Annotated in this window: 57 protein-coding genes (1 of these 57 only partly in view); 23 read left to right on the top strand and 34 right to left on the bottom strand. The window is 65.6% G+C overall.

Annotated elements, in window-relative coordinates:
* Together ppa and FW760_RS17595 are read left to right on the top strand one after the other, a co-directional pair.
* Positions 1 to 489, top strand: partial view of an inorganic diphosphatase gene (gene ppa / locus FW760_RS17600; protein WP_043863926.1) — the 3' portion only. Its footprint begins 39 nt before the window's first position; only the last 489 of its 528 coding nucleotides appear in the window; its start codon lies beyond the left edge, outside the window; its stop codon occupies positions 487 to 489.
* A 192-nt stretch (positions 490 to 681) separates the two neighbouring features.
* The gene (locus tag FW760_RS17595) at positions 682 to 1,392 is read left to right on the top strand and encodes a LexA family transcriptional regulator (protein WP_043863927.1); all 711 of its coding nucleotides are present in this window, start codon (positions 682 to 684) and stop codon (positions 1,390 to 1,392) included.
* A 256-nt stretch (positions 1,393 to 1,648) separates the two neighbouring features.
* Here the strand turns inward: FW760_RS17595 and FW760_RS17590 are convergent, their stop codons facing one another.
* The 3 genes from FW760_RS17590 to FW760_RS17580 all read right to left on the bottom strand — a co-directional run bounded on the left by FW760_RS17590 (position 1,649) and on the right by FW760_RS17580 (position 5,639).
* Positions 1,649 to 4,078, bottom strand: coding sequence for a TonB-dependent siderophore receptor (locus tag FW760_RS17590; RefSeq protein WP_446443902.1), 2,430 nt, complete (start codon positions 4,076 to 4,078; stop codon positions 1,649 to 1,651).
* Positions 4,079 to 4,191: 113 nt separating this feature from the next.
* The gene (locus tag FW760_RS17585) at positions 4,192 to 5,139 is read right to left on the bottom strand and encodes a FecR domain-containing protein (RefSeq protein ID WP_116052310.1); all 948 of its coding nucleotides are present in this window, start codon (positions 5,137 to 5,139) and stop codon (positions 4,192 to 4,194) included.
* Positions 5,139 to 5,639, bottom strand: a complete 501-nt coding sequence (locus FW760_RS17580) for a sigma-70 family RNA polymerase sigma factor (protein WP_043863930.1) — start codon at positions 5,637 to 5,639, stop codon at positions 5,139 to 5,141. The genes FW760_RS17585 and FW760_RS17580 overlap by 1 nt, the downstream gene beginning before the upstream one ends.
* Positions 5,640 to 5,875: 236 nt before the next feature.
* On the opposite strand from FW760_RS17580, the gene FW760_RS17575 reads away from it, so the two are divergent.
* The 6 genes from FW760_RS17575 (at position 5,876) to FW760_RS17550 (ending at position 11,102) form a co-directional block, all read left to right on the top strand.
* Entirely contained in the window at positions 5,876 to 6,454 is a 579-nt protein-coding gene (locus tag FW760_RS17575; RefSeq protein WP_043863931.1) for a TetR/AcrR family transcriptional regulator, read from the top strand.
* A 156-nt stretch (positions 6,455 to 6,610) separates the two neighbouring features.
* A complete protein-coding gene (locus tag FW760_RS17570; RefSeq protein ID WP_052504310.1) occupies positions 6,611 to 7,687 on the top strand; it encodes an ABC transporter substrate-binding protein in 1,077 nt (358 codons plus the stop codon).
* On the top strand, positions 7,684 to 8,517 hold the full coding sequence (locus FW760_RS17565) for an ABC transporter permease (protein WP_054916407.1): 834 nt from the start codon (positions 7,684 to 7,686) through the stop codon (positions 8,515 to 8,517). The genes FW760_RS17570 and FW760_RS17565 overlap by 4 nt, the downstream gene beginning before the upstream one ends.
* Positions 8,514 to 9,281: an ABC transporter ATP-binding protein gene (locus tag FW760_RS17560; protein WP_043863934.1), complete on the top strand. Its 768-nt coding sequence runs from the start codon at positions 8,514 to 8,516 to the stop codon at positions 9,279 to 9,281. The genes FW760_RS17565 and FW760_RS17560 overlap by 4 nt, the downstream gene beginning before the upstream one ends.
* Before the next feature lie 77 nt (positions 9,282 to 9,358).
* On the top strand, positions 9,359 to 9,913 hold the full coding sequence (locus FW760_RS17555) for an OsmC family protein (protein WP_043863935.1): 555 nt from the start codon (positions 9,359 to 9,361) through the stop codon (positions 9,911 to 9,913).
* Positions 9,906 to 11,102 (top strand): flavin-containing monooxygenase, encoded by a 1,197-nt coding sequence (locus FW760_RS17550; protein ID WP_058541904.1) that lies wholly within the window; start codon positions 9,906 to 9,908, stop codon positions 11,100 to 11,102. The genes FW760_RS17555 and FW760_RS17550 overlap by 8 nt, the downstream gene beginning before the upstream one ends.
* On the opposite strand, the gene FW760_RS17545 is transcribed toward FW760_RS17550, so the two are convergent.
* Positions 11,045 to 12,109, bottom strand: a complete 1,065-nt coding sequence (locus tag FW760_RS17545; RefSeq protein ID WP_116052311.1) for a D-cysteine desulfhydrase family protein — start codon at positions 12,107 to 12,109, stop codon at positions 11,045 to 11,047. The two genes, FW760_RS17550 and FW760_RS17545, sit on opposite strands and share 58 nt — an antisense overlap.
* A gap of 126 nt (positions 12,110 to 12,235) precedes the next feature.
* Here FW760_RS17545 and FW760_RS17540 point away from each other — a divergent pair, with 126 nt between their 5' ends.
* Complete coding sequence (locus FW760_RS17540) at positions 12,236 to 13,132, top strand: LysR substrate-binding domain-containing protein (RefSeq protein ID WP_054916410.1); 897 nt, start codon at positions 12,236 to 12,238, stop codon at positions 13,130 to 13,132.
* A 19-nt stretch (positions 13,133 to 13,151) separates the two neighbouring features.
* Here the strand turns inward: FW760_RS17540 and FW760_RS17535 are convergent, their stop codons facing one another.
* The 8 genes from FW760_RS17535 to FW760_RS17500 form a co-directional block, all read right to left on the bottom strand.
* A complete protein-coding gene (locus tag FW760_RS17535; protein ID WP_054916411.1) occupies positions 13,152 to 13,703 on the bottom strand; it encodes an NADAR family protein in 552 nt (183 codons plus the stop codon).
* 105 nt (positions 13,704 to 13,808) lie between these two features.
* Positions 13,809 to 14,909, bottom strand: a complete 1,101-nt coding sequence (locus FW760_RS17530; RefSeq protein WP_116052312.1) for a cytochrome c peroxidase — start codon at positions 14,907 to 14,909, stop codon at positions 13,809 to 13,811.
* 1 nt (position 14,910) lies between these two features.
* On the bottom strand, positions 14,911 to 17,706 hold the full coding sequence (locus tag FW760_RS17525; protein WP_082405794.1) for a TonB-dependent receptor: 2,796 nt from the start codon (positions 17,704 to 17,706) through the stop codon (positions 14,911 to 14,913).
* A gap of 118 nt (positions 17,707 to 17,824) precedes the next feature.
* Entirely contained in the window at positions 17,825 to 18,832 is a 1,008-nt protein-coding gene (locus tag FW760_RS17520) for a FecR family protein (RefSeq protein WP_446443901.1), read from the bottom strand.
* Positions 18,825 to 19,343 carry a sigma-70 family RNA polymerase sigma factor gene (locus tag FW760_RS17515; protein WP_043861871.1) on the bottom strand — a complete coding sequence of 173 codons (519 nt, stop codon included), beginning with the start codon at positions 19,341 to 19,343 and terminating at the stop codon, positions 18,825 to 18,827. The genes FW760_RS17520 and FW760_RS17515 overlap by 8 nt, the downstream gene beginning before the upstream one ends.
* A gap of 97 nt (positions 19,344 to 19,440) precedes the next feature.
* Positions 19,441 to 20,412 (bottom strand): sensor domain-containing diguanylate cyclase, encoded by a 972-nt coding sequence (locus FW760_RS17510; protein ID WP_116052314.1) that lies wholly within the window; start codon positions 20,410 to 20,412, stop codon positions 19,441 to 19,443.
* Positions 20,413 to 20,416: 4 nt separating this feature from the next.
* The gene (locus FW760_RS17505) at positions 20,417 to 21,424 is read right to left on the bottom strand and encodes a response regulator (protein WP_043861873.1); all 1,008 of its coding nucleotides are present in this window, start codon (positions 21,422 to 21,424) and stop codon (positions 20,417 to 20,419) included.
* A 56-nt stretch (positions 21,425 to 21,480) separates the two neighbouring features.
* A complete protein-coding gene (locus tag FW760_RS17500) occupies positions 21,481 to 22,392 on the bottom strand; it encodes a LysR family transcriptional regulator (protein WP_054916414.1) in 912 nt (303 codons plus the stop codon).
* A 98-nt stretch (positions 22,393 to 22,490) separates the two neighbouring features.
* Between FW760_RS17500 and FW760_RS17495 the strand changes: the two genes are divergently transcribed.
* Positions 22,491 to 23,396, top strand: coding sequence for a DMT family transporter (locus FW760_RS17495; RefSeq protein ID WP_116052315.1), 906 nt, complete (start codon positions 22,491 to 22,493; stop codon positions 23,394 to 23,396).
* On the opposite strand, the gene FW760_RS17490 is transcribed toward FW760_RS17495, so the two are convergent.
* Genes FW760_RS17490 through FW760_RS17470 form a run of 5 tightly spaced genes read right to left on the bottom strand, consistent with a single transcriptional unit; the run spans position 23,326 to position 27,997 of the window.
* Positions 23,326 to 24,399: a DUF6708 domain-containing protein gene (locus FW760_RS17490; protein WP_058541910.1), complete on the bottom strand. Its 1,074-nt coding sequence runs from the start codon at positions 24,397 to 24,399 to the stop codon at positions 23,326 to 23,328. The two genes, FW760_RS17495 and FW760_RS17490, sit on opposite strands and share 71 nt — an antisense overlap.
* A 4-nt stretch (positions 24,400 to 24,403) precedes the next feature.
* Positions 24,404 to 24,715: a hypothetical protein gene (locus tag FW760_RS17485; RefSeq protein WP_043861876.1), complete on the bottom strand. Its 312-nt coding sequence runs from the start codon at positions 24,713 to 24,715 to the stop codon at positions 24,404 to 24,406.
* 28 nt (positions 24,716 to 24,743) lie between these two features.
* Positions 24,744 to 25,541 carry a nucleotidyltransferase domain-containing protein gene (locus FW760_RS17480; protein ID WP_043861877.1) on the bottom strand — a complete coding sequence of 266 codons (798 nt, stop codon included), beginning with the start codon at positions 25,539 to 25,541 and terminating at the stop codon, positions 24,744 to 24,746.
* Between the two features lie 50 nt (positions 25,542 to 25,591).
* A complete protein-coding gene (locus tag FW760_RS17475) occupies positions 25,592 to 26,806 on the bottom strand; it encodes an RtcB family protein (RefSeq protein ID WP_088514360.1) in 1,215 nt (404 codons plus the stop codon).
* Positions 26,807 to 26,851: 45 nt separating this feature from the next.
* Complete coding sequence (locus FW760_RS17470) at positions 26,852 to 27,997, bottom strand: slipin family protein (protein ID WP_058541911.1); 1,146 nt, start codon at positions 27,995 to 27,997, stop codon at positions 26,852 to 26,854.
* A 611-nt stretch (positions 27,998 to 28,608) separates the two neighbouring features.
* On the opposite strand from FW760_RS17470, the gene rtcR reads away from it, so the two are divergent.
* Both rtcR and FW760_RS17460 read left to right on the top strand, forming a co-directional pair.
* Positions 28,609 to 30,192 carry an RNA repair transcriptional activator RtcR gene (rtcR, locus tag FW760_RS17465; RefSeq protein ID WP_043861879.1) on the top strand — a complete coding sequence of 528 codons (1,584 nt, stop codon included), beginning with the start codon at positions 28,609 to 28,611 and terminating at the stop codon, positions 30,190 to 30,192.
* 85 nt (positions 30,193 to 30,277) lie between these two features.
* Positions 30,278 to 31,363 (top strand): dienelactone hydrolase family protein, encoded by a 1,086-nt coding sequence (locus FW760_RS17460; protein WP_116055249.1) that lies wholly within the window; start codon positions 30,278 to 30,280, stop codon positions 31,361 to 31,363.
* A gap of 243 nt (positions 31,364 to 31,606) precedes the next feature.
* On the opposite strand, the gene FW760_RS17455 is transcribed toward FW760_RS17460, so the two are convergent.
* The 3 genes from FW760_RS17455 to FW760_RS17445 are packed head-to-tail and all read right to left on the bottom strand — an operon-like array spanning position 31,607 to position 35,353.
* Entirely contained in the window at positions 31,607 to 32,815 is a 1,209-nt protein-coding gene (locus FW760_RS17455; RefSeq protein ID WP_116052318.1) for an SGNH/GDSL hydrolase family protein, read from the bottom strand.
* A gap of 2 nt (positions 32,816 to 32,817) precedes the next feature.
* The gene (locus tag FW760_RS17450) at positions 32,818 to 33,963 is read right to left on the bottom strand and encodes an SGNH/GDSL hydrolase family protein (protein ID WP_446443900.1); all 1,146 of its coding nucleotides are present in this window, start codon (positions 33,961 to 33,963) and stop codon (positions 32,818 to 32,820) included.
* Positions 33,950 to 35,353: an MBOAT family O-acyltransferase gene (locus FW760_RS17445; RefSeq protein ID WP_238596467.1), complete on the bottom strand. Its 1,404-nt coding sequence runs from the start codon at positions 35,351 to 35,353 to the stop codon at positions 33,950 to 33,952. Before FW760_RS17445 ends, FW760_RS17450 begins: the two co-directional genes overlap by 14 nt.
* Before the next feature lie 244 nt (positions 35,354 to 35,597).
* Between FW760_RS17445 and FW760_RS17440 the strand changes: the two genes are divergently transcribed.
* From FW760_RS17440 to dxs, 3 genes are all read left to right on the top strand, one after another.
* On the top strand, positions 35,598 to 35,840 hold the full coding sequence (locus FW760_RS17440; RefSeq protein ID WP_043861884.1) for an exodeoxyribonuclease VII small subunit: 243 nt from the start codon (positions 35,598 to 35,600) through the stop codon (positions 35,838 to 35,840).
* Positions 35,837 to 36,724: a (2E,6E)-farnesyl diphosphate synthase gene (gene ispA / locus FW760_RS17435; RefSeq protein WP_043861885.1), complete on the top strand. Its 888-nt coding sequence runs from the start codon at positions 35,837 to 35,839 to the stop codon at positions 36,722 to 36,724. The genes FW760_RS17440 and ispA overlap by 4 nt, the downstream gene beginning before the upstream one ends.
* Positions 36,725 to 36,876: 152 nt before the next feature.
* Positions 36,877 to 38,775, top strand: a complete 1,899-nt coding sequence (gene dxs / locus FW760_RS17430) for a 1-deoxy-D-xylulose-5-phosphate synthase (protein WP_116052320.1) — start codon at positions 36,877 to 36,879, stop codon at positions 38,773 to 38,775.
* Between the two features lie 63 nt (positions 38,776 to 38,838).
* Here dxs and FW760_RS17425 read toward each other — a convergent pair whose 3' ends face one another.
* The 11 genes from FW760_RS17425 to nrdR all read right to left on the bottom strand — a co-directional run bounded on the left by FW760_RS17425 (position 38,839) and on the right by nrdR (position 46,711).
* Entirely contained in the window at positions 38,839 to 39,258 is a 420-nt protein-coding gene (locus FW760_RS17425) for a hypothetical protein (RefSeq protein WP_043861887.1), read from the bottom strand.
* A complete protein-coding gene (gene ribA / locus FW760_RS17420) occupies positions 39,255 to 39,872 on the bottom strand; it encodes a GTP cyclohydrolase II (RefSeq protein ID WP_043861888.1) in 618 nt (205 codons plus the stop codon). Before ribA ends, FW760_RS17425 begins: the two co-directional genes overlap by 4 nt.
* A gap of 68 nt (positions 39,873 to 39,940) precedes the next feature.
* Entirely contained in the window at positions 39,941 to 40,735 is a 795-nt protein-coding gene (locus FW760_RS17415) for a substrate-binding periplasmic protein (protein WP_043861889.1), read from the bottom strand.
* Between the two features lie 13 nt (positions 40,736 to 40,748).
* Positions 40,749 to 41,252, bottom strand: coding sequence for a phosphatidylglycerophosphatase A family protein (locus tag FW760_RS17410; protein WP_043861890.1), 504 nt, complete (start codon positions 41,250 to 41,252; stop codon positions 40,749 to 40,751).
* 9 nt (positions 41,253 to 41,261) lie between these two features.
* Complete coding sequence (gene thiL / locus FW760_RS17405) at positions 41,262 to 42,215, bottom strand: thiamine-phosphate kinase (RefSeq protein ID WP_058541918.1); 954 nt, start codon at positions 42,213 to 42,215, stop codon at positions 41,262 to 41,264.
* Between the two features lie 18 nt (positions 42,216 to 42,233).
* Positions 42,234 to 42,734, bottom strand: a complete 501-nt coding sequence (nusB, locus tag FW760_RS17400; RefSeq protein ID WP_043861892.1) for a transcription antitermination factor NusB — start codon at positions 42,732 to 42,734, stop codon at positions 42,234 to 42,236.
* Entirely contained in the window at positions 42,731 to 43,207 is a 477-nt protein-coding gene (ribH, locus tag FW760_RS17395) for a 6,7-dimethyl-8-ribityllumazine synthase (RefSeq protein WP_116052321.1), read from the bottom strand. Before ribH ends, nusB begins: the two co-directional genes overlap by 4 nt.
* Before the next feature lie 90 nt (positions 43,208 to 43,297).
* Complete coding sequence (gene ribBA / locus FW760_RS17390) at positions 43,298 to 44,389, bottom strand: bifunctional 3,4-dihydroxy-2-butanone-4-phosphate synthase/GTP cyclohydrolase II (RefSeq protein ID WP_043861894.1); 1,092 nt, start codon at positions 44,387 to 44,389, stop codon at positions 43,298 to 43,300.
* A gap of 18 nt (positions 44,390 to 44,407) precedes the next feature.
* Positions 44,408 to 45,070 carry a riboflavin synthase gene (locus FW760_RS17385; protein ID WP_043861895.1) on the bottom strand — a complete coding sequence of 221 codons (663 nt, stop codon included), beginning with the start codon at positions 45,068 to 45,070 and terminating at the stop codon, positions 44,408 to 44,410.
* Between the two features lie 43 nt (positions 45,071 to 45,113).
* The gene (gene ribD / locus FW760_RS17380) at positions 45,114 to 46,250 is read right to left on the bottom strand and encodes a bifunctional diaminohydroxyphosphoribosylaminopyrimidine deaminase/5-amino-6-(5-phosphoribosylamino)uracil reductase RibD (protein WP_446443899.1); all 1,137 of its coding nucleotides are present in this window, start codon (positions 46,248 to 46,250) and stop codon (positions 45,114 to 45,116) included.
* Positions 46,247 to 46,711 (bottom strand): transcriptional regulator NrdR, encoded by a 465-nt coding sequence (nrdR, locus tag FW760_RS17375; RefSeq protein WP_043861897.1) that lies wholly within the window; start codon positions 46,709 to 46,711, stop codon positions 46,247 to 46,249. Before nrdR ends, ribD begins: the two co-directional genes overlap by 4 nt.
* Positions 46,712 to 46,819: 108 nt before the next feature.
* Here nrdR and FW760_RS17370 point away from each other — a divergent pair, with 108 nt between their 5' ends.
* From FW760_RS17370 to trxA, 3 genes are read left to right on the top strand one after another with little or no spacing between them, the layout of a single operon-like run.
* A complete protein-coding gene (locus FW760_RS17370; protein ID WP_043861898.1) occupies positions 46,820 to 47,266 on the top strand; it encodes a YbaY family lipoprotein in 447 nt (148 codons plus the stop codon).
* The gene (locus FW760_RS17365; RefSeq protein WP_054916423.1) at positions 47,263 to 47,925 is read left to right on the top strand and encodes a class I SAM-dependent methyltransferase; all 663 of its coding nucleotides are present in this window, start codon (positions 47,263 to 47,265) and stop codon (positions 47,923 to 47,925) included. The genes FW760_RS17370 and FW760_RS17365 overlap by 4 nt, the downstream gene beginning before the upstream one ends.
* 31 nt (positions 47,926 to 47,956) lie before the next feature.
* A complete protein-coding gene (gene trxA / locus FW760_RS17360) occupies positions 47,957 to 48,829 on the top strand; it encodes a thioredoxin (RefSeq protein WP_054916424.1) in 873 nt (290 codons plus the stop codon).
* 79 nt (positions 48,830 to 48,908) lie between these two features.
* Here the strand turns inward: trxA and FW760_RS17355 are convergent, their stop codons facing one another.
* Positions 48,909 to 49,253: a hypothetical protein gene (locus FW760_RS17355; RefSeq protein ID WP_054916440.1), complete on the bottom strand. Its 345-nt coding sequence runs from the start codon at positions 49,251 to 49,253 to the stop codon at positions 48,909 to 48,911.
* A 125-nt stretch (positions 49,254 to 49,378) separates the two neighbouring features.
* Here FW760_RS17355 and FW760_RS17350 point away from each other — a divergent pair, with 125 nt between their 5' ends.
* From FW760_RS17350 to FW760_RS17330, 5 genes are all read left to right on the top strand, one after another.
* Positions 49,379 to 49,942: a DUF2796 domain-containing protein gene (locus FW760_RS17350; RefSeq protein WP_043861901.1), complete on the top strand. Its 564-nt coding sequence runs from the start codon at positions 49,379 to 49,381 to the stop codon at positions 49,940 to 49,942.
* Position 49,943: 1 nt separating this feature from the next.
* Positions 49,944 to 50,663 carry an ABC transporter ATP-binding protein gene (locus FW760_RS17345; RefSeq protein ID WP_043861902.1) on the top strand — a complete coding sequence of 240 codons (720 nt, stop codon included), beginning with the start codon at positions 49,944 to 49,946 and terminating at the stop codon, positions 50,661 to 50,663.
* Complete coding sequence (locus FW760_RS17340) at positions 50,663 to 51,928, top strand: ABC transporter permease (protein ID WP_043861903.1); 1,266 nt, start codon at positions 50,663 to 50,665, stop codon at positions 51,926 to 51,928. The genes FW760_RS17345 and FW760_RS17340 overlap by 1 nt, the downstream gene beginning before the upstream one ends.
* An 11-nt stretch (positions 51,929 to 51,939) precedes the next feature.
* Positions 51,940 to 52,452 (top strand): DUF3299 domain-containing protein, encoded by a 513-nt coding sequence (locus tag FW760_RS17335; protein WP_043861948.1) that lies wholly within the window; start codon positions 51,940 to 51,942, stop codon positions 52,450 to 52,452.
* A 110-nt stretch (positions 52,453 to 52,562) separates the two neighbouring features.
* Positions 52,563 to 53,246 (top strand): OmpW/AlkL family protein, encoded by a 684-nt coding sequence (locus tag FW760_RS17330; protein ID WP_043861904.1) that lies wholly within the window; start codon positions 52,563 to 52,565, stop codon positions 53,244 to 53,246.
* Between the two features lie 102 nt (positions 53,247 to 53,348).
* Here the strand turns inward: FW760_RS17330 and FW760_RS17325 are convergent, their stop codons facing one another.
* The gene (locus tag FW760_RS17325; protein ID WP_054916426.1) at positions 53,349 to 54,278 is read right to left on the bottom strand and encodes an NAD-dependent epimerase/dehydratase family protein; all 930 of its coding nucleotides are present in this window, start codon (positions 54,276 to 54,278) and stop codon (positions 53,349 to 53,351) included.
* A complete protein-coding gene (locus FW760_RS17320; RefSeq protein ID WP_043861906.1) occupies positions 54,271 to 55,155 on the bottom strand; it encodes a sugar nucleotide-binding protein in 885 nt (294 codons plus the stop codon). The genes FW760_RS17325 and FW760_RS17320 overlap by 8 nt, the downstream gene beginning before the upstream one ends.
* Between the last annotated feature and the right edge of the window lie 228 nt (positions 55,156 to 55,383).

The raw sequence follows: 55,383 nt of genomic DNA, 5'->3' as shown, positions 1-55,383 counted from the left end.
AACGACATCTACGTCGCCATCGAGATTCCAGCCAACCACGCACCGATCAAGTACGAGATCGACAAGGACAGCGATTGCCTGTTCGTGGACCGCTTCATGGCCACCCCGATGTTCTACCCGGCCAACTACGGCTTCATCCCCAACACCCTGGCTGACGACGGTGATCCGCTGGACGTGCTGGTGGTGACCCCGTACCCGGTAGCCCCAGGTTCGGTGATCCGTGCTCGCCCGGTCGGCATCCTGCACATGACCGACGACGGCGGCGGCGACGCCAAGGTCATCGCCGTACCGCACGACAAGCTGTCGCAGCTGTACGTCGACGTCAAAGAGTACACCGACCTGCCGGCACTGCTGCTGGAGCAGATCAAGCACTTCTTCGAGAACTACAAGGATCTGGAGAAAGGCAAGTGGGTCAAGATCGACGGCTGGGGTGACGCAGAAGCGGCCCGTGCCGAGATCACCAAGTCGGTGGCAGCCTACAAGGGCTAAGCACTGCGCTTGAGGAAAAGCCCCGCGATTGCGGGGCTTTTTTGCATCTGCGGCTCGCTGCTTGAACCAACAGCGTCCGATTATTCCTACAACACCAACAGAACCCCCTGTAATACCCCCGCTTTTGCCCGCGAAACACTTCAACCCAATGTTTATATAAACCCTTCTTTTCCCTCACTAAACTCAATCACCATGAATACATCTGGTGATCGTTTGAAAGCGCTCCTGCGCGAGTGCAACCTGACCGCTTCCGACTTTGCCGCTCAGCGCGGGGTGACGCCGCAGCATGTGAACAACTGGTTCCAGCGCGGCGTGCCCATGGCGCGTCTGGACGAGATTGCCGAACTGCTGTGCGTACGCCCTCGCTGGCTGCGCACCGGCGAGGGCCCCAAGCACCACAACCCGCTGCCGCGGGTCAGCCGCAACCGTGGCGAGCAGGAGCAGCAGGCCCCGGACCACAGCCTGTTCGCCGCGCATGGCGAGCAGGACGTGCTGCTGCCCTTCTACCATGCGCAGCCCCGGCAGTTTGCCGAAATCCCTGGCCGCCACCTGCGTTTGCCGCGCTGTGCGCTGGACAACCTCGGGGTCGATGCTGCGCAGGCGCTTTGCGTGAGCATGCCCGACTACAACATGAACCCCTTGCTGCAGTACGGCGCGACCTTGGCGATAGACCGCAGCCTGACCCGCGTGATCGAGGGCGAGATATACGCGCTGCTGCACAACGGGCGCTTGCGCGTGCACACCTTGAGCGAACGGGCCAATGGCGCGTTGCGTCTGCACAGCCATGACGGTGACGAATTTCCGAGCGAAACCTACAGCCTGTCGCAAATCCGCAACCAGGGTCTGGAGGTGCTGGGGTGGGTGTTCTGGTGGGCTCACCTGCGGGATGATCGCCCGCGCTAAAGCGGTTGCAGCGGTTTTTTTGCTGGGCATTGCGATCCATTCCCAGTATGCTGTGCCGCACTCAAGCCCCGGTTGCAGCCTTGCATCCTGAGGGCGTGGCGCGGCACACACTGCCCCCGCCACCCCCGGCCCCAGCGCCGGATCACGATTTGAAGGCGGTTGCGGCTTACCAAAAGTCAGCCAAGACTGTCCCCGAGAAGCCGGCCACAAGCCGGCTTTTTAATGCCCAGAAAAACCCTCCCCACCCCCTGAAGCATCAGTATTGGTAGCGCAGCGTCACCGCAAAATTGCGTGGATCACCGTAGTACAGGCCGCCGAAGTTGTTGGAAGTGGGCAAGGACTGGTAGTAGACCTTGTCCAGAACGTTGTTGAGGTTGTACTGCACGCTGAACTGTTGGTTGATCTGATAGTGCGCATGCAGGTTGAGCAAGGTGTAGCCACCCTGCTTGATGTCGTACCCGGTCACGTCGGCGGCAGTGCGGCTCTGTGCATAGACATCGCCGCCCACACGCCATTGGTCGAGGACACCGGGCAAGCGGTAGTCGGTTGCCACCTTGAGCAGGCGGCGCGGGATCTTGCGGTAGTAGTCCGAACCCTTGCTGGCGCCCGCCACATATTCGGGATCGCTATAGGTATAGCCAGCGCTGACATTCCAGTTCTCCAACGGCTCGCCGGACACCTCCAGTTCGAAGCCACGGTTACGCACTTTTGCGCCTGTTTCATAGCACTTGCTCGTCCCCGTCACACCACAGGTGGGCGACACCGGCAACGCCTCGGGCATGTTCTCCAAGCTCGTCTGGAAGATTGCCAGCGAGGTGTTCAGCCGACCATCGAAGTATTCACCCTTGATGCCGGTTTCGTAATTCTCTCCTTCGATCGGGTCAAGCAAGGTATTGCCGACACCGTAGTAACTCTGTGTCTTGTAGATCTCGGTGTAGCTGGCATACCAGGTGTGGTGCTTGTCCAGGTCCAGCACCAGCCCGGCATAGGGCACCAGCCGGCCATTCTCCCGGTATTGGTCATTGGTATAGGGGCTGGCCACCTTGTAGTCCGACCAGCTCACCCGCGTACCGACGATCAGGCTCAGGTCATCGGTCAGGCTGAAGCGCGAGGCACCATACAGGCCGCGCTCCTTGCGGGTGTAGTTGTAGTCTGCGCCGATAGCATTGAGGATCGGGCTGGGCAGGGCACTGTAGTCGAAGTCGGTGATGTCGATCGTCGGGTTGTTGGTGGCGCTCTTGATCACCGCGTCGAACTCGTCCTTGCGCGTGTTGGCCCCGAGCATCAACTGATGCTTGCGCCCGAACAGCTCGAAGGGCCCGGTAGCATAGAGGTCCAGGGCGAACTGGGTGTCTTCGTAATCGGCCTGGGAGACGGTCATGCGATAGTTGTCGCCCGCTACCCGGTTCGGGTACGCGGAGAGAAAGTCGGCGTTCGACCAGATCGCATTCATGGCCAGGGTCAACTTCCACTCGTTGTCGAAGGTGTGCGTGAGGTCGCTGAACAGCGTGTAGTTGTTGCGATCCAGATGGGCCCACTTGCCGTTGAGGTTGGTGGAACGCGAAAGCGGATAGAAGGAGCCGTCACGACGAGTGTTCAAGCCGCCCCAGTCATAGCCGTTCTGGTTGTCTTTCTGGAGAGTGGCGCCCACCGTCAGTACGGTGGAATCGTTCAGATCCGCCTCACCCACCAGGTACAGCAACTGGTTGTCACGCTCGGAGCCGTCGCGGTAGCTGTTGGCGTTGTTGTAGTAGGCCACTGCACGGCCGCGAACATTGCCCGTAGGGGTCAGTGGCCCGGAAACATCCACCTGGCCACGGTAGTTGTCCCAGGAGCCTGCCCCCAGCTCCGCGCCCAGACGAAAGTCCTGGGTCGGCCGTTTGCGTACCAGGTTGATCGCCGCCGACGGGTTGCCCGTGCCCTGCATCAGGCCGTTGGCGCCGCGTACGACCTCGACGCGGTCATAGATGGCCATGTTCGAGGTGGACATGACGTCCATGGAGTAGTTTTCCGAGATGTTGGTCGGAATGCCGTCATATTGCAGGTCGCTGATCTCGAAGCCGCGCGAGTAATAGGTGGAGCGATCAGTGCCGATCTTGGTGAGGGTGATACCGGTCGCCGTGCGCGCGATGTCGTCCAGGCTCTGGATGTTCTGGTCGTCCATCCTCTTGCGGGTGATCACCGTCACCGACTGCGGTGTTTCCCGCAGGCTCAGGGCGAGCTTGGTCGCCGTGTTGGTCGAACCCGTGGTGTACGAACCGGTGCCCTCGGTCGTGGCGCCCAGGCCCTGCCCGTTGACGGTGGTGGCGCCGAGCACGACCGCGTCCGAGGAACCGTCCTGGACCAGCAGATACCCACCATTGGCCTGGCGCTGAGCGCGCAAGCCGCTATTGGACAGCAGCAACGCCAGCCCCTCATCGACCCCATAGGCACCATCAAGGCCCGGGGTGGTCAGCCCGTGGATCTGCCGTGGATCGAAGGAAATCGTCACACCCGCCTGCACGCCGAACTGGGTCAGCGCGCTACCCAGCGGGCCTGCGCCGATGTGGTAGGCGATACGGCTCTGGGCGTGAGCCGCAGCAGGCATCAGCACCACCCCCGGCACACTCGCCATCGTCAGGCTGAACATCGCCAGGCGCACTGCGCGGGGCAATGAGATCGAGGGGGAGAAGCAAAGCTGGGGCATGAAATGATCCTTCTGTTGTCTTGGCAGAAATCCGCTGTCATCGCGGCTCCTGTCATTGACGGATGAGAATCATAATCAGCAAGGTGCTCCGCGTATTTTCTGTCAGTGACGGTTCAGACGGCTTCGACACTGACCCAGTAGCGGGTCAGGTAACGCAGCTTCACCGGCAAGGTCCGGGTCAGGTTTTCCAGGACCGCATCTGTATCGTCGATACGGAACGCTCCGGAAATGCTCAGGTCGCGAACCGCCCCGGCGCAGCGCAGCACGCCCGGGCGATAGCGCCCCAGCTCGTCGATGAACTCCCCGAGGCGCCACTCGTTGACGCTCAGCATGCCCTGCACCCACGCGGTCGAACCCTGTGCCAAGACACCGGCAGGATCGGCGCGGTCAGGATCGAACGCCGCCTGCTGACCGGCCTCCAGACGCACTGCCCGCTCCGGGTGACGGCGAGGACGGAGCTCGACCGCCGACTGCAGCACACCCACGCGGGTCCGGTCCGTCATCTGGCGCACGCTGAAGCGCGTCCCGAGCGCGTGGATGCGCCCGTCCTGGGTCTCGACGATAAACGGCCGCTGCCCAGGATCCTTGGCGGTTTGCACGAGGATCTCCCCGCGGTAAAGACGGATAAGCCGAAGTTGCCCGTCGAAGCTCGCATCCAGCGCGGTGTTGGCATTGAGTTCCAGCTGCGACCCGTCGTCCAGCCGCAGCGAGCGACGCTCGCGCGCGCCCGTGCTCTGCTGAGCGAACAGGCCATGGTTCGCCAGCGGTTTGCCGATCATCCAGCTGCTGCCCCCGACGGCCAGCAACACGCCGAGGATCTTCAATACCTCGCGGCGTTGCGCCTGGGCCGCATCCAGCCCTGACCGGGCGGCATGTGCGGGTACCGTTGCCCATTGCCGCTGGAACGCCTCGACCCGCGCCCATGCCTCGGCGTGCAAAGGATCTGCCCCCAACCATTGCTGCCAGGCCCGGGTGCAAGCCTCGTCCACCCCTGCATCGTTGAGCTGCACGTACCAGGTCGCAGCAGCCTCGAGGGTCCGACGATCGAGCGCCGAGCTCATCAGTTGTCCGCCAGCAACAGGCACTCGGTCATGGCTCGCACCAGATGGTTCTTCACCGTGGTGACCGAGACCCCGAGGCGTTCGGCCACCGCCACATAGGTCTGCCCTTCCAGCTGCACCGACAGAAAGATCTCCCGGGTACGCTTGCCCAGCCCGTCCAGCAGGCTGTCGACCGCCACCAGCATCTCGAGAATGGACAAGCGCACCTCAGGTGATACCTCGACCGGTTCAGGCTTCTGCGCCAGGGCCACCAGATACGCCTGCTCGATCGCCCGTCGCCTCGACTTGTCGATCAACAGCGAGCGCGCAATTGCAGTCAGGTAGCCCCGCGGCTCTCGGATCGGCGCGGCGTTGCGTGCCGTCATGACCCGCACGAAGGTGTCCTGGGCCAGATCCGCCGCATCGGCCGAATTGCCCAGGCGCATGCGCAACCAGCCTTTCAGCCAACCGTTGTGTTCGGAATAAAGCTGGTGAAGTGCCAAAGGCTCGAGTGCGGACATAAGGGGGCCATTAAATATGCAAATGGTAATTGATCGCATTATTTAGGGCGAGCGCAGTTCGTGCAAGGGGCAATCCGCCCGCCAGGTGTGCATCTGGCCTGATGATGCCCAGGGCAAACTACGCACCTGCCCCCTCCCCCTGCCCGCGAAAACCCAACCTCCAGCACTTTCCCTGATGACACCCCACCCATTAAGTTGCACTCTGCACCAAACTGATTCAGCCGGAACCGATTTTGATGGAAAGCACACCCCCGACCGTTGCCGCCGAGCGCCTGCTGGAAAGCGCGCGACGGCTGTTCTGCCGTGAAGGCATTCATGCAACGGGCGTTTCGCGCCTGCTCAGCGATGCCAAGGTCGCGCGGCGCACGCTGTACGAGACCTATGGCTCCAAGGAGAACCTGCTGCGTGCCGTGTTCGATCGCGAGGCAGCGATGTGGTTTGGCTGGTTTGACCAGGCACTGCCTCAGCGTACCGACGACCCGGAGCAACGCCTGATCTTTCTGTTCGACCTGCTCGAGGAATGGTTCGCCAGCGGGCGCTTCTTCGGCTGCCTGTTCACCAACGCCGTCGCCGAACACGACAAGTCTTCCAGCTGGGTACGTGACCTGGCCCAGGCGCACTTCGATCGGGTGCATGACCGCATCGAGCAACTGGCCGCGGCCTGCGGGCTGCCGGAACCGGCCTGGGTCGCGCAGCAGATCTCGCTGCTGATCGACGGTGCCATCGCCACCGCGATGGTCTCGCGCAACGCCAGAAGCGCACAGGTTGCACGTTCGATCCTGCTGACCCTGCTGCGCGAAGCGAAAGCCGCCTAGCCCGCCCCCTGCACCGCTGCCGGTGCAGGCCTCGGCGCCTATATGCTAACGAGGCATAAGCTAAGCTTAAAATATTAGTTCTGCTTATATCGCAGATCTCACATACTTCACGCGCCTGCCGAGAACGATCGGTCTACCTGTTTTGGGATGCGTGTGATGAGAGATTTTTTCCAGCGATTGTTCTCCACCAGTGGCGCGCAAGCGACGCCCGCACTCCAGTCCAACCTGAGCCGCCGCTCGTTCATGTGCGCCTGTGGCTGCGGCATGCTGGCGCTGAGCGCCGCCGGTACCGCGCTGCTGGCAGCGGCCAGCAAGGTCGAAGCTGCCACCGGCGGGCCGCTGCTGCGTGTGGGGCACATGCCCGCCGGCTGCGTGTCGCACCTGCTGCTGGCAAAGCTGCGCGGTGATTTTGCGGCGGCGGGCCTGCAGGTGGAGCTGACGCAATTCAACAGCCCAAGCGATGCCCTGCAGGCCTTGTTGGCAGGTCGCCTGGAACTGATGCACGGGCCCTGGACCATGACCGCAGCCGCCTACGCCAAGGGCACCCAGGAGCTGCGCATCATCGGTGGCTCGGGGCAAGGCGGCATCGAACTGGTGGCGCGCAACGGCTCGGTGGCCAGCCTGGATGAATTCATCGCCGCCGCAGGCAGCGGGCTGCGCGTCGGCACCCTGCGCCTGGATACCCTGGAACTGGTGGGCTACGGCTCGATGGCGCGCCACGGCAAATCCTACAACGACTATCAGATGACCTTCTTCCCGAGCATGGCCGGAATGGGCGAAGCCATCGCCAACGGCCGCCTCGACGTGTGCACCCTGGCACAGCCCTATGCCCAGAACGTGGTCAGCACCACCGGCGCACGCTACCTGAGCGACTCCAACGCGGTGTGGGGCCCGGAGGCCGCCGACTGCGTGATCACCACGCAGGTGCGCACCAGCCAGGAACAGGGGCCGCTGCTCAAACGCTACCTGGAACTGCTGCAGGCATCGGCCACTGCGATGAAAGCCGACTTCGACAACGCCATCCAGCAATTGCAGCCGATCTACGGGGTATCCAACGAGGTGCTCAAGGTGGCCCTGGCACGCCAGGCGCCCAACCCGGTCATCAGCCCGGTAGGCGTGGCCGGCCTCAAGCGCGGCGCCGGCTACCTGGTCGAACTGGGCTACTTCACCGACAACCCGATCGATGCGGTTCTCGACCTGCGCCATCAACCTGCTGCCCAGGTGACGGGATGAACCAGGCCATTCTGACCCTGAGCCGGCAGCCCGACGCACGCCGTGCCCCGCGTTATCTGGACGCGCTGCGCGACACGCTGTGGTTCCTGCTGGCGTGGGCATTGCTGATCGGCGCATGGGAGCTGGCGGTGCAGTCTGGCTGGCTGGATGGCCGCGTGCTCCCGCCTCCCAGCGTGACCCTGCCGTATGCGTTTTCCGGCGAAGCGGTGGTGGGTTTCGGGCAGCAGCGCAGCGGCTTGCTGGAGGCCTTGCTGGTGACCCTGCTGCGGGTCAGCGGCGGGTTGCTGGCTGGCAGCCTGGTGGCGCTGCTGCTGGCGGTGATCACCACCGAGGTGAAGCTGCTGCGCCGCCTGATCCTGCCGCTGGTGCAGACCCTGGCGCCGATCTCACCGGTGGCCTGGGTCCCCTTCACCATCGCGGTGATCGGCATCGGCGGACAGGCCGCGGTGTTCGTGGTGTTCCTGGCCGTGCTGGGCACCATGACGCTGTCGCTGGTCGCCGCGCTGGATGCCATCGACCCGCAATACCTGAACATCGCCCGCAACCTGAGGTGCACGCGCCAACAGATCTGGCTGCGCGTGCGACTGCCGGCAATCGCCCCCAGCGCGATGACCAGCCTGCGCATGGCGTTCTTCGGCGCGTGGATGGCGGTGCTGGCCGGGGAGATGGCGGGAATCAATTCCGGGTTGGGCTACATGATCATCATGGCCCAGCAGATGTACAACATGCCGTTGGTGATGGTGGGTGTGATGACCATTGGTGTCGTGGGTTTCGTGGTGGATCGCCTGATGCTGTTGCTCGGACGCCGCCTTACCGGGTGGGCGTCATGAGCCGGGGCGCCACGCTGAGTTTTCGTGGCCTGAGCAAGCAGTTCGAAGGCGGCACACGGGTAGAGGTGGGTGACCTGGATATCAAGGCCGCCAGTTTCACCGTGCTGCTGGGGCGCAGCGGGTGCGGCAAGAGCACCCTGCTCAACATCGCTGCGGGCCTGCAGCAACCCAGCACCGGGCACCTGCTGTACGACGGCCAGGCAGTGAGCGGCAACCAGCCCGACAGTGCGCTGATCTTCCAGCAGAACAACCTGTTCCCGTGGATGAGTGCGGTGGAAAACATTGCCATCGCCCTGCTCAACCGCGGGCTGGACCGTGAAGCGGCCACCCGGCGCGCCGAGCAGTTGCTTGCCGACGTGGGCCTGGCCGAATTCGCCCGGCACCGGCCGGCGGCATTGTCCGGCGGCATGTGCCAGCGCATCGCCCTGGCCAGGGCACTGGCCCTGGAGCCACGCCTGCTGCTGCTCGACGAGCCGTTTTCGGCGCTGGACGCACAGACCCGGCGCCTGATGCAGGACCAGTTGCTGCGCGCCTGGAACACCAGCGGCGCCACGGTGCTGATGGTGACCCACGACCTGCAGGAGGCGCTGCTGCTGGCCGACCGTATCGTGCTGATGGCCAGCACGCCCCACGGCCGCATCGCCCAGATCCTGGAAATCGACCTGCCGCGCCCGCGCCAGGTGCGCTCGGCGCAACTGCTTGACCTGCAAGAACGGCTGGACGCGTTTCTGACCCACGAAACCCGGCTGGCCGAGCATTTCTAGTCGACACGGGACCTCCCGATTAACTGATTGGCACACGGTCATTCGACCGCCATGCCGCCCCTTGAAGAGCACAGACCATGAGTGAAACCACCCACCGCGTCACCATCAACGGCCTCCAGGCCAACGCCGGCCGAGCAGTTCGCGAACGCATCCGGGCCGATGGCGAGGGTGACATCGCACGCCCGCTCTACCACACCAGTGTGCAGTGGACCGAGGGCTACCAGACCCTCACCAAGGTCAAGTCCGGTGCCGTGCTGCACGGCGACGAGCCCTGCGCCTACGGTGGCGCCGGCCTGGGCGCCACGCCCCAGGAACTGTTGTTGGCGGGTATCGGCAACTGCCTGGCGGCCACCTACATCGGCGGCCTGTCGGCATCCGGGGTCAAGGTCAACAGCCTGGTGCTGGACGTGAGCGGCCGCGTGGATTTTCGCGCCGCATTTGGCGTGACCAGCGGCAACCCGGGCTTTGAAAGCATCCAGGTGCAGGTGTCGATCGATACCGAGGAATCACCCGAGCGCGTGGACGCATTGCTGGCCAAGCTGCTGCCGACCGCGCCGATCCCCGACACCATCATGCGTCCCGTGCCCCTGACGGTGGAGGTGCAACACACCGGCGGCGCCACCCATGGCTGACAACGCGCACAGGGTGCTGGTGGTGGGGGGCGGGCCGGCGGGGCTGTCCTGCGCCTACGAGCTGGTACGCGCCGGCCTGCGCCCGCTGGTGCTGGAGCGCACGCAGGCCGTGGGCGACGTGTGGCGCAACCACTATGACGGCCTGCGCCTGAACACCGGGCGCTGGTTTTCCGGGTTGCCGGGCGGGCGCTTTCCATGGGCGGCAGGCCGCTGGCCGAGCCGCGATGACCTGGCCCGGGTGCTGGCGTCACTGCCGGCCCGGGGCGGCTTCGAGGTGCTGACCGGGTGCGACGTGGAATCGGTCGGCTACCTTCAGGCGCAATCGATGTGGCAGGTGCGCTGTCGTGATGGCCGCGAGTGGCGCGCACCGGCGCTGGTGGTCGCCACCGGTACCTCGTGCGTACCGTCGATCCCGCAGTGGCCGGGGGCACAGCGCTTTGCCGGGCAGATCGTGCATGCTGCGCACTTCGGCAATGCACGTGCCTACGCCGGCAAGCACGTGGTGGTGGTCGGCAGCGGCAATTCGTCCTGCGAGATAGCCAGCCGCCTGGTACCCCATGCCGCGTCGGTCACGCTGTCGGTGCGGCGCGCGCCGCACTTTCTGCCCAAGAGCCTGTTCGGCGTGCCGCTGGCAGCACTGGGTACGTTGATCCGTCGGCTACCGCCCCGCGCGAGCGACGCGGTGCTGAGCTGGTTGTCGCGGCGCTGGGTCGGCGACCTGTCGGCCTACGGCCTGCCACCACCGGCACAGGGCGTGTCCGGGCTGGGCAGTGTCACGCCGACGCTGTTCATGCCGGTGATCGACGACCTGAAACAGCGCCGCATCAAGGTGGTCGGCCCGCTGCTGGAACTGAACGAGCAAGGCGCCGTGGCCCACACCGGCATCGACCGCACCGAGCGCTGCACGCTGCGCATGGACGTGATCGTTGCGGGCACCGGCTACACCACCGGCCTGGAGGCGCTGATCCAGTACCCCGAGGCGCTCACGGCGGACGGCAAGCCGACCGTGGATGACGACGGCCAGTCGAGCGTTGCGCGGGGCCTGTTCTTCATCGGCTACCGCAACCCCCTGAGCGGGCAGCTGCGCGAAATCGGCCTGCAGGCGCCTGGCGTGGCAAGGGCGGTCAAGGGCTATCTCGACGCCACGCAACTGGCGCCTTGCACCGGCTCGGCGAAGGTTTCCCTGTAGGCGTAAAGCCCCGGGGTGCCACCGGTCATGATGAACAGCACGTTATCGCCGCGGCGATAGCGGCCCTGTCGCAGGTCGGCCAGCAGCCCGGCGAAGGCCTTGCCCGAGTACACCGGGTCCACCAGCACACCTTCGCAGCGCGCCATCAGGCGCACCGCTTCGAGCATGGCCTGGGTCGGCAGCCCGTAGCCTTCGCCCAACTGGCTGCCATCGATGTTGATCGCACTCGCATCGAGGCTTGCAGCATGGCCCAGCAAGGCCAGCGCCTGGCGAGTCAACTGCAGGGTCGTGGCCGCCGCGGCCTGCTGGTCGGCCAGCACCGACCAGGACCTGACGCTCGCCGCACCCCGCCCCAGTACCTCGAACCCCGCCGCAAGCCCGGCATGGGTGCCGGCGCTGCCATTGGGAACCACGACCTCGTCGAATCGCACGCCCATCGCGGTTTCCTGCTGCACGATCTCTTCGGCGCAACGGGCGTAGCCCAGGCTGCCAAGCGGCGTGGAACCGCCGGTGGGAATGACCAGCACCTTGCGACCTGCCGCACGCAACTGCTGCGCGCGCGCCTCGGCCGCTGCCAGTGCATCGGCGCCCCTGTCCAGCACCTGCACCCTGGCCCCGAACAGCTGGTCGAGCAGCACATTGCCATTGAGCTCGTAATCGCGATCGGCCCTGGGCACCGCACGGCTGAGGATCAGTTCGCATTCAAGCCCCAGCCGGGCGCACACGGCGGCCGTCAACCGCGCGTGGTTGGACTGAATGCCGCCCACGGTGATCAGGGTGTCGACGCCATTCTTCAGCGCCTCGCCCAGGTGGAACTCCAGTTTGCGCAGCTTGTTGCCGCCACCGCCGACAAGCATGTGGTCATCGCGCTTGAGGTACAGGCCGACACCCATGGCCGGCAGGCCCAGATGGTGCTCGATACGCTCGGCGCGTTGTATGCCGGTGGCGCCCTGCAGCAGATCGGCGCGCGCGAATGCGCCCAGCGCCTGGCTCAGTACATGTCGCATGGGATGACACCTCGTGCTCTGGTTCAATGCCACGGACTATAGGGATAAACTAAAGCGCAATAAACGCACGCCAGGTTAGCAATTGACTCACTCAACGTTAGTAATCATCACCTCTCGGATCACTCGATGAGCAAGCTCAGGCAGATGGAAGTATTTGTTGCCGTGGTCGAAGCCGGCAGCTTTGCCGGGGCGGCTGCCGCGCTGGGGATGTCGGCGGTGATGGTGGGGCGGCATGTCCAGAGCCTTGAGAAAACCCTGAACACCCGGCTGGTTCAACGCACCACACGCCGGCAGACCATAACCGGCGAAGGCCGTATCTTCTATGCCGAGGCCAGGACCGCCCTGGAGCAGGTCGCCTACGCCTACAACCGGGTAGAAGCCTCCAGCGACGCGCCCAGTGGCCTGCTGCGGGTGACCGCGCCGATGACACTGGGGGTATCGCTGGTCGGCCCGCTGGTGACCGAGTTCATGCAGCGCTACCCGCAGGTTCAGGTCGAGCTGATCCTGAGCAACGAGGTGGTGGACCTCTACGAGAGTGCCTTCGACCTGGGCTTCAGGATCGCCGAGCTGGTTGACGCCAACCTGGTCTCGCAGCCCCTGCCGCCCTATCAGATGGTGATCTGCGCCGCCCCGAAATACCTCGAGAAGGCCGGCGAGCCGACAACACCGGAGGCGCTCCACGCCCACCGAATCCTCACCCACACCTCCTGGAACAACCGCTTTGCCTGGCCACTCAAGCAGGCTGGCAAAGAGGTGTTCTGGCCCGAGCAGGCGGTGCTTCGCAGCAACGATGGCCAGGTACTGCTGCAGGCCGCCATTGCCGGCAGCGGGATCCTGATGCAGCCGGACTTTCTGGTGGCCGCCGCGCTGGCGAACAAGGAGCTGGTGAGCATTCTGGGGGCGTATGTGCCGGCCCACAAACCGGTGCAGATGGTGTATCCACGCTCGAAGAAGTCACTGCCCAAGCTCACTGCCTTCGTCGCGTTCATCCAGGCGCGGCTCGGCTTGCCGAGCCAGCCCTGATCGCAGGGCCGGCGGGCCGTCAGGCCTGCGCCGCGTCGCGCACCTGCATCAGCGCGAAGCCCAGCAGGTTCAGGCCGCGCCAGCGGTCCGGCCGGTGGGCGTTCTGGTCATCCTGTGCCAGACCGATCCCCCACACCCGGTCCACCGGGCTGGCCTCCACGATCACCCGCGTGCCGGTGCCCTGCAGGAAGGCCCCCAGTTCCGCGTTCTGGGAAAACTTGGCCTGGTTGGCCCGCACCACGATCGCGAAGCGCTCCTGTGCCCACCGCGCCTCGTCGAACCCGCGCACCTGGCGTCCGAGTGCCTTGGCCGCATTGGGATCGGTCGCCTCGATGATCCGTGCCCGCGTCTGTTCATCACCAAACAGCGCCGCCTTCTCGGCCATCATGTAGTGCTCGGCCGACTGGTACGACTGCCCGTCCACCTCGAACGGCGCCACGTACCACTGGCTGAAACACGAGGCGGTGACACCCTTGCGGCTCACCTGATGGCCCCAGAAGAATACGAACTCGGGCCTTTCGCCGGCCAGGTAGCGGGACACCAGGTCCTCGAGCATCTGTGAATCGTTCACGCTGATTGCCTCTCCAATAACACCATTGCAACGGTCATCCGGCCGCAGCACCGAACGGTGCCTGCCGGCCAGGACGGTGATACTACCGCGTAATGCAGCACCCGCTCACAGCGCCTCCAGAAATGCCTTCAACGCCTTCAACTCCACCCGGTCCAGCCCCAGCGCCTCGAACTGTGCGGAGGTGACAGGAAACAGCGGATCGCCCTGCTGCCCAGGCTTCGGCACCGGCCGCGGCATGCCCACGTTGTAGAACGCCAGCACCTGATCGAGGCTGCTGGCGAAACCGTTGTGGAACCACGGGCCGGTGCGGCTCACCAGGCGCAGCGAAGGGGTGCGAAAACGCCCCACGTCCGCGGCCAGGCCGGTGACTTCATGGCGACCAAGGTCCTCGCGGCTGCGCCCGTAGAACGTCAGGCCGGCATTGTGAAAACGCTGGTCGCTCATTCCCGGCCCGAAGTGGCAGTTCATGCAGCGCGCCTTGGTGCGAAACAGGTGCAGCCCGTGTAGCTGCTGGTCACTCAGCGCAGCAGTGCGACCGCGCAGGAAGCGCTCGAACGGCGTGCGCTGCGCGACCCGCAACAGATCGCGCTGGTACGTCGCCAGGGCTGCGGCAATCTGCTCGGCACCCAGCGCCTGCCCGGGAAACGCCACGGCAAACAGTGCCGGGTAATCGGCGCTGGCACGCAACCGGGCCACCAGTTCGTCGACGCTGAAGGCCATTTCCGCCGGATCGACGACCGGCATCAGCGCCTGGGTTTCCAGGCTGTCGGCGCGGCCATCCCAGAACAGCTGTGGGGCCAGGCCACTGGTGACCACGCTCGGCGCATTGCGCCGGCCTGGCGCACGCCCATGCCCGAACGACACCCGGCGCCCATCGGCGAACGCCAGGTCCGGCTCGTGGCACGAGGCACAGGCGATGTGCCCCGACCGCGACAGGCGCGGGTCGAAGAACAGCGTGCGCCCCAGCGCTGCCTTCTGTTCGGTGTAGGGGTTGTGCGCAGGCGAGGGTGCACGCTCGGGCAGTGGCCCCAGCTCCTGCCAGGCCACGCCGGCGTCCACCTGCGGCGCCGGCCAGTGTGCCGGCGGGCGGCTGTAGGCCTCGCGCAGGCAGGCCGCATCAGCCGATGCACACAGGGGTGCGTGGTGCTGCGCCCATAGGGCCGGGCTGGCCAGCATGAGTGCGATGCCAATCAGGAACAGGCGCATCTCAGAAGGTGTACCCCACTTCCAGCCAGTACTGGCGACCCACTTCATAGGTCGACACCGAATTGCTGTTGACCGTGGCGTTGGCATTGACCGACTTCTTGTCGAGCACGTTGAACACGTCGACGTTGACGAAGATGGCCTGGTCCCGTGCGGTGGGGATACGCCAGCCCAGCCGCGTGTCCCAGGTCAGCGCCGCGTCGAATTTCTGCTCTTCCCACACATCCACCGAGGTGCCCCTGTAATCGACGTTGCGCCCGGTGTCGCCGATGCGCTTGTAGCCGGCCCGGTAGCGCCAGAAGTTGCTCCACTGCAGGTTGGCCTGGGGGATGTCGGTGATGGTGGTCAGGCGCGCCGTCCACGGGCGGTTGTAGTTGGTCGCCGGGCGGTCCTGGTAGTTGATGAAGCTGCCCTGGTACTGGATCACGTCATTCTGGTAGTAGGTGTCGTCGGCCTGCACGTAGCTGGGCGAGGAAGCCTTGCTGTCGGTCCAGTTCAGCGCCAGCTGGCCGCCGGTCTGCGTGCCCAACAGCGTCCAGCGCTGCATCGGCGTCACGGTCAGGGTGTAGGTGTCGGTCTCGCTCTTGCCGTCGTTGGTGTAGGTGGTGTAGTTGCTGGCCAGGTCAGGGTCGGTGGACGGCTGCCCCAGGGTGCGCCCGGAGACCTGTACCACCTGGTCACGGCCCTTGCGGTTGACGTACTTGAGGCCGTACTCGATGCCGGCCCACTGCTGCACCACGCCCAGCATCAGCTCGTCGTCATAGGGGATGTCGAGCTGATTGAACAGCGTCTGGTTGCTGCCGTTGGACTTGGTCACCCAGGGTTTGTCGAGGCTCGCGCGGGTTTCGTTGAAGCGCAGGCGGTTGCGCCCGTCCTGCAACTGCCAGCTGGTGACGCTGCGGCCGTAGTAGCGGTTGGCACCGGCACTGAGCAAGGTGGTGCGGTCACCGAACACGTCGTACTCCAGGGAGAAGCGCGGTGCCCAGGTGGTCTTGTCCATGTAGTCGTCACTGTCCACGCGCACGCCGGGGCGCAGGGTCAGCTTGCCCAGGGTGATCTCGTCCTGCACCCAGCTGCCCCAGGTGGTGGTGGTGAAATCGAATTCGCCGGGGGCATAGCGGGTGCGGCTCTTCATGTACTGGCCGGCCCAGCCACTCACGGTCTCGCCCATGTTGCAGGCAACGGTATCGGTCACCCCCGCGCTGTTGGTACAGCTGTTGGTGGCGGCCGGGGCCACATAGGTACTGCTGTCGGTGAGGCGCTCGTAGCGTACGTACTGGCGGGAGAACTCCAGGCCGGTCTGCGGGCGGTGAATGGCGCCCAGCCAGTCGAAGCTGCGCCAGTCGGCATTGAGCTTGTACTGCCAGGTGCGCTGCTGCTGTTCGATATCGCCCCAGCCCCCCTCCAGGGTGTTGGCGGTGGTCTTGCTGCCGATGCCCCAGTCCTTGGTGGTCGACTTGCGCCAGGTCCAGTAGTCGGCCGAGTCCGAGGTGCGGCTCTGTTCCTGGCGGCTCCAGGCCAGGGTCTGTTCGACACGGGCCAGGTCGCCGTCCCACACGGTGCGCAGGTTCAACTGGGTACCGCCAACCTTGTTGTCATAGCCGGAGTTGGCGACGTTGGCCCGGAAGTAATGGCTCTCCTCGGGCGCGTGGGTCACGCTGGTCTCGACGGTGAGCCGGTCGCTGGCCTGCCACACCGACTTGAGGAAGTAGTTGTCGATGCGCCGCTCCTGCTTCTCCTTGTGATAGCCCATCTCTTCGACGTTGTTGTAGGAGTAGAGGCTCAGCGGAATGGTCGAGCGCTTCTGGCTGAAGTTGCCGATCAGGCCGAAGGTGTCGGTCAGGTGGCCTTGCAAGGTACCGCGCACGATGACCTTGTCGAACTCGGGCTGCTCGTCGGGCGAGCCGGAGTTCTCCATGCGCTGCTCTTCCGTCTCGTCGATGTGGTATTTGGTCCAGGCCGAGCGCGTGGTCTGTACCGAGAACTTGCCGTGCAGGGCCTTGGTCGGGGCGCGGGTCTGGGCGTCGATCACCCCACCGTTGAAGCCGCCATAGGCGGCCGGCACGTTGCTGTCCAGAACCGTGATGTTCTCCAGCAGGTCGGTGTCCAGCGCCAGGCCCTGGCTGCGCCCCGGCACCCTGTCCAGCAACTGCACGCGGTCTTCGGCCGGGTCGATGTCGTTGTTCATGTTGATGCCGTCGACCAGGAAGGCGTTCTGGTAGAACGCCGCGCCGTTGATGCTGATGTTGGCCGGGGCGATTTCTCCGGGTGTCTTGCTGCTGAGCTGGTTGTCGTCGAACTGAACGTTGGGGTGGCTGCGCAGCAGGCTGGTGATGTCGCCGTTGCCGGCCGGCATTGCCTCGATAAGCTCGCGATCGATATGGGTTTCACCCTGTGGCAGCAGCGCCCGTTCGCGGACCTTGGTGTTTTCCAGCTGGATCTGGTCGGCACGCGGACGCACCACCCGTTGCAGCAGCAGCGCGTCGTCGCCGATATGCACCCATTCCAGGTCGCTGCCCTTGAGCAGGATCGCCAGCGCCTGATCGGCGCTCAGCTCGCCACGCACCGGCGGGGCACTGAGGTTGCCCAGCAACTGGCTTTCGACGCTGATCTGCAGGCCGGTCTGCTGCCCCAGCGCCATCAGCGCAGAGCCCAGCGGCTGGCGCGCGATATCGATGCTGTGGCGCGCCGGCTCGTCATCGGCCAGCACCGGCAACGACACTGCCAACCCCACTGACAGCAACAGCAGGCGCGCACTGCGCCGACGACCCTGCAACGACTCTTGGGTGCGAATGGACATGCTCTGGTGAACTCCCCGTGCGGCGCGAACGATACGCGCCTGTAAATGAGAATCTGTACGATTAACTCAGCGGGGCAATAAACGAACGGCGATGGGGAATTTCCAGAACTTCGTGAATTTATTTTTTCCCAGGCGGCGAAGCGCGCTCACGGATGACCGTAATGTACGGCCCCCATTGCGTCAGCTGCCCGCCCAGCGGAGCGATGGCCAGTTGCAGCGCGCTACCTGGCGACCGCAGGTTCAGCGACGCGGTGATGCGCCGCTGGCCCAGGGCACGGTCCTGCAGCAGCAACACGCCGGGGTAATACGCACGCAGTTGTTCGATGACTTCGGCCAATGGACGGTCGTTGACCAGCAACTGCCATTGGCGCCATGCCGCAACCTGCTCCAGCTGCACCCGGCTGCGCTGCGCCGGGCCCTGGTTCAGCCCCACGCGCAGACTGTCGCCCGCACCCAGCGCCGGCACTGCCAGTTCGCCGCGCCTGTCACGCACCTGCACCGAGCCGCTCTGCACTGCTACCGACACCGCGCTGCGGCTCAGGTCCACATCGAACGCCGTGCCGGTGACGGTCACCTTCACGTCTTCGGCCTGCACCGTGAAGGGCCGCGCGGCGTCATGGCTGACCTCGAAGAATGCCTGGCCCTTGAGCAGCGTGACCGCACGCGCACCCGGCTCGAACGCCACGCGGATGGCGCTGTCGCTGCCCAGTTCGATGTGGCTGCCGTCGCTCAGGCGCACCTGCCGGTGCTCGCCCGCCGTGCTGCTGTAGTCGGCCGGCGGTGCACGCCCCACCAGCAACAGCACGCAGGCCGCCAGCGCGCTCGCCGCCAGCGCCCGGCGTGGCCAACTGCGCCGGCGGCCTGCCATGCGCGGTGCGGCGGGCACCTGGTGCGCCGTTGGTGGCTCCAGCGGGTCGATGCCGGCGCTCAGCATCCAGACCTTTTGCACCTTGCGCCAGGCCGCCGCATGGCGTTCGTCAGCGGCCAGCCAGCGCGCATGGGCCTGGTGCAGCAGCACGTTGTCCGGTTCGGCATTGCATTGCAGCAGCCAGTCCATGGCGGCCTGCCACACCGGGTCGTCCTTCAGCGAGCCGGGCGTTCGGCAAGACGGGGTGGTATCAGTCATCGGCCAGATGCTCCGCACAGTGGGTCAGTGCGTCACGCACCAGTTGGTGCGCCAGACTAGTCGAAATATTCAAGCGGGCGGCAATTTCCTGAAAAGTCATGTGCTGCAAGCGGTGCATGTGAAAGGCCTGCCGCGCCCGCTCCGGCAGCAGCGCCAGGGCGTCCTGCAGCACACGCAACTGATCGCGGTGCAGGGCCTGGTGCTCCGGCGACGGTGCGCTCGACGGCAGCTCATCGAGCCGTTCGCCGCCATCGGGCTGGCGGTTTTCCAGGGTCGTGCGGCGCAGCAGGTCGAACGACAGGTTGCGCACGATGCGGTACAGGTACCCCACCGGGTTGCCCAACTGCGCACCGGCGTCGGCCTGCCCGCAGAAACGCAGCCAGGCCTCCTGCACCACGTCCTCGGCCTGCGCACGGCAGCCGACGATGGGTGCCGAATAGTCGACCAGCGCAGCACGGTGGGAAAGGTACAACTGGAGTTTATCGCTGGGGCAGGACACGGCGACGACCATTGAAGGCAGGAGCGGGTTGGGAGGGCCGCTATTCTGCATTCAATTGCGAATGATTATCAACTGAAATATCAGGCCTGCTCCTGCGCCTTGAGGTGAGCTAGCCGGTCACCACCGCGGGTTCATGCACCGTCACCCGGTTGCGCCCGCCGTGCTTGGACAGGTACAGCGCATGGTCGGCCCAGGCGATCAGTTCGGCGTGGCTGCTGGAGGGATGGCTCAGATCGGCCACGCCCAGGCTGATGGTGAAACGGATGTCCTGCCCCTCATGGCTGACGCTCAGGCGTTCGACCGCCTTGCGCAGGCGCTCGGCAAAGATCAGCGCGCCGGCCTTGTCGGTGTCCGTCAGCACCACGCCGAACTCTTCGCCACCGTAACGGCCGGCCACGTCGCTGTCACGGATCTGCTCGCGAACCACCCTGGCCACCTGGCGAATGACGGCATCGCCCGCCGGGTGACCATAGGTGTCGTTGACTCGCTTGAAATGGTCGATGTCGAACATCACCAGGCTGGTGGCATTGCCATAGCGCTGATTGCGCGCATGCGCCAGTTGCAGGCACTCCTCCCAATGCCCGCGGTTGTACAGCCCGGTCAGGCAATCGGTGCTGGACAGCTTCTGCAACTGCGCGTTGGCGGCCTGCAACTGGTGGCGGTTGGTGGCCACATCGGTCACGTCGTAGATCACCAGGCAGATCTGGCGGATCTCGCTGTCGGTGGAGCGCAACGGCAGCAGCGTGGTGTTCTGGTACATGAAATCCACCTGGCCGGTGATCGGCTGGTAGTTCTTGAACCGCACCAGATATGGGCGCTGCTCCCAGATGGTGAAAGCCGGGGTGCCCAGGGTCGCGACGCTGTCCACCTTGTGGCTGAACCATTGCCGGTCGACCTCGGGGAACAGGCTGAAGAAGCACTGGTTGTAGGCATCCCTGGGCTGCACCCCCGAGCGGTTTTCCATGAAGGTGTTCCACACCTGCACCCGATGTTCGCGGTCGAGCACCACCACGCCCACATCGATGCTCTGCACGATGCTCAGCAGCCAGTGAAATTCCTTCAGGTCGATAGGATCGCGCATGGGCTCAGTTCATCAGGTAGGCAAGTTTATGGGTCAAGCGCTCGATGGAGTCTTCGGTGAACAGCAACAGCAGGTCGAAACGGATATCGTGCCCTTCCAGGCTGTAGCTGATCTCGACCGCCAGGGTTTTCTGCCAGCGTTGGCCGTTGACCTGGATAAGCTCGTCGATGGTGCCGTGCTGTCCGAGGATCTGCGGGTGGCCCTGGGAGAACACCACGTCGATCTGCTCGGCAATGCTGCTCAGGCACGCACCGATCAATACGCTGGAGAAGTCCAGCAACAGCTCCATGTCGGAATACTCGATGCTCTGGTGGCGCATCAGCTTGGCCATGTCGGCGATTTCCGAATCGTGGAACATCAGCAGGGCCTCGCCGGCGATGCCACTGCCGATGAAGCCCTGGCAGATTGCCGTGAGCCGCTGGCTGCTGCCCGCGTCGGCCAGCGCCATGTGCAACTCGCCCACCTCGAAGAGGTTGACGCTGGGCACCGGCAACTGCACGAACACGCCCAGCACCTTGGCGATCAGGGCTGCGGCGCGGCCGATGGCGACGTTGACCGTTTCGCTGAACACCTCGCGAAAGCCGATGACGGCAGTCGCCGCGCCGGCCAGCGGTGTCGCCGAGCGCTCACCCAACAGCCCCAGCTGGGCCAGCAGGCGGCGCAGCTCGTCCTGGTCGAAGGGTTTTTTCAGAAACGCCAGCGCGCCCAGGTCCAGCACCCGGCGCACGGCCTCTTCCTGCACATCGCCCGAGATCACGATGACCTTGGGACTCAGGCCTTCGTCACGCAGCGCAGCCAGCACCTGGTAGCCATCCATGGTGGGCATGGTCAGGTCCAGCAGCACCACCTGGCCCAGGCCGCGGCGTATGGCGTCCATGGCCTGGCGCCCGTCGCTGGCCTCGGTAACCGTTACCGGCCAGTTGGCGGGCAGCGCGCGCAGGACCTGCTTGCGGGCCACCATGGAGTCATCGCACACCAGCAAGGACATCGTTGACACAGACGGGGCGCTCATCGAGTGAATATCAATATAAAAAGTAATGGCATCATGCCATGATCCGACGCCAGGTTCTACGTACCCGCGGCGTCAGCGGTGCTGAGCGAATCCACTTGCACATTCCCTGCCAGGCCATCGCGCAGCATCTGCACGAATGCCTCCCGCGCCGGATGTCGCCCCGCCCCCTCGTGCCAGTAGAACAGGTTGTCGACCGCCTTCAGGTCGGCGAACTCGTGCCCGATCCACCCTGCGCCCTGGCGGTACTGCTCGTAGATGCCGCGCGGCACCAGTGACACCCCGGTGCCGGCGCTGACGCAGCTGACTATCGCACCGTAGCTGCCGATGCCCACGATGGGCAGCTTGTGCCCCTGGGCCTGCAGCCAGTGCTCCAGTGCCGCCCGATACGGACAGCCTTCAGGCCACATGAACACGGCCTTGCCCACCAGGTCCGCGGCGCTGCGCAGCGGCCCCAGTGACGGTGCGCCGATCAGCAGCAGGTCTTCCTGGTACATCAGGGTGCGGCGCAGGTGCGGGCGCTCGACATCCACCGCCACGATCGCACCATCGAGACGGTGGTTGAGCACATCGTCGAGCATCTGCGACCAGGTGCCGGTGCTCAGCTCCAGCGTCACCTCGGGATAGCGCGCATGGTACTGCGCCAGAAACCGCGGCAGGCGCCCGCTGGCCGAGGACTCGATGGCGCCGATGCGCAAGCGTCCGGATGGTTTGGCGGACGGCGCCAGCGCCTGTCTGGAGGCCTCGGCCAGGGCCAGCATCTGCGTGGCATAGGGCAAGAAGGTTTCCCCCGCCGGACTGATCACCAGCCCGCGCCCGCGGCGATGGAACAACGGCACGCCCAGCTCGGCCTCCAGCGCCTTGATCCGCGCCGTGATGTTGGACGGCACGTAGTGCAGCACCTCGGCCGCACGGGCAATGCTGCCGGTGTCGTGGACGGTCTTGAACATGCGGATCTGCATCAGCTCCATACATCACCCAAAGTGAACGATTGGCTCAGTATAAGTCGATTGTAGTGAGCAGTAGGCGTTCCGATACTGAGCGCACCCGCCCTTCGGAAGCCCACCCCATGACCCGCCCCAGCTCACTGAAAATTGCCTGCGCCGTACTCTTCGTGCTGCTGTGCTGGGCCTACTCGCCCACCGGCATCCGCCTGGGCTTGCAGGGCTATGGGCCCACGCACCTGGCGCTGGCGCGCTTTATCGTGGCGTCGCTGTTCATGGCGGTCATCGCGCTGCTGCGCGGCATCGCCCTGCCCCGGCTCAGGGACGTGCCCACCCTGCTGTTGCTTGGCCTGTTCGCGGTCAGCCTGCACCATGTGGCCATCAACTACGGCCAACGCGGGGTCAGCGCCGGGGCGGCCAGTGTGCTGGCGCAGTCCACGCCGCTGTTCAGCCTGCTGATCGCGCACTGGGTGTTCAAGCAGGTGGCCGGGGCCTGGCATTGGGGCTGCCTGCTGCTGGGCATGGCCGGCGCGGCGATCGTGGTGGCCGGCGATCGCGGGCTCGGCCAGTTCGACCCGCACGGGTTGCTGATTCTGGTGGCGGCATTGTCGTGGAGCATCTATTTCGCCCTGCAGAAACACCACGGCCACCGCTACGACGCGCTGACCATCACCTGCTACACCGTATGGTCGGGCACTGCATTGCTGATGGTGTACCTGCCGGGGCTGCTCGACGACCTGGGCCACGCGCCGTCCCAGGCCAACACTGCGGTGCTGGTGCTGGGGGTATTCCCCAGCGCGCTGGCCTACCTGGCCTGGGCCTGGGTACTGCGCCACTGCGAGGTCACCCGGGTGACCCTGGCGCTGTACCTGATACCCGCCTTCGCCATGCTGATCGCCGCAGCGCTGCTGGGCGAGCGGCCCTCGGCTTCGGTGATGCTGGGCGGGCCGTTGGTGCTGATCAGCGTGCTGGCGCTGAACCTGAGGCCGCCTCGGCTGCCGGTTCAGCCGGGTCGCCAAACTTCACATTGAAGTAGTCGAGCAGGGTCTGGCCACGACGCAAGGTACTGCGCACCTCTTCGCTCTGCGCCAGCAGTTCGGCGCTGGGCCTGGCATGCTGTTCAGCCGGCAGCGGCGTCGACCACGCCTTCACCTCAGGAGGTATGCCCGCCTTGGGCCGGTTGTTGACCCAGTGCGAGATATGGCACGGCAAGGTCCAGCCGCCGAAGGCCTGCACAAACAGAAAGCCAAACCAGTGCTGCCACCACGGGAAGTTGTCGCGATAGCCCTGGCGGGCCATGTGGAAGAACGCCACGGTGCCCTCCTCGAACTCTTCATCGGGCGCTGGCGGCAGGCTCGCCGGGCCCTCTTCCATGTACACCCGGATCGCTTCCCATTCGGCAATCGCCGCGCCCAGGTGGCCGCTGGGCACGTTGATCCACAGCACATTGCCGGTGTCGGCCTGACGCAGGCAGAACATCAGGTTGAAGGCGGGCAGCACGGCGTACTCGGTGACGGTGCGCCCCGCGCTGACGCAGGCGATCACCGACTCCCACGGCACGAAGATCGGCGCCGCGCCCCGAGTGGGCACGAACGCCACCTCGCGGCGCTGGCGGTTGAAGCGTATCGGCGGGTGAATCGTCACCTCGCGCATCACCCGCCAGAACATCCCCGCATACAGCAACGACAGGCAGGCGATGAAGCCCCAGATGAACCCGTTGGCCATGAAGTCGGAGAAGGTGCTCCAGAACGGCTCCACATGGCGGCGTGCCCAGGAGCCGAGCAAGGCAGTGAGCATGAAGCAGGTAACCACGCCCATCACCGAGGCGATGCCGCAGCGCGCCATGAACTCGAAGTTGCCCTGGCCGATGGCAAAGTCCAGGTACACCTCGTTGGATTCGCGGTGCAGGTTGCGGCTGCTGTAGGCCGGCATGCCGGTGGGGATCGGCAGGGGCGAGAGGTAGACGATCTCGGTGCCGGCCACCCGCTCGAAGTCACCGGCGTGGGGCAGGCGTTCGTATTTGCTGTCGGTCATCGAGCTATTCCTCTTCCAGCGTCAATGGCCGCGCCATGTCTTTGATCCAGTGCCACAGGATGTAGAAGATGGGGCTTGCGCAGCAGACGCCGATCAACAGCAGCCCGACAGCATTGTTGAGCAACTGGCGCGGGTTGCACTCCAGGGGGCCGCTGTTGCCCTTGCCCATGCGCACACAGCCATGCTCCGGATAGGCCATGACATAGGCGCCCCAGGCAAACAGCGCGGCCAGCAGGGCGAACAGCAGCATCAGGCCCACCTCGGTATCGCGATTGCCCAGGCGCTCCCAGCGTTGCGCCAGCCGCAGGTTCAGCATGCGTCGACATCCTTGTTCATACAGGCTCCTATGAAAAACGGCGCACAGTATCACGCAAATAGTCGTCGAGCAGTTTTACATCGCCGTGGGGCCTGGGCAGTGCCGGGGCGGCTCCCCCTCGTGCCAGCTCGCTCTCAATGAACTGGTGCAGCAGTACGCGGCGAGGCCCGTAATCGGCTTCGCTGGCGATGCGTTTGACGCGAAGCAGCTCGTCCAGGTCGGCCAGCAGCAGCGGGTCGTGCAGGGTCGCCTCCACCAGTTGGGCGAACGCGGTGGGCGGCATGCCCAGGCCCTGTTCGATCCAGCGCACCGCCAGCAACGGGCGCAATACGTAGAGGTACTTCTTCAGGCGCACCTCTTCGCCCTGCAGGTAGATGCGAAAGTTCTTGGTAGCCATCGACAGGTAGTGGTGAAACGCCGCCTGCGGCGAATGGAACTGCCTGGCCAGGCCGCGCAAGGCTTGCAGCGCCCCCGGCTCGGCGCGGTACACCAGCGGCGAGTCGAGCCATTCGAGCAGGGTCGGGTTGGCATTGCGCAGCAGGCGCAGGGTCTTGCGCAGCTCCCAGCCACTGATGTCGAGTTCGTCGGTGAGCGGGCGCTCGATCACGTCGCGTGGCTCGTCGATGCGCAGGTACCAGTCCTGGCGGTGCACGTAGATGAAGCGCACGTCGAAGTCGCTGTCGGTGGAGGCAAAACCCCAGGCGCGGCTGCCGGATTCGCAGGCGTAGAGCACGCGCACGTCATGCTCGCGCTCGATGCGTTGCAGTTCTTCGAGTACCCAGCTGCGCATCGCACTGGGCAGGGGGTGACGGTCTTCCATGTTCATGTTCGAATCCTCGTTGTACCCCTTCGCCGGCACGGCCGGCGAAGAGGCCATCAGCCTTTCACACACACCACCTGACGCAACGTGTGCACCACTTCCACCAGCTCGCGCTGCGCCGCCATCACCGCATCGATGTCCTTGTAGGCCATCGGGATCTCGTCGATCACGTCCTTGTCCTTGCGGCACTCCACATGCGCGGTGGCGCGCACCTGGTCCTCAAGGGTGAAGGCCTGTTTGGCCCGGGTACGGCTCATGACCCGCCCGGCACCGTGGCTGCAGGAGCAGAACGATTCCTCGTTGCCCAGGCCGCGCACGATGAAACTCTTGGCGCCCATCGAGCCCGGAATGATCCCCAACTGGCCCTTCTGTGCCGACACCGCGCCCTTGCGCGTCACCAGGATCTCCTGGCCGAAGTGCTGCTCTTTCTGCACGTAGTTGTGGTGGCAGTTGACCCCCTGCAGGTTGGCCTCGAACGGCTTGCGGATGACCTGGCGCGTTGCCTCGATCACCGCGTGCATCATCAGCGCACGGTTCTGCCGGGCAAAGTCCTGGGCCCACTCCACCGCCTGGACGTAGTCGTCGAAATGGCGGCTGCCTTCCTCGAAGTACGCCAGTTCCTTGTCCGGCAGGTTGGCGATGTGCTGGCGCATGTCGGCCTTGGCCAGCTCGATGAACAGGTTGCCGATGGCATTGCCCACGCCCCGCGAGCCGCTGTGCAGCATGAACCACACGCGGTCGGCCTCATCCAGGCACACCTCGATGAAGTGGTTGCCGCCGCCCAGGGTGCCCAGGTGCTGGCGATTGTTGGTCTTCTGCAGTTGCGGGTACTTGTCGGTGATCGCCTTGAAACGCCCGGCCAGGGCCGACCACGCCTGATCGGCGACGGTCGGTACGTGGTTCCACGCGCCCTGATCGCGCCGGCCGAAGGTCTTGCCGTGGGGCACTGCCTTCTCGATGGCGCTGCGCAGCCCTTGCAGGTTGTCGGGCAAGTCGGCCGCCACCAGCGAGGTGCGCGCCGCGATCATGCCGCAGCCGATGTCCACGCCCACCGCCGCCGGGATGATCGCGCCCAGGGTAGGGATCACGCTGCCAATGGTCGAGCCCTTGCCCACGTGCACATCGGGCATCACGGCCAGGTGCTTGAAGATGAACGGCAGGCGCGCGGTGTTCATCAGTTGCTGGCGTGCGTCCTCGTCCACCGGCACGCCCTGGGTCCAGAGCTTGATCGGTTTGCCGTTGGCCACTTCGAGGATGTTCATGTGTTTCATCTCAATTGTCCTTGTAGCCCGCCAGGCCCGAAGGCCTGGCAGGTGTCATGCGGTTTTCAGGCTGACCAGCCCATTCAACACCTGATCCAGCCCGCCGAATACCGAAATCCGGTCGATGCGCTCGGCCACCCGCTCCAGGGTTTCCAGCTCCTTCAGGCGCAGGGCCGTCGGGTTGTCTTCCATGACCTTGGCGGTGTTGAGCAGCGAACGGGTCGCCGAGGTTTCCTCGCGGCGCCGGATCACGTTGGCCTGGGCCGCCTTCTCCGCCTCCACCACCTGCGCCAGCAGGGTCTTCATTTCACCCGGCAGAATGATGTCGCGCACTCCCAGGCCGCTGACCTCGATGCCGCTGCCCACCAGTTTCTCGGCCAGGTACTGGCTGACGGTGTCGTCGATCAGTTGCTTGTTCTCCAGCAGCTCGTCGAGGGTACGCGTGCCCACGGCCGCACGCAGGCCGAACTGCACCTCGCGGTACAGGTGCTCCAGCGGTTTGCTGAGGCTGGCGAAAGCCATCAGCACGTCGCTGTAGCGCCAGTTGGCCGCCAGGTTCAGGCGCAGGCTGACCTTGTCGCGGGTGAGGATCTCCTGGCCGCTGACCTCCAGCGACTGGATGCGCATGTCGACCATGTCGACGCTCACCTGGCGGTTGAAGCGCCAGAAGCCGTACTGACCGGCCGGCAGCAGCTCGACCACTGCGCCATCGACCTTGAGCACGCCCACATGGAAGGCCGGCACCGGCGCCAGCAGCACCGCATCCAGCCCGGCCAGGGTGCGACCGCGCAGCTTGGGCTGGCCGAGCTGGCCGAGCAGGGTCGGCTCCAGGCGATAGCTGTGGGTCAGGTCGATGCGCTGCAGGGTCTGCGCGCTCTGGCCCTTCCAGTACAACTGGCGGCTGCCCGGTGGCAGCAGTTCCGCCAGTGCGCCATCCTCGAAACGCAGGCCCACTTCGTGTTCGGCCAGGTCCATGCGCTCGAAGTACTGATCCACCACCGCCGGCTCGCTCTGGCGCAGGTAGCCGGCCAGGCGGTGCTCGAAGCGCGGGGTGTTGAGGCTGAAGGTTTCCACCGTCAGCCGGTTATGCAGGTCAAGGCGCTGATGCACGCCCGGTTCCAGGATCGACACGAAGTCGCCCTCGCAGAACAGCAGGCCGCGTTCGTTCTTTTTCACGATGAAGCGCTTGAGCAGTTTCATTCTGTATTTCCCTTTCAATGAATTCCGTGGTGCCGGTGCTGCCGGTACGCCGAGCGCTGCAGGTGGGGCCCGGGGGGAGGTGCACGCGCCGGGACATCAGAGTCCTTTGCCGACCGAGTCCTTCGGTCCGACGTTGCGCCTTGCCCCGGGCCCGGCCAGCAGGCCGGGCGTACCAGCGGTGGCGGGGGCGTCCTTCGCGACAGTCAGCCATCCTGGCTGCAAGTGCGTTGCCCTCGCCTCACCGGCGGGTGTTACGGGTACAGCTACCGTGGAGGGTATGTAACGAGTTCTAGGCTCGTTGGCGGCCCCATCCGGGGTTGCGCCAGCGACCGGTCGTTGCGGCGGCGGCATGCACGACACCAACACCAGAGGTGGGCTCGTGCACCGGTGGGGTTGTGAACCCCGACCCGTTGGCCTGCTTGGCGATGCGGTCGAAAGAGTTATTGCGAGGGGCGTGCCAGGTTTCGTAAAAGCGCTAGAATTTATTTTCAACTCATTGATTTATAAGTATTTTATTTTAATCTTCGTTAAATGAACCTGCGCACCGGGCAAATGCTTGAGGGCTTTTATGTATACTTTTATCTCTTCATTTATCCAAAAAGATAAACAGCATGCACAAGCGCAGCGTTGCCATCGGCTTCATCGGTACCACCCTCGACCGCAACGGAAAGGGTGCCGCGCGCTGGAACAAGTGGCGGCCCACCGTCGCGCTGTGCCAGCAGCCGGATCTTTCGATCGACCGCCTGGAGCTGATTCACGGCAAGAGCGAACGTGATCTGGGCCTGGCCGAGCGCCTGCGCGAGGATGTGCTCAGCGTGTCGCCCCACACCGAGGTGCGCCTGCACCGCCTGGCACTGCACAACCCGTGGGATTTCGAAGAGATGTACGGCGCGTTGCATGACTTCGCCAGCAGCTACCACTTCGACACCGAGCACGAGGACTACCTGGTGCACATCACCACCGGCACCCACGTTGCGCAGATCTGCTGGTTTCTGCTGACCGAGGCGCGCTACCTGCCGGCGCGGCTGGTACAGACCTCGCCGGCGCGCGGCAAGGAAGAAGAGCGTGACCCGGCCGGCACCAGCACGCTGATCGACCTCGACCTGTCGCGGTATGACCACATCGCTTCGCGCTTTCAGCGCGAGCAGGCGCACAGCCTGGCGTTTCTCAAGGCCGGCATCGCCACGCGCAACGTGGCGTTCAACCACTCCATCGAGCAGATCGAGCGCGTCGCCCTGCGCTCAACCGCCCCGATGCTGCTGGTGGGGCCGACCGGTGCCGGCAAGTCGTTCCTGGCCCGGCGCATCCATGAACTCAAGCGCACGCGCCACCAGCTGGAGGGCCGCTTCGTCGAAGTGAACTGCGCCACGCTGCGCGGCGACGGCGCCATGTCGAGCCTGTTCGGGCATATCAAGGGCGCCTTCACGGGTGCACAGAACGCCCGCGACGGCCTGCTGCGCGCCGCCGACGGCGGCATGCTGTTTCTCGACGAAATCGGCGAGCTGGGCGCCGACGAACAGGCCATGCTGCTCAAGGCCATCGAAGAGAAGCGCTTCTTCCCGATGGGCGCAGACAACGAGGTGCAAAGCGACTTCCAGCTGATCGCCGGCACCCACCGCGACCTGCGCAAGCAGGTGGCCGAAGGGCTGTTTCGCGAAGACCTGTATGCGCGCATCAACCTGTGGACCTTCGAACTGCCGGGGCTGGCCGGGCGGCGCGAAGACATCGAGCCGAACATCGATTTCGAACTGCAGCGCCACGCCCGCGAACAGGGCCGCAACGTGCGCTTCAACCTTGAAGCCAAGCGCCAGTACCTGGCGTTCGCCCATTCACCGCAAGCACGCTGGGCCGGCAACTTTCGCGAGCTGTCGGCCTCGATCACGCGCATGGCGACCCTGGCCGACAGCGGACGCATCGACGAGCCCCTGGTCAGCGAAGAGATCACCCGGCTGCAACGGGCCTGGGGGGTTGCGGCGCCCACCGAGCCGTTGCTTGAAGGGCGTGAGCTGGACCTGTTCGACCGCCTGCAACTGGAGGCCGTGCTGCGGGTGTGTCGCGATGCCCGCTCGCTGTCCGACGCAGGGCGCCAGCTGTTTGCGGTGTCGCGCCAGGACAAGGAAAAACCCAACGATGCCGACCGCCTGCGCAAATACCTGGCGCGCTTCGAACTGGACTGGAACCAGCTGCGCAGCTGAGCTGCCATGCTAGAATCCGCGCCCCGGCCGTATTGGCCGGCACACTTTCCCTTCCACCGAAAAAGGACTCTCGGTCTTGTCGTTCATGACATCTCCTCGTCTGCACTTTGCCACCTTCAGCCTGTTCACCGCCCTGAGCCTTACCGCCACCGCCAGCTTCGCCGACGAAGACGAGGCCGTTGCCAAGGGCCGCTGGCAGGGCCTGGCCGGCATGGCCAACCTCTACCTGAACGATGCCGACGCACAGGAATTCATCGATGCCGGCGACAAGGAGAAAAGCGAGCACGACAACATGGCTGGCGCCCTGGCCTATTACCTGACGGCCGCACGCCTGGACCCGAAGAACGCCTATGCGTCCTACCAGGCCGGCGCCGCCCTGGCCTCGATGGAGAAGTTCGATCTGGCTGGCGACCTGCTCGACCAGGCCCGCGAGCGCGGTTTCTGGCAGGCCGTGATCCTGCGTGACGACGACGAGCTGGAGGGCATGAAGGAGGCACCGGCCTACAAGAAACTGCTGCAGAGCGCCGAGGCCAACTACGCCAAACAGGCCAAGGATGCCGGTGCGGCGGCGTTCAGCATCCCCGAAGGCAAGGCCCCTGCCGGCGGCTGGCCGGTAGTGGTGTGGTTGTCCGGCTACGGCACCGAAGGCAGCAAGGGCATTCGCATGCGTGAAGAGCTGGTGGGCGAACGCGCCGTACTGGTGGGTGTGAACGGCACGCTCAAGCGCGACGAGGGCCAGTTCATGTGGCAGCAACACTCGGTCGAGCCGACCGAGAAAGCCGTGGCGGCCGCGCTCAAGGCCCTGGAAAAGCAGACCCGCATCGACCGCTCGAACGTGGCGCTGATCGGCTTTTCCCAGGGCGCCGAACATGCGGCGCACCTGATCGCCGAATACCCGCAGCATTACAGCGGCGCAGTACTGCTGTCGCCGGGCGGCTTTCGCATTCCATTCGCCGTGCAGAAGGCAAAGGACAAGCGCATCGTGATCGTGCACGGCGCCAAGGAGCATTCGAGCAACCTGGAACTGACCGCAACCACGCAGAAGGCGTTCGAAGGCAGCAACCCGGTGCAAAGCCACGAACACCCGGCCGGGCACACCTTCCAGGATGACTGGGAAACTGCGTATCGCGGGTACCTCGATTACGCGTTGGGGCTGACCCCGGCGGGCTGACTACAGCGCGGCTTTCGCCAGCAAGGCTGGCTCCTGCAGAGTGGGGATAAACGGCAGGAGTCAGCCTTGCTGACGAAGAACCCTTCGAGATCTGTCCAAAAGTCCTACAGCAGGCCCCAAAAAACCATTCTATGCTTGCACCTGAGTTCGACGCCCCTGTGGCTCGAAGCTGGGGGGCTGTTATCGATGCACCGGGGCGCCGCAAGCCAATCCCGACACCGATACAGCCCCTCTTTTTTTGCCTCAGCGCAGCCCCAACTGCCCCCGCAGGTAGTCATACAGCCCCGACGCACTCTTGCGATAGCCATCAGCCGTCAGGTGCACCATGTCGCCTCGCGCCAGCCCCTCTGCCTGCCAGCGCGCAATCGAGCACTCCCCGCCCATGTAGGCCTGCCAGTCCCAGAACAGCACGTTGGCCTGGCGTGCCACCTGGCGCTGGATCTGCACCACCTGCGGCAACGACTGCGGGCGCCGCGTCGCGCAGGTGCGCGCGCCACGCTGCTTGATCGAGTCCGAAGGCCCCACCAGCAGGATCACCGCCCGTGGCTGCACCCGCTTGAGCTGGGCCACGGTACGGCGCAACTGGTCACGGTACTTGACCATGTCCAGGGTGTTGTCGAACGCCTCGTTGGTGCCATAGGCCAGAATGATCAGGTCCGGGCGCAGGGCCTTGAGGTTTTCCTGCCAGCCAACCTGCCATTTGTCCTGCACCTCCAGCCGCGCACCGTTGATGCCCAGGGCCGAATAGGTCACCCCGGCGTTCTTCTGGCCCTGGATGTACCAGCCACCCAGCACCGTGCCCGGGTGGGCATTCAGGCTCATGTCCACCGGCAGGCTGATGCTGTTGAGCGGCGGGCTGAAGCGCCACTGCCCGTTGCTTGCGGCCAGCATCACGCGGCGCGCCGCGTTCTGCCCGCCACGGGCGGTAAGGCTGCTGTTCTCCCGCGCCTGGTACAGGGCCGAGATACGGTAGCGCTGGGCACTGGGCTCGCGCGCCTCCAGGCGCACGCTCGGGTTCGCCGCCAGCGGTACCGACAGGTAGCCCCCCAGCGGGAACTGGGTGCTTTGCTGGTTGCGCGCCGACACCAGCTCCCACTGGCGCCTGGCCGTCTTGAGGATCAGGTTGTCGTAGCGCGTGCCAGGTACCGGTGTCGCCGCCACGAAGCCTATGCCGCCATCGCCGTACTGCGACTGCAGCAGGCGACGCATCTCGCCGCTGAACAGGTCGGCGGCAGTGTGCGAATCTCCGAATTGCACGATATTGACCGGTGTGCGACTGGAGGTGCGCAGCTTGCCGGCCAGCACCGCAAGGTTGCCGTCACGGCTGCCGGTCGCCTTCTGCTGCACGGCGAGGGGGCGCGCGGCCGGCGCATTGACCGCCGCCACCGGGCTGCAGCCCGGCAGCGCGCAGATCAGCGCCGCCAGCACCAGGATGTTGTGCGCTCGGCGCATGCTCAGTGTCCCGTTACGGTCAGGCCCGGGAAGGCGATCATCGACAGTACCTGCTCGGCGATCAGCTTCTGGCCCGTGGTGGTGAAGTGGATGCCGTCGTCGACACGGGTCTTGACCCGTTTGCCCTGGCTGTTCTGCAGGGTATAGGAGAACTCGTCGGCCTGGTAACCGAGCACGCCGTTGGCCGACACGTAATGCTGCTGGTACAGCTGCGCCTGGCTTTCATACAGCCCGCTGAGATAGGCCATGGCCGTCGACAACTTGGGCTTTTGCATGTTGGGCGGGCCGACCCAGATCACCTGCACATTGTGAGCGCGGGCCTCGTCCAGGATCCGGTCGATGCGCTTGCGGTACAGCGCCTCCCACTCAGGCGATTTGAAACGCAGGAACGGCTTGCCCTTGGACTCGGGCATGTCCCACGGGTCGTTCGGACCCAGGAACACCACCATCAGGCGGATGTTGGGGTGATTCTGCAGCGTGTCGGACACCGTCTGCGGCCAGTTGAAAAAACCGGGGTACGCCAGGCCCGTGCTCTGGCGGCTGAGGTTGACGCTCTTGATCTGGTAGCGCTTGAGCAAGGTGTTGGCCAGGTGCGGCGCCACGCCCTGCATCAGCGAGTCGCCCACCAGGAACACTTCGTCGCCAGCCGCCAGGCTCACGGCCTTGGGCGGCTGCCCCGGCACCAGCGGTTGCGCGGCGGGCGCCTGCGCCACAACCGGCTGCACTGCCGCTGGCTGCACTGCAGGGGGCCTGGCCGCAGGTGTCGGCGCCACCACCGGTACCTTGGCAGGCGCCGGCGCCTTGGCATGGGGCTGCGCCAGGTCGACCAGCACCACCGGCATACTGGGCGGCAGCTCGACCGTCGGCACGCCCTCGGCCTGGGCCAGCAGGGTCTGGCGCTCCAGGCTGTCGATGAAGCTGCTGCGCGCATCCCCCAGGGCCTGGGTCAGGTTGCCGCCCAGGCGCCACGCCTGGCTCTGCCCTACCCAGGGCAGCTCGCAGCTCTGGTGGTACTTCTGCTGGCAGTACAGGCTGATGGAGTTCTGGTTCAGCCAGAACAGCAGCAAGGTGGTGACCAGGATCGCGTACAGCACCTTGGCCGCGCCCATTTGCGTCTTGAACAGCTGACCGGTACTAGAAGCTTGCATAGATGAACCCCGGCACGCCCGATTGCGAAGCGAAGATGACCAACGACACGAACAACCCCAGCGGGATCGGGTAGAGCTGCCAGGGCAGCCGGCTGCTGGCGGCAAAACCCTGGCGCAGCAGCGCCAGCACCTGCGGGTACACCGCGATGTACAGCACGCAGCCCAGCAACAGCAGGCCGGTGGTGCTCAACAGCCCGCCCAGGCTCAGGCCGGCGATGCCGCCGAGCATGTCCAGCGCATCATCCAGGCTCGCGCAGCGAAAGAAGATCCAGGCGAAGGCGACGTAGTGGAAGGTCAGCAGGCGCGCCAGCACATCCGCGCCCGGCCAGCGCATCGGTTGTGGCAGCACGTAGGTTGAGGCCTTGTACAGCGCCAGCCCCACGCCGTGCAGCGCACCCCAGATGATGAAGTTGAGGCTCGCGCCGTGCCACAGGCCGGAAACCAGCATCGCCAGCAGCATGTTCAGGTTGCCGCGCCACACGCCCTGGCGGTTGCCGCCCAGCGGGATGTACACGTAGTCGCGAATGAAGGTCGACAGGCTGATGTGCCAGCGCCCCCAGAACTCCTTGAGGTTGCGGGCCGCGTAGGGCGCATTGAAGTTGGCCGGCAGGCGAAAGCCCAGCAGCAGCGCCACACCGGTCACCAGGTTGGTGTAGCCGCTGAAGTTCAGGTAGATCAGCAGGCTGTAACCGTACACGCTCAGCAGCAGTTGCTCGGCGCTGAAGCCGCTTGGGGTCTCGAACACCGGGTCGACCCACTCGCTGCCCAGCCAGGCACTGAAGAAGAACAGCTTGACCACCGCCAGCGCAATCAGCCCCAGCGCCCGCTGCGGCTCCAGCACCTGGCGGATCTGCGCCGGGCGAATCTGCGGCAGCATGTGCGCGGCGCGGTTGACCGGGCCGGCCACCAGGCTGGGGAAGAAGGCCAGGTACAGGGCCAGGTCCAGCGGCGCGGCCGGGGCCATTTCACCGCGGTTGATCGACACCAGGTAGCTGACCGAATGGAAGGTGTAGAACGACAGCCCGATCGGCAGCAGCACCTCCAGCACCGGCAGCGAGACGTCCAGGCCCAGGTCGGCCAGCGCGGCCTGCACGCCCCCCACGAAGAATTCCTGGTACTTGAAGACATAGAAGCAGCCCAGCACCAGCAGCAACACCATCAGGTAGGTGAAGCGCCGTCCGGGATGTCGCGCGCTGAACAGCCCCAGCAGGTAGACCAGCAGGGTGTAGCCGAGCAGGATGTACAGCGAATCGAGGCTGAAGCTTGCGACCAGCGCATAGCTGCCCGCCAGCAGCAGGACGTTCTGCAGGCGAACGCTCCAGCAAAGGCTCCAGTAGACCGCGAAAAACAGAGTGAAGCAGAGGCCGAACTCGATCGAAAGAAAGCTCACAACGTAGTCCATTACGCGACATGGAAGGGGGGACCCTGACCCGGATACAACCCGCGGCGCAGAGCGGGCGCGATTATGGCAGACAGCAGTGAGCCCCCACAATGCAAGCGGTGCAGGAAAATCAAGCCTGTTCCCACGGCATTTATGCAACAGAATGCGACGAAAGATCACAGGCGCTGATTTGCTCCCCCTGCCCTGCTCTGCTAGTGTCGCGCCGTTCAAACCGCCACCAGAGACAGCCGCCATGGCCCGAAAAAAAGCTGCCATTGACTTCGAGCAATCCCTTGCCGACCTGCAAGCGCTGGTCGAACGCCTGGAGAACGGCGAACTGTCGCTGGAAGACTCGCTGACCGCCTTCGAGCAAGGCATCGGCCTGACCCGCGATTGCCAGAGCGCCCTGACCCAGGCCGAGCAGAAGGTCCAGGTGCTGCTGGAGCGCGACGGCGAGTTGCGCGCCGAGCCGTTCGACGCGGAACAGCCGGAATGATTGCCGCCTACCAGGCCCGTTGCCAGGCCCAGGTGGATGCCGCGCTGGAAACCCTGTTCCACGCCCCCTCGAGCGAACTCGAGCGCCTGTATGCCGCCATGCGCTACAGCGTGATGAACGGCGGCAAGCGGGTACGCCCGCTGCTGGCCTATGCCGCCTGCGAGGCGCTGGGTGGCGCCAGCAGCGATGCCGACGGCGCCGCCTGCGCAGTCGAGCTGATCCACGCCTATTCGCTGGTGCATGACGACCTGCCGGCGATGGACGACGACGACCTGCGTCGCGGCCAGCCCACCACCCACAAGAAATTCGACGAGGCCTGCGCGATCCTGGCCGGCGACGGCTTGCAGAGCCTGGCCTTCAGCGCCCTGCTCGACCCGCGCCTGAGCCCGCAGAGCGATGCCATTCGTCTGGCCATGGTGCAGGCCGTGGCCCAGGGCGCCGGCCCCGCCGGCATGGTCGGTGGCCAGGCCATCGACCTGGGCTCGGTGGGGCTCAAGCTCGATCAGACCGCGCTGGAGTACATGCACCGGCACAAGACCGGCGCGCTGATCGAAACCAGCGTCAAGGTCGGCGCCCTGGCCAGCGCGCGGGCCGATGCCCAGACGCTTGCGGCCTTGCAGCAGTATGCCCAGGCCATCGGCCTGGCGTTCCAGGTGCAGGACGACATCCTGGATGTCGAGAGCGATACCGCGACCCTGGGCAAGCGCCAGGGCGCAGATATCGCCCGCGACAAGCCGACCTACCCGGCATTGCTGGGGCTCGAAGCCGCCAAGGCCTACGCGCTGGAACTGCGCGACCAGGCGCTGGCAGCGCTGGCTGGGTTCGATGACAAGGCCGAGCCGCTGCGGGCGCTGGCGCGGTACATCGTCGAACGCCGCAGCTGACCGCAGCGGCCCTTCGCCGGCAATGCCGGCTCCTGCATCGAACCCTGTAGGAGCCGGCATTGCCGGCGAAACGCACACCACATACCTCAATGGGCAGCCATCACCGCAATAAGGTAAACTGCCGCCTCATCACACCTATAACGATTCGCCTGATGCCCACGACGTTTCAAGAGATCCCCCGCGAACGCCCGGTCACGCCGCTGCTTGACCGTGCCGATACGCCAGCCGGCCTGCGTCGTCTGGCCGAAGCCGACCTGGAGAAACTGGCCGACGAACTGCGCCAGGAGCTGCTCTATAGCGTCGGCCAGACCGGCGGGCACTTCGGTGCCGGCCTGGGCGTCATCGAACTGACGATCGCCCTGCACTACGTCTTCGACACTCCGGACGACCGGCTGGTGTGGGACGTGGGCCACCAGGCGTATCCGCACAAGATCCTCACGGGTCGGCGCGAACGCATGCACAGCCTGCGCCAGAAGGACGGCCTGGCCGCCTTCCCGCGCCGCGTCGAGAGCGAGTACGACACCTTTGGCGTCGGGCACTCCAGCACCTCGATCAGCGCCGCGCTGGGCATGGCCATCGCCGCCCGCCTGCAGAACCAGGCACGCAAGTCGATTGCAGTGATCGGTGACGGCGCGCTCACCGCCGGCATGGCCTTCGAGGCGTTGAACCACGCCCAGGAAGTCAACGCCGACATGCTGGTGATCCTCAACGACAACGACATGTCGATTTCGCGCAATGTCGGCGGCCTGTCCAACTACCTGGCCAAGATCCTCTCCAGCCGCACCTATGCAAGCATGCGCGAGGGCAGCAAGAAGGTGCTGTCGCGCCTGCCCGGCGCCTGGGAGATCGCCCGCCGCACCGAGGAGTATGCCAAGGGCATGCTGGTGCCCGGCACCCTGTTCGAAGAGCTGGGCTGGAACTACATCGGCCCCATCGACGGCCACGACCTGCCCACCCTGATCGCCACCCTGCGCAACATGCGCGACCTCAAGGGGCCGCAGTTCCTGCACGTGGTGACCAAGAAGGGCAAGGGTTTCGCCCCGGCCGAGGTCGACCCGATCGGCTACCACGCGATCACCAAGCTCGAACCGCTGGACGCCCCGGCCACCGCGCCGAAAAAGGCCGCCGGGCCGAAGTACTCGGCGGTGTTCGGCCAGTGGCTGTGCGACATGGCCGCTGCCGACCAGCGCCTGGTGGGCATCACCCCCGCCATGAAGGAAGGCTCGGACCTGGTGGCGTTCAGCGAACGCTACCCCGAGCGCTACTTCGACGTGGCGATTGCCGAGCAGCACGCGGTGACGCTGGCGGCGGGCATGGCCTGCGAGGGCGCCAAGCCGGTGGTGGCGATCTATTCGACCTTCCTGCAGCGCGCCTACGACCAGTTGATCCATGACGTGGCGGTGCAGAACCTCGACGTGCTGTTCGCCATCGACCGCGCCGGCCTGGTGGGCGAAGACGGCCCGACCCACGCCGGCAGCTTCGACCTGTCGTTCCTGCGCTGCATCCCCGGCATGCTGGTGATGACCCCCAGCGACGAGAACGAGCTGCGCAAGATGCTCAGCACCGGGCACCTGTACAACGGCCCTGCCGCCGTGCGCTACCCGCGTGGCAGCGGGCCGAACGCGACGATCGACGGCGACCTTGAGCCGCTGGAGATCGGCAAGGGCGTGATTCGCCGCCAGGGCAGCAAGGTCGCCCTGCTGGTGTTCGGTGTGCAACTGGCCGAAGCGCTGAAGGTGGCCGAAAACCTGGATGCCACCGTGGTCGACATGCGTTTCGTCAAGCCGCTGGATGAAGCGCTGGTGCGCGAGCTGGCCGGCAGCCATGAACTGCTGGTGACCATCGAAGAGAACGCCATCATGGGCGGCGCCGGCTCTGCGGTCAGCGAGTTCCTGAGCGCTGAAGGCGTGCTCAAGCCGATGCTGCACCTGGGCTTGCCGGATGTGTACGTCGAGCATGCCAAGCCGGCGCAGATGCTGGCCGAATGCGGGCTGGATGCTGCCGGGATCGAGGCTTCGGTGCGTCAGCGGATCCAACTGCTGGGCCTTTAGACCCCTTTCGCCAGCCAGGCTGGCTCCTGCCTGCAGGAGCCAGCCTGGCTGGCGAAGGGCGCATCAGCCCAGCTGACGCGGTACCCGGTACAGGTAAAGGATCACCACGCTGGCGATGGCCAGCAGAATCTGCGGCACTCCCTCCAGGCCCACGAACACCGACAGTGCGGCCACCCACGCCGGCAGGCAGGCGAACAGCATCGACACACGGCGAACCCGCGCCAGCTCTATCCAGGCCGCCGGCTCTTCAGCGCTGTTCAGCGCCTTTTCAGTGGCAATCAATGCACGCTTGTAGGCGCTGAAACGCGGCAGGCTGAAGAACATCGAGGCCAGCCCGGCCAGAAACACCGGCATCACCAGCAGCGGGACACGCGCCACGCTGCCTCCGAACGCCCAGCCGAACACCAGCAGCGGCGCCAGGGCAATCGCGAAGAACTGCCACCAGGCGAACGCCAGCCGCCGCTTGACCTGGCCGCGGGTCACGCCCGACCGGCCTCGCCCTGGTGCTCGTTGCCCATCATGTGGCCGAGCTTGCCGGCCTTGGTGGCCAGGTAGTGCTTGTTATGCGGATTGTGCCCGGTGTGCAGCGGCACGCGCTCGGCTACCGCAATGCCCATGGCGGTGAGGGCTTTTACCTTGCGCGGGTTGTTGGTCATCAGGCGCAATGACGTGACGCCCAGGTGCTCGAGCATCGGCTGGCACATGGCGTAGTCACGCTGGTCGGCGGCAAAGCCCAGGCGCTCGTTGGCCTCGACGGTGTCGGCGCCGCCGTCCTGCAGTTCGTAGGCGCGAATCTTGTTCAGCAGGCCGATGCCACGGCCCTCCTGACGCAGATACAGCAGCACGCCACGGCCTTCGCGGGCGATGGCCTGAAGAGCGGCCTCCAGCTGCGAACCACAGTCGCAGCGCTGGCTGAACAGCGCATCGCCGGTCAGGCATTCGGAATGCAGGCGCCCCAGTACCGGCTCGCCATCGGCTACATCACCCAGGCTGAGCACAACGTGCTCGCGGCCGGTGGCTTCGTCGAGAAAACCATGCATGGTGAACGTGGCAAAGGGGGTGGGCAGCTTGGAAGCGGCAACAAAGACGACGGGCACCTTGTGCTCCTGATCAATAACGTGAAATTTGATGTGCGCCGATTGTAACAGCAGCGTAAGGCAGGTGCTTAGGCTGAATTCTTGGGCAAACAGATCGAGAAGTTAGATGCTGGCACGTGCGCCCTGCCCGGAATCGGGAACGGATACGGCTGCTGCCAGCGCTCGAAGATCTCGCGCAATTCACCGCTGGCGATCAGTTCGTCCATGCGCCGATCGAACAGCGCCCGGAGCGCACAGGCCTGCTCGGTCCTGGCAAAGGCCAGGTACAACGGCAACTCGGCGATGTGGGTGCGGCGGAACCGGGCCTTGTCACGGGCCTGGTTGTACACGTAGTCCACCTCGGTCTGGGCATCGATATAGAAGTCCACGCGCTTGAGTTCGAGCATCGGCAGGATGCCGTCGCGCCGCTGCACCTCGCGAAACTCCTTCACATCGGGCAGGTAGCGCTGGTACTCGTAGCCACGCACCCAGGAGAGCTTGTAGCGGCCGATGGTGGCGGCGCTCGGCACCGGCAGGCTGGCCAGGCCCAGGGCGTAGATATGATCCTGGTCGAAGGCGTTGCGCGGGTAAAGGTAGTCGTTGCTTTCCTGCTCGTAGGAGCCGACCCAGGCATCGGCCTCGGCGCGTTTGACCAGGCCCACGGCGCGGCTGTAGGGCACGCTGATGGCGAGCACCTTGACCCCCGCCGGCTCGAACACCTTGCGCAACACGTCCCAGGCCATGCCGCGCCCTTCGACGTCGGTGTAGTCCGGCCAGATCTCGCTGGCCAGGCGCACCTCCTGCGGCAACGCGGTCGGCTCGCCAGCGCAGGCGATGCCGCCACCCAGCGCCAACACCAGCAGCAACACTCGCCATGCGCGCATCAGGCCACTCCCTTCAGGTGAAACTCCACACCAGCGCCTGCATGCCCAACCAGGCGAACACGCCGGCCAGCACGTCATCGAACATGATGCCGAAACCGCCATGCACATGCCGGTCGATCCAGCGGATCGGCCACGGCTTGAGTATGTCGAAGAAGCGGAACATCAGAAAGCCTGCCAACAACCATAGCCAACCTTCCGGTACCAGCCAGAGGGTTATCCACATGCCGACCATCTCGTCCCACACGATGCCCTCGTGGTCATGCACGCCCAGGTCGTCGGCGACCTTGCCGCACAACCATACGCCGAACAGCATGGTCAGCCCCAGCATCAGCCAGTAGCCCCAGTCGGGCAGCATCTGCCACAGCGGGATGAACGGCACGGCCACCAGCGAACCCCAGGTGCCCGGCGCCTTGGGCAGGGTGCCGGAACCGAAGCCGAAGGCCAGAAAATGCCAGGGGTTGCGCCAGACTGAAGGCGGCACGTTTTCTGCCGGCACCTGATTGGGGTGATCGGTCACGGTGTCTCCCTAAAAATGTTGATAACCCCGCGTGCGCGGGGTGATGTCCGCCCCGGCGTGGTCACGCAGGCTGACGCCGCTGCCCGCCTCCACCCGACCGACCACGTGCACCGGCCAGCCGGCAGCCTGCAGGCCGGCCAGGTGCGCGGGGGGCAAGGTGAAGGCAATCACGTAGTCGTCGCCACCGGTGAGCGCGGCCTGTCGCGCACCTTCCAGGCCCAGCAGGCCCTGCAGCGCCGCACCCAGCGGCAGCTGTTCGAGCGACAGCACAATCGACACGCCCGAGGCCGTGGCAATGTGTCCGCAATCGGCCAGCAGGCCATCGGAGATATCCAGCGCCGCGCTGGCCTTGCCTCGCAGCGCCTGACCCAGCGCCAGTTGCGGTGGCGGCGACCAGTAGTGCGCCAGCAGCGGCTCGGCCAGCGCCACCGCCGCCTCGCGTTCGCCAAGCACCAGCGGCAAGGCCCCGGCGGCGTTGCCCAGCTCACCGCCGACACACACCAGGTCACCAGGCTGCGCACCGCTGCGCGTCAGGGCCTGGCCGGCAGGCACGCGGCCGAACACGGTCATGGTCAGGCTCAGCGGCCCATGGGTGGTGTCCCCGCCTACCAGGCTCAGGCCGCATTGTCGGGCCATCAGGTTCAGACCCTGGGCATAGGCCTTCAGCCAATCGGCGTGAACCGTCGGCAGGGTCAGGGCAAGGGTAAAGGCCACGGGGGTGGCGCCCATGGCTGCCAGGTCACTGGCAGCCACCGCCAGCGAGCGCTGGCCGAGCAGGAACGGGTCGCACACAGCCGGGAAATGCACCCCGGCCACCAGCGTGTCGGTGGACACGGCCAGTTGCTCGCCGGCCGGCAGCGCCAGCAGGGCGCAATCGTCGCCGATCCCCAGGGCGACCCCGTCGCCGGCCTGCGCACAGGGCGCGGCGGCGAAGTAGTGGCGGATCAGCTCGAATTCACCCATGGGCAGGCAGCGCCGCAATCAGCGCTTGAACGCCTTCACTTCGGCTTCGCGCAGCCGCGGTGCGAGCTTGTCGAGCACACCGTTGACGAACTTGTGCCCGTCAGTGGCGCCGTACACCTTGGCCAGCTCGATACCTTCGTTGATGACCACGCGGTAAGGCACGTCGACCCGCTTGATCAGCTCCCAGGTGGACAGGCGCAGCACCGACAGCTCGACCGGATCGAGCTCTTCGAGCACGGTGTCCAGGCAAGGCGCGAGGGCCTTGTCGATTTCTTCCTTGATCGCCGGCACGCCGTGCAGGATCTCGCGGAAGTAGGCACCGTCGACATCGGTGAAATCGTTATCGACCCGGAACTGCGCTTCGATCTCGTTCAGCGAGTGCTTGGCCATGTGCCACTGGTACAGCGCCTGGGTCGCGAGCTTGCGGGCTTCGCGACGCTTGGCGCTCTTGGAGGGCTTGCCAGCATCCGCAGGTTTTGGATCGCGCGGGTTGAAACGATCGCTTTCGTCGCTAATCACTTGGCCTCCAACTGCGCCAGCAGGCTGACCATTTCCAGGGCGGACAGGGCCGCTTCGGCGCCCTTGTTGCCGGCCTTGGTGCCGGAACGCTCGATGGCCTGTTCGATCGAATCGACGGTCAGGACACCGAAGGCAACCGGCACGCCGAACTCCATGGACACCTGGGACAGGCCCTTGGTGCATTCGCCCGCCACGTATTCGAAGTGCGGGGTGCCACCACGGATCACGGCGCCCAGGGCAATGATCGCGGCGTATTCGCTCTGCTGGGCGACCTTCTGTGCCACCAGCGGAATCTCGAACGCACCCGGTGCACGGATGATGGTGATGTCGCTTTCGCTCACGCCGTGGCGAACCAGGGCATCAACGGCACCGCTTACCAGGCTTTCGACGACGAAGCTGTTGAAGCGGCCAACCACCAAAGCATAGCGACCTTTGGGGGCAATGAAGGTACCTTCGATGGTCTTCAGGGACATTGCGGGGTTCTCATCTTAAAGAGCCAGGCCGCAACGGTGCGGCCTGTGGGAGTTTTGTTCCGGATCAACAGCGGGAAACCAGCCCCTGCTTTATTCGGAGGGCACGTATTCTACAACTTCCAGATCGAATCCGGATATCGCATTGAACTTCATTGGCGAACTCATCAGGCGCATCTTGCGTACGCCCAGGTCGCGCAGAATCTGCGAACCGGCACCCACGGTGCTGTAGGTGGTGGGTGTCTTGACCTGGCTGCTGTCGGCGCTTTCGCGGATATGCGCCAGCAGCACGTCGCCGTCCAGCGGGTGTCCGAGCAGCAGCACCACGCCGCTGCCGGCCTCTGCCACGGCGCTCATCGCGGCGCGCAGGCTCCAGCGGCCGGGCTGCTTGACCAGCAGCAGGTCGCGCAGCGGGTCCATGTTGTGCACCCGCACCAGGGTCGGTTCCTCGGCGCAGATCTTGCCCAGGGTCAGGGCCATGTGCACGTCGCCTTCGACCGAATCGCGGTAGGTCACCAGGTTGAACTGACCCAGTTCGCTGTCCAGCGGCTGCTCGGAAATCCGCTGAATGGTACGTTCGTGGATCATGCGGTAGTGGATCAGGTCGGCGATGGTGCCGATCTTGATGTTGTGCTCGGCGGCGAACACTTCCAGCTCGGCGCGACGCGACATGGTGCCGTCGTCGTTCATCACCTCGCAGATCACCCCGCTCGGCTCGAAACCGGCCATGCGCGCCAGGTCGCAGGCCGCCTCGGTGTGGCCGGCACGGGCCAGGGTACCGCCGGGCTGGGCCATCAGCGGGAAGATGTGGCCCGGGCTGACGATGTCTTCGGCCTTGGCGTCCCGGGCGGCGGCGGCCTGCACGGTGCGCGCGCGGTCGGCGGCGGAGATACCGGTGGTGACGCCTTCGGCAGCTTCGATCGAAACGGTGAACTTGGTGCCGAAGCCCGAGCCGTTGCGCGGGGCCATCAGCGGCAGCTTGAGCAGCTCGCAGCGCTCGCGCGACATCGGCATGCAGATCAGGCCACGGGCGTGCTTGGCCATGAAGTTGATGTGTTCGGCCTTGCAGCACTCGGCGGCCATGATCAGGTCGCCTTCGTTCTCGCGGTCTTCGTCATCCATCAGGATGACCATTTTGCCCTGGCGAATGTCTTCGACCAGTTCTTCGATGCTGTTGAGCGCCACGCGGCACCCCCTTCTAAATCAGGATTTCAGGTAGCCGTTGGCGGCCAGGAAACTTTCGGTGATGCCACCCTTGCCCGGCTCGGCGGCCTTGTCGCCCAGCAGCAGACGCTCCAGGTAACGGGCCAGCAGGTCGACCTCAAGGTTAACCCGACGCCCGGTGCGGTAGTCGGCCATGATGGTTTCAGCGAGGGTGTGCGGCACGATGGTCAGCTCGAACTCGGCGCCATCGACCTGGTTGACCGTGAGGCTGGTGCCATCGACGGTGATCGAGCCCTTGTGGGCGATGTACTTGGCCAGTTCGGCCGGCGCGCGCAGGCGGAACTGGATGGCGCGGGCGTTATCGCTGCGCGAGATGACCTCGCCGACACCGTCGACGTGGCCGCTGACCAGGTGGCCGCCCAGACGGCTGCTGGGGGTCAGGGCCTTTTCCAGGTTGACCCGGCTGCCTACCTTGAAGTCGGCAAAGGCGGTGCAGTCGAGGGTTTCGCGGCTGACGTCAGCCCAGAAACCGTCGCCAGGCAGTTCGACGGCGGTCAGGCACACGCCGTTGACGGCGATACTGTCGCCCAGTTTCACGTCGCCCAGGTCGAGCTTGCCGGTTTCGACATACACGCGCACGTCGCCGCCTTTGGGGGTGAGTGAACGGATGCTGCCGATGGATTCGATGATGCCGGTGAACATGAGTCCTCCTTCAGAACGGGTCGCGCAAGGCGCAGGCCGCGAATTATACGCCGGGCGCAGGCACAGGAATGGCAGTGACTCGCCAGTCATCGCCTACGGCGCGCATGTCGGTGATGTTGAGGGCCTGCGCTTCGCTCATTCTGGCCAGGGGCCAATCGAGCAATGGGCGGGCACTGGAGCCGAGAAACTTGGCAGCGATGAAGAGCTGGTATTCGTCCACCAGGCCCTGTTGCGCGAAGGCACCGGCCAGGCCCGGGCCGGCCTCCACCAGGACCTCGCTGGCACCACGCCGGGCCAGTTCGCGCAGCAGCGCGGGCAGATCGACGTGCCCGTCGGTGCCGGGCAGGCTCAGCAGGTCATGGCCGGCCTCGGCGTACTGCGCAACTGGCGCGGCGGCCGTCACCACCAGCACCGGGCCGGCCTGGAAGAACGGCGCCGTCAGCGGCAGGCGCAGGCGCCCGTCGATGAGCACGCGCAACGGTGGGCGGGCCATCGCCAGGGCGGTGCTGCCGGCGTCCAGCCCAAGCTCGTCGGCGCGCACGGTCATGCGCGCGTTGTCGGCCAGCACGCTCTGGGCGCTGGTCAGCACCACGCTGGAGCGCGCGCGCAGACGCTGCACCGCCGAGCGTGCGGCCGGGCCGGTGATCCACTGGCTCTCGCCACTGGCCATGGCGGTGCGCCCGTCCAGGCTCATCGCCAGTTTGACCCGCACAAAGGGCAGGCCGTGTTCCATGCGTTTCAGAAAGCCCGGGTTGAGTGCGCGGGCCTCGGCCTCCAGCACACCGCTGGCAACCTCGATACCGACGTCGGCCAGGCGCTTGAGCCCCTGCCCCGCCACTTGCGGGTTGGGGTCCTGCATGGCCGCCACCACCCGCGCCACACCGGCCTTGACCAGCGCCTCGGCACACGGCGGCGTGCGCCCATGGTGGCTGCACGGCTCCAGGGTCACATAGGCACAGGCGCCACGGGCCAGCTCGCCGGCCTGGCGCAGCGCGTGCACCTCGGCATGCGGTTCGCCGGCGCGTACGTGCCAGCCTTCGCCGACCACCTGCCCGTCACGCACGATCACGCAACCGACCCGCGGGTTGGGATGGGTGGAATAGAGACCCTTGCGCGCCAGTTCCAGCGCACGGGCCATGTAGTGGGCGTCGAGCACGTCGCGTTCGCTGGGCAGGCTCATTGCTTGGAAGGCTCGCGCGCCAGGCGGTCGATTTCTTCACGAAATTCGTCCAGGTCCTGGAAGCGACGGTACACCGAGGCGAAGCGGATGTAGGCCACTTCGTCGAGCTTTTGCAGCTCGGCCATCACCAGTTCGCCGACGACCAGCGACTTGACCTCGCGCTCGCCGGTGGCGCGCAGCTTGTGCTTGATGTGGGCCAGCGCCGCTTCGAGGCGCTCGACGCTCACCGGGCGTTTTTCCAGCGCGCGCTGCATGCCGGCGCGCAGTTTTTCTTCGTCGAAGGGCTGGCGGCTGCCGTCGGTCTTGATCAGGCGCGGCAGCACCAGTTCGGCGGTTTCGAAGGTGGTGAAGCGCTCACCGCAGGCCACGCATTCGCGGCGACGGCGCACTTGTTCGCCCTCGGCAACCAGTCGCGAGTCGATGACCTTGGTGTCGTTGGCACCGCAGAAGGGACAGTGCATGGTGGCAGGCAACAAAAAAAGGGAGGGTCATGGTAGCGCATCCCACTGGCAAGACAAGCCAAAGCAGTTACCATCCAGTGAGGAAATATCCCCCCGAAGGAATTGATCATGCCCTTTAGAGCGCTCGTTGTGCTCAGTTTTGCCGCCCTGCTGGCCGCCTGCAGCAGCGATGAACCCAAGCCGGTGCTGGCCCCCAAGGCCCCGGTAGCGGCCAAGCAACCTGTGGCCCTGGGCCCGCTGCCGGCCTACCAGCGTGAAATCAGCGGCACCCTGCTTGGCATCCCGTCGGGCGCCGAGGTCGAGCTGGCGCTGCTGGTGGTCGACCCGCGCGGCCGCCCGCAACGCCTGCTGGCCAGCAGCAACCTGGACGCCAACGGCCAGGACCTGCCGTTCCAGCTGCGTTTCAACCCCGAGGCGTTCCCTGCCGGTGCGCGGGTGGAGCTGCGCGGGCGTGCCAGCCAGTCCGGGCAGCTGATCCTGCACCTGCAACCTGTGGCGGTCAGCAGCCCGCAAACCCAGGCCACCGGCCCGCTGCGCCTCGAAAAAGCGCCGTGACCGCGCCGATCCACCTGCAACAGGCGTTGAGCGGGCTGCTGGGGGACGCACGGCTGGTGGTCAGCGAGCTGCCGGCCTGCGACCTCAAGCTGTGGCTGATCGATGCGCACAACATGGACCGCGCGTTCAGCCCCGAGGAAACCCGGCGCATCCTGCACGAGCCGCCCTACTGGGCCTTCTGCTGGGCCAGCGGTCTGGCCATGGCGCGCTACCTGGCCGCCCGCCCCGAGTGGGTGGCCGGCAAACGCGTGCTGGACTTCGGCGCAGGCTCGGGAATTGCCGGCATCGCCGCCGCCCGCGCCGGGGCGCTTGAAGTGGTGGCCTGCGACCTCGACCCGCTGGCGCTGCAGGCAAGCCGCGCGAATGCCGCGCTCAACCAGGTGCAGTTGGGCTACTCCAGCGATTTCTTCGCCGAGGCCGACCGCTTCGACCTGGTGCTGGTGGCCGATGTGCTCTACGACCGCGCCAACCTGCCGCTGCTCGATGCGTTTCTCAGCCGCGGGCACCAGGCGCTGGTGGCCGACTCGCGGGTGCGCGACTTCCGTCACCCCCTGTACCGCCAGCTCGACACCCTGCATGCCCTGACCCTGCCAGACCTGGCCGAACCCCACGAATTCCGCCAGGTGAGCCTGTACCACGCCAGCCGCAGCGCTTTATAGTGTTGCCATTCAAGGATTTGCGAGAGTCGCGATGAGCCAGGAAACCCCGTACATCTTCAATGCCACCAGCGCCGACTTCGACCAGTCGGTGATCCAGAACTCCCACGTCAAACCCGTGCTCGTCGACTTCTGGGCCGACTGGTGCGCGCCGTGCAAGGTGCTGATGCCGCTGCTGGAGAAAATCACCGCCGAATACCGGGGTGAGCTGCTGCTGGCCAAGGTCAACTGCGATGTGGAACAGGACATTGTCGCGCGCTTCGGTATCCGCAGCCTGCCGACGGTGGTGCTGTTCAAGGATGGCCAGCCGGTCGACGGCTTTGCCGAGGCACGCCCGGAGTCGGAAATCCGCGCAATGCTCGAACCGCATGTGCAACTGCCGCCACCGGCAGCGGCCGACCCGCTGGTAGTGGCCCAGGGGCTGTTTGCCGAGGGACGCTTCAGCGAGGCCGAGGCGCTGCTCCAGGCCCTGCTGACCGAAGACAACAGCAATGCCGCGGCACTGATCCTGTATGCCCGTTGCCTGGCCGAGCGTGGCGAGCTGGGCGAAGCGCAGACCGTGCTCGATGCGGTCAAGAGCGATGAGCACAAGGCTGCACTGGCCGGTGCCAAGGCGCAGCTGACGTTCCTGAAGCAGGCCGCCAGCCTGCCGGATGTGGCAGACCTGAAGTCACGCCTGGCACAGAACGCCGAGGATGACGAGGCGGCGTATCAGCTGGCAGTGCAGCAGCTCTCGCGCCAGCAGTACGAGGCGGCGCTGGACGGGCTGCTGAAACTGTTCAAGCGCAACCGCGGGTATGAAGGCGGCCTGCCGCACAAGACCCTGCTGCAGGTGTTCGACCTGCTGGGCAACGAGCACCCGCTGGTGCTGGATTACCGCCGCAAGCTGTTTGCTGCGTTGTACTGAGGTCAACCGCCCGCTCCCACAAGGTTACCTACCCGCGCTGTGGGAGCGGGCTTGACCCGCGATGGGATCAACGCGGTGTTCAGCCGACCCAGTGATAGACCGGCGCATCCGCCCCGCTTTCCACCCTCACCTCGCTGCTATGGCGCAAACGCACCAGCAGGCGCTTGCCGGCCGCCGTATTGCCCGCCAACCCCTCCAGCGCCTCCAGCAACTGGGGCCCGTTCAACTGACCGGCCTTGCGCAACACCTCGCGCGCCGCCTGCCACACTGCATCGTCCGGGCGAACCGGCGCCGTCGGTACAGCAGCGGCAACCGCCGGCACCCCGGCCGCCTGCAACTGCCCGCCCAGCTGCGCCCACTCATGGGGCTCCAGCTCCACGCTCAAATCCACCGGCCATTCGCCGATGTGTCCACGAATACGCACGTTCGCACCCTCCACTCGATCAGGCGCCCATGCTCCCACGAAGTTTCATCCAGCGACACTGGTAGGCAGCCGACAAGTTGTTATAACATTTCGAAACTCTTTCAGCGCCTTCCGGAGTTCCGCCCATGCGTCGTCTGCTGCTTGCCTTGCCGTTCGCCCTGCTGCCCCTGAGTCTGGTTTACGCCCATGACGACCATGACCATGAGCATGGCAGCCTGGGCGCCCATGAACATGGCGTGGCGCACCTGAACGTCGCACTCGACGGCAATGCCCTAGAGCTGGAATTCGACAGCCCGGCGATGAACCTGGTGGGCTTCGAACATGCCGCCACTTCCGCCACCGACAAGGCCAAGGTCGCGGCCGTGCGCGCCCAGCTTGAAACACCCCTGGCGCTGTTCGGCCTGAACAAGGCAGCCGGTTGCAGCGAAACCGACCAGGACCTGCAAAGCCCGCTGTTCGGCGACAAGCCGGTGCATGACGAGGATGGCGACGCCCACGATCACGAACACAGCGACATCAACGCCCATTACAAACTCGAATGCACCACCCCGGCACAGCTCACCCGCCTGGACCTGGCGCCACTGTTCAAGGCCTTCCCCGCCACCCAGAAGATCCAGCTGCAACTGGTGGGCCCCAATGGCCAGAAGGGCGTGGACCTGACCCCGACCCACAGCGCGATCGACTTCTGACATGGGCCAGGCACTGATCGAACTGTCCCGGCTGGGTTTCGCCTGGCCCGGCCAGCCTGAGCTGCTGGACATACCGGCGTTGCGCCTGCAGGCCGGCGAGTCGCTGTTCCTCAAGGGCCCCAGCGGCAGTGGCAAGACCACCCTGCTGGGCCTGCTGGGCGGGGTGCAGAAGGCCGACCGCGGCAGCATCCGCCTGCTCGGCCAGGAGCTGGGCGCGCTCAGCCAGGGCCAGCGCGACCGTTTTCGCGTCGATCATACCGGCTACATCTTCCAGCAGTTCAACCTGCTGCCGTTTCTGTCTGTACGCGAAAACGTCGAGCTGCCGTGCCGTTTCTCGCGCAGCCGGGCGCAACGCGCCGGCCAGCGCTACGGCAGTGTGGACAAGGCCGCCGCCAGCCTGCTCGCCCATCTGGGCCTGAAGGACCCGGCACTGCTGGCACGGCGCGCCGACAGCCTGTCGATCGGTCAGCAGCAACGGGTGGCCGCCGCCCGCGCGCTGATCGGCCAACCCGAGCTGGTGATTGCCGACGAGCCGACTTCGGCGCTCGATGCCGACACCCGTGAAGCCTTCATCCGCCTGCTGTTCGCCGAATGCCGCGCAGCCGGCTCCAGCCTGTTGTTCGTCAGCCACGACCAGAGCCTGGCACCGCTGTTCGATCGCCAGCTGTCGCTTGCCGAACTCAACCGCGCCGCGCGCCCTGCCAGCGACCTGGAGGCCTGATGTACCTGCTCCGCCTTGCCCTGGCGAGTCTCGCCAACCGCCGCTTCACTGCCCTGCTCACCGCCTTCGCCATCGCCCTGTCGGTGTGCCTGCTGCTGGCGGTGGAGCGGGTACGCACCGAGGCCCGCGCCAGTTTTGCCAGCACCATCAGTGGCACCGACCTGATTGTCGGTGCGCGCTCGGGCTCGGTGAACCTGCTGCTGTACTCGGTGTTTCGCATCGGCAACGCCACCAACAACATCCGCTGGGACAGCTTCGAGCACTACGCCAGCAACCCGCGGGTGAAGTGGGCCATCCCGATCTCGCTGGGCGACTCGCACCGCGGTTACCGGGTGATGGGCACCACCGAAGCCTACTTCGAGCATTACCAGTACGGGCGCAAGCAGCACCTGCAGCTGGCCAGCGGGCGTGCCTTCGCCAGCGACCCGTTCGAGGTGGTGCTGGGCGCCGAGGTGGCCGACGCGCTGCATTACAAACTCGGCGACAAGCTGGTACTGGCCCATGGCGTGGCCGCCATCAGCCTGGTCAAGCATGACGACAAGCCGTTCACCGTGGTGGGCGTGCTGCAACGCACCGGCACCCCGGTGGACCGCACCCTGCACATCAGCCTTGGCGGCATGGAGGCGATCCACGTCGACTGGCACAACGGCGTGCCCGCCCGCGGCGCCGGCCGCGTCAGCGCCGAACAGGCCCGTGGCATGGACCTCACACCCAAGGCCATCACTGCGTTCATGCTGGGCCTGAACAACAAGATCAGCACCTTCACCCTGCAACGCGAGATCAACGAGTTTCGCGGCGAGCCGCTGTTGGCGATTCTGCCCGGCGTGGCCCTGCAGGAGCTGTGGAGCCTGATGGGCACCGCCGAACAGGCGCTGTTCGTGGTGTCGCTGTTCGTGGTGCTGACCGGCCTGATCGGCATGCTTACGGCGATCCTCACCAGCCTCAACGAGCGCCGCCGCGAAATGGCCATCCTGCGCTCGGTGGGTGCACGCCCCTGGCATATTGCAGGGCTGCTGGTGATGGAGGCGTTCACCCTGGCGCTGGCGGGGATTGCCGCCGGGCTGGGCCTGCTCTACCTTGGCATCGCCCTGGCCCAGGGCACGGTGCAGGCCAACTACGGCCTGTACCTGCCGCTGGCGCTGCCCAGCGCCCACGAGTGGAGCCTGCTGGGGATCATCCTCGGCGCCGCCGTGCTGATGGGCAGCATTCCGGCCTGGCGGGCCTACCGCCAGTCGCTGGCCGACGGTTTGTCCATTCACCTGTGAGAACGCCCGTGATACGTCGTGCCCTGCTGTTGTTGCTGTTGATTGCCCCGCCCCTGTGGGCGGGTGAGCCGCGCACGCTGGAATGGCCGCAATTGATCCCCGAGGGCGCACCGGTGATCGTGCCGCAGATGACCCCACTGCACGACCTTTCGCAGTTGAGCAACGCGCTGGCCGGCGAAAGCGGCCCGGCGGCGCAGCAGCAGGCGCCCGACGCGCCGGTGGTGAAGGCACTGGATGGCCAGCAGGTGAAGCTGCCGGGCTACATCGTGCCACTGGAAGTCAGCGAGGAAGGCCGTACCACCGAGTTCCTGCTGGTGCCGTACTACGGCGCGTGCATTCACGTGCCGCCCCCACCGTCGAACCAGATCGTGCACGTGTTCAGCGAAATCGGCATCAAGGTCGAGGAGCTGTACCAGCCCTACTGGATCGAGGGGCCGATGCAGGTCAAGGCTTCCAGCAGCGAGCTGGCCGAGGCCGGCTACCAGATGGAAGCCGAGAAGATCTACGCCTATGAACTACAATAGAAGCCCCGCGCCAGGGCGTTTGCGGTTTCATTGAGCTGCATCAAGAATCACCGCCTGTCAGCTCCTTACCATTGGACACATTAAATTCTAAACGTCCTTTGGGAGCTTCCATGAACAAGTCCTTGCTCAGCGCCTCGCTCATTGCCCTCGCGCTTGCAGCCCCTGTTGCCCACGCCCACCAGGCGGGCGATTTCATTCTGCGTGCCGGTGCGATCACCACCGCACCGAACGAAGACAGCGGCGATATCAAGCTCGACGGCACCAAGGTTGGCGGCACCAAGGCCACCCTGGACAGCGACACCCAGCTGGGCCTGGCCTTTGCCTACATGCTGACCGACCACATCGGCCTGGAACTGCTGGCAGCCACCCCGTTCCAGCACGAAGTGGGCGTAAAGGGCCTGGGCGCGGGCCTGGACGGCAAGCTGGCGAACATCAAGCAACTGCCACCGACCCTGTCGCTGCAGTACTACCCGATGGAGCCGACCTCCAAGTTCCAGCCTTACGCCGGTATCGGTCTTAACTACACCCTGTTCTTCGATGAAGACCTGAGCAGCAGCCGCAAGGCCCAGGGCTTCAGCAACATGAAGCTCAAGGACTCGGTCGGCCTGGCCGGCCAACTGGGCATGGACTACATGCTGACCGACAACCTGCTGGTCAACGCCGCGGTCTGGTACGTGGACATCGACACCAAGGCCACCATCGACGGCCCAAGCGCGCTGGGCGTGGGCAAGACCAAGGTGAGCGTGGATGTGGACCCATGGGTCTACATGGTGGGTGTGGGTTACAAGTTCTGACCATGAAAAAGCCCCGATCATTCGGGGCTTTTTTTTGGCTGCGATTCCCGCAAGGGAGATACCGCCTGCAGGAGCCGGCGTTGCCGGCGAAGCTTTTTACGTTCAGCGCCCCAGCAGGTGCGCCAGCCCATCGGCCAGCGGCGTCGGCTCGGGCAGGTCGAAGCGCGCCAGCAGCCGCGCATTGTCGGCCCGCGAATGACGGATATCACCCGCGCGCGCCGGCCCGTGATTGACCTCGGGCAACGGCCCTACCACCTTGCGCAGTGCGTCGAGCAACTGGTTCAGCGTGGTGGCGCGGTTCAGCCCCACGTTCACCGCGCCCTCCTGCACCTGCGCCTGTTCCAGCGCCTGCACCAGCACCGCCACCAGGTCGGCCACATACAGGAAGTCACGGGTCTGCTCGCCGTCGCCAAACAGGTTGATCGGTGTGCCGTTGAGGGCGCGTTCGCAGAAGATGCTGATCACCCCCGAATACGGCGACGACGGGTCCTGACGTGGCCCGAAGATATTGAAGAAGCGGAACACCACCGGCTCCAGCCCATGCTGGCGACGATAGAAGTCCAGGTACTGCTCGCTGGCCAGCTTGTCCACCGCATAGGGGGTCAGCGGCGCCTTGGGCGTGTCCTCGTCGATGGCCTGGCCTTCACCGTTGTTGCCGTACACCGCAGCGCTGGAGGCGAACAGCACGCGCTTGATGCCGGCCACACGCATCGCCTCGCACACGTTCAGCGTGCCGATGAAGTTGCTCTGGTGGGTCCTGACCGGGTCTTCCACAGAGGCCTGCACCGAGGCCACCGCCGCCAGGTGCACCACGGCCTGGCAGCCCTCGGCGGCCCGGGCCACCAGGGCGGCATCGGCCACGTCGCCCTCGATCAGTTGCAGGCGCGGGTTGTCCAGCTGCAGGTTCAGGCGCCGGCCGGTAGACAGGTCGTCGAGCACGCGCACCGCGTACCCCTTGGCCAGCAGCGCGTCGCTCAGGTGGGAGCCGATGAAGCCGGCCCCACCGGTAATCAGGATAGGAGCATCAGCCATGACGATAGAACCGGTCCAGTAGGGTCGGCAGGCCGGCGCGCCAGGCACGCGGCTTGATGCCGAAGGTGTGGAGGATTTTCTTGCAGGCCAGCACTGCGTGCTGGGGTTCTTCGGCAGCATCCGGGCGGGCGGCGTGGGCCTGCGCAGTGGGCGCTTCGACGGCCAGCTGACGCAGTTGCCCGGCTTCGCTGAGGATCGCCTGACCCAGCGCCAGCGGCGTGGTCGCCTCGTTGCCGGCGTAATGGTAGGTGCCCCACAGTGGCGCGCCACAGTCCAGTTGCTTGAGCACCGCCAGGATCACCCGCGCTGCATCGTCGACCGGGGTCGGGTTGCCACGCCGGTCGTCGGCCAGCAGCAGTTCCTGCGAGTGCTCGGCGCGGGTCAGAAAACGCCCCAGCACGCCGTCGACGCTGTCGTCGAGCACCCAGCCAAAGCGCAGCAGCACGTGCTGCGGGCAGGTCGCGCGCACGCTCTGTTCGATGCGCCACAACGCCTGGCCACGTTGGCCGAGCGGTACCGGCTCGTCCTTTTCGCTGTAGGCCGTGGCCCGCGAACCGTCGAATACCCGGTAGCTGGAGGGTTGCAGCAAGATGATGTTGTGGTGCTGGCACAGTTCGGCCAGGCGCTCGACCGCACGCTCCTGCGAAGCCAGGCGCTGCTCGCTCACCGATTCGGCCTGGAACCAGTCGAAGTAGTAGGCCAGATTGATCAGCGCATCGGGGCGGGTGTCATCGAGCAGCTGGGTCAGGCTCGCGGCATCCCAGCCCTGGTCGGGTGGGCGCGGCGCCAGAAAGCCGATATCTTCCTCGGCCCCGAGGCGAATCAGCGCTTGCCCAAGGGCATTTCCACCACCCAACAGCATCAGGCGCATTCGCATAGAGTCAGCAGGTCCGGTCAGATAAATTGAGGGAAAGCGGATATTTTGCGGCTTCCAGCAGGCGAAGTCCAACGCGGGGCCGACTGGCGCCAAAGTCTAGAGTGTGTCAGCGCAAAGTGTGACGGGTTCAACGTAGTTCAAGAAATAACCTGCGCGCCCACCAGAAATGCCCGACTGCATCTACTGTAAAAGCGTCAGCCTCGCTGGTTCATGTCGACTTGTCGACCC

The sequence above is a fragment of the Pseudomonas sp. 1176_21 genome, assembly GCF_052850635.1.
Note: the sequence above shows the minus strand (reverse complement) of the source record. Positions and strands in the feature narration are given on the sequence as shown.

Bases quoted from the DNA above. Each gene is read 5' to 3' on its own strand.
- FW760_RS17385 (WP_043861895.1), bottom strand. From the start codon at position 45,070: ATGTTCACCGGCATCATCGAATCCATCGGCAGCATCCGTTCACTCACC.
- FW760_RS17340 (WP_043861903.1), top strand. From the start codon at position 50,663: ATGTACCTGCTCCGCCTTGCCCTGGCGAGTCTCGCCAACCGCCGCTTC.
- FW760_RS17330 (WP_043861904.1), top strand. From the start codon at position 52,563: ATGAACAAGTCCTTGCTCAGCGCCTCGCTCATTGCCCTCGCGCTTGCA.
- thiL (WP_058541918.1), bottom strand. From the start codon at position 42,215: ATGGGTGAATTCGAGCTGATCCGCCACTACTTCGCCGCCGCGCCCTGT.
- FW760_RS17530 (WP_116052312.1), bottom strand. From the start codon at position 14,909: ATGCGCCTGTTCCTGATTGGCATCGCACTCATGCTGGCCAGCCCGGCC.
- FW760_RS17515 (WP_043861871.1), bottom strand. From the start codon at position 19,343: ATGGTCGTCGCCGTGTCCTGCCCCAGCGATAAACTCCAGTTGTACCTT.
- FW760_RS17510 (WP_116052314.1), bottom strand. From the start codon at position 20,412: ATGCGCGATCCTATCGACCTGAAGGAATTTCACTGGCTGCTGAGCATC.
- trxA (WP_054916424.1), top strand. From the start codon at position 47,957: ATGAGCCAGGAAACCCCGTACATCTTCAATGCCACCAGCGCCGACTTC.
- dxs (WP_116052320.1), top strand. From the start codon at position 36,877: ATGCCCACGACGTTTCAAGAGATCCCCCGCGAACGCCCGGTCACGCCG.
- FW760_RS17520 (WP_446443901.1), bottom strand. From the start codon at position 18,832: ATGACTGATACCACCCCGTCTTGCCGAACGCCCGGCTCGCTGAAGGAC.
- FW760_RS17460 (WP_116055249.1), top strand. From the start codon at position 30,278: ATGACATCTCCTCGTCTGCACTTTGCCACCTTCAGCCTGTTCACCGCC.
- FW760_RS17480 (WP_043861877.1), bottom strand. From the start codon at position 25,541: ATGAACATGGAAGACCGTCACCCCCTGCCCAGTGCGATGCGCAGCTGG.
- FW760_RS17545 (WP_116052311.1), bottom strand. From the start codon at position 12,109: ATGCGACATGTACTGAGCCAGGCGCTGGGCGCATTCGCGCGCGCCGAT.
- FW760_RS17325 (WP_054916426.1), bottom strand. From the start codon at position 54,278: ATGGCTGATGCTCCTATCCTGATTACCGGTGGGGCCGGCTTCATCGGC.
- FW760_RS17555 (WP_043863935.1), top strand. From the start codon at position 9,359: ATGAGTGAAACCACCCACCGCGTCACCATCAACGGCCTCCAGGCCAAC.
- FW760_RS17550 (WP_058541904.1), top strand. From the start codon at position 9,906: ATGGCTGACAACGCGCACAGGGTGCTGGTGGTGGGGGGCGGGCCGGCG.
- FW760_RS17525 (WP_082405794.1), bottom strand. From the start codon at position 17,706: ATGTCCATTCGCACCCAAGAGTCGTTGCAGGGTCGTCGGCGCAGTGCG.
- FW760_RS17415 (WP_043861889.1), bottom strand. From the start codon at position 40,735: ATGCGCGCATGGCGAGTGTTGCTGCTGGTGTTGGCGCTGGGTGGCGGC.
- FW760_RS17595 (WP_043863927.1), top strand. From the start codon at position 682: ATGAATACATCTGGTGATCGTTTGAAAGCGCTCCTGCGCGAGTGCAAC.
- ispA (WP_043861885.1), top strand. From the start codon at position 35,837: ATGATTGCCGCCTACCAGGCCCGTTGCCAGGCCCAGGTGGATGCCGCG.
- FW760_RS17500 (WP_054916414.1), bottom strand. From the start codon at position 22,392: ATGGAGCTGATGCAGATCCGCATGTTCAAGACCGTCCACGACACCGGC.
- FW760_RS17540 (WP_054916410.1), top strand. From the start codon at position 12,236: ATGAGCAAGCTCAGGCAGATGGAAGTATTTGTTGCCGTGGTCGAAGCC.
- rtcR (WP_043861879.1), top strand. From the start codon at position 28,609: ATGCACAAGCGCAGCGTTGCCATCGGCTTCATCGGTACCACCCTCGAC.
- FW760_RS17450 (WP_446443900.1), bottom strand. From the start codon at position 33,963: ATGCAAGCTTCTAGTACCGGTCAGCTGTTCAAGACGCAAATGGGCGCG.
- FW760_RS17470 (WP_058541911.1), bottom strand. From the start codon at position 27,997: ATGAAACTGCTCAAGCGCTTCATCGTGAAAAAGAACGAACGCGGCCTG.
- FW760_RS17485 (WP_043861876.1), bottom strand. From the start codon at position 24,715: ATGCTGAACCTGCGGCTGGCGCAACGCTGGGAGCGCCTGGGCAATCGC.
- FW760_RS17370 (WP_043861898.1), top strand. From the start codon at position 46,820: ATGCCCTTTAGAGCGCTCGTTGTGCTCAGTTTTGCCGCCCTGCTGGCC.
- FW760_RS17590 (WP_446443902.1), bottom strand. From the start codon at position 4,078: ATGCCCCAGCTTTGCTTCTCCCCCTCGATCTCATTGCCCCGCGCAGTG.
- FW760_RS17440 (WP_043861884.1), top strand. From the start codon at position 35,598: ATGGCCCGAAAAAAAGCTGCCATTGACTTCGAGCAATCCCTTGCCGAC.
- FW760_RS17560 (WP_043863934.1), top strand. From the start codon at position 8,514: ATGAGCCGGGGCGCCACGCTGAGTTTTCGTGGCCTGAGCAAGCAGTTC.
- FW760_RS17475 (WP_088514360.1), bottom strand. From the start codon at position 26,806: ATGAAACACATGAACATCCTCGAAGTGGCCAACGGCAAACCGATCAAG.
- ribD (WP_446443899.1), bottom strand. From the start codon at position 46,250: ATGAGCCTGCCCAGCGAACGCGACGTGCTCGACGCCCACTACATGGCC.
- FW760_RS17345 (WP_043861902.1), top strand. From the start codon at position 49,944: ATGGGCCAGGCACTGATCGAACTGTCCCGGCTGGGTTTCGCCTGGCCC.
- FW760_RS17565 (WP_054916407.1), top strand. From the start codon at position 7,684: ATGAACCAGGCCATTCTGACCCTGAGCCGGCAGCCCGACGCACGCCGT.
- FW760_RS17350 (WP_043861901.1), top strand. From the start codon at position 49,379: ATGCGTCGTCTGCTGCTTGCCTTGCCGTTCGCCCTGCTGCCCCTGAGT.
- FW760_RS17495 (WP_116052315.1), top strand. From the start codon at position 22,491: ATGACCCGCCCCAGCTCACTGAAAATTGCCTGCGCCGTACTCTTCGTG.
- FW760_RS17575 (WP_043863931.1), top strand. From the start codon at position 5,876: ATGGAAAGCACACCCCCGACCGTTGCCGCCGAGCGCCTGCTGGAAAGC.
- FW760_RS17585 (WP_116052310.1), bottom strand. From the start codon at position 5,139: ATGAGCTCGGCGCTCGATCGTCGGACCCTCGAGGCTGCTGCGACCTGG.
- FW760_RS17320 (WP_043861906.1), bottom strand. From the start codon at position 55,155: ATGCGAATGCGCCTGATGCTGTTGGGTGGTGGAAATGCCCTTGGGCAA.
- FW760_RS17580 (WP_043863930.1), bottom strand. From the start codon at position 5,639: ATGTCCGCACTCGAGCCTTTGGCACTTCACCAGCTTTATTCCGAACAC.
- FW760_RS17455 (WP_116052318.1), bottom strand. From the start codon at position 32,815: ATGCGCCGAGCGCACAACATCCTGGTGCTGGCGGCGCTGATCTGCGCG.
- FW760_RS17490 (WP_058541910.1), bottom strand. From the start codon at position 24,399: ATGACCGACAGCAAATACGAACGCCTGCCCCACGCCGGTGACTTCGAG.
- FW760_RS17505 (WP_043861873.1), bottom strand. From the start codon at position 21,424: ATGAGCGCCCCGTCTGTGTCAACGATGTCCTTGCTGGTGTGCGATGAC.
- ribH (WP_116052321.1), bottom strand. From the start codon at position 43,207: ATGTCCCTGAAGACCATCGAAGGTACCTTCATTGCCCCCAAAGGTCGC.
- nrdR (WP_043861897.1), bottom strand. From the start codon at position 46,711: ATGCACTGTCCCTTCTGCGGTGCCAACGACACCAAGGTCATCGACTCG.
- FW760_RS17570 (WP_052504310.1), top strand. From the start codon at position 6,611: ATGAGAGATTTTTTCCAGCGATTGTTCTCCACCAGTGGCGCGCAAGCG.